At 69.7% G+C, this 40,621-nt stretch carries 37 protein-coding genes, 1 pseudogene and 1 riboswitch; of the genes and pseudogenes, 13 read left to right on the forward strand and 25 right to left on the reverse strand.

The genetic code is table 11. The features are described from left to right. The 14 genes and pseudogenes from E3T34_RS02235 to E3T34_RS02305 all read right to left on the reverse strand — a co-directional run. Positions 1-916, reverse strand: a pseudogene (locus tag E3T34_RS02235) (hypothetical protein); the annotation flags it as partial. After that, on the reverse strand, positions 913-1,602 hold the full coding sequence (locus E3T34_RS02240) for a C40 family peptidase (protein ID WP_134342026.1): 690 nt from the start codon (positions 1,600-1,602) through the stop codon (positions 913-915). The pseudogene E3T34_RS02235 and the gene E3T34_RS02240, both read right to left, overlap by 4 nt. Beyond that, positions 1,599-2,039, reverse strand: coding sequence for a hypothetical protein (locus E3T34_RS02245; RefSeq protein ID WP_134342027.1), 441 nt, complete (start codon positions 2,037-2,039; stop codon positions 1,599-1,601). Before E3T34_RS02245 ends, E3T34_RS02240 begins: the two co-directional genes overlap by 4 nt. Beyond that, the gene (locus E3T34_RS02250; protein ID WP_370247699.1) at positions 2,039-3,376 is read right to left on the reverse strand and encodes a FliI/YscN family ATPase; all 1,338 of its coding nucleotides are present in this window, start codon (positions 3,374-3,376) and stop codon (positions 2,039-2,041) included. The genes E3T34_RS02245 and E3T34_RS02250 overlap by 1 nt, the downstream gene beginning before the upstream one ends. A 705-nt stretch (positions 3,377-4,081) precedes the next feature. After that, on the reverse strand, positions 4,082-5,101 hold the full coding sequence (gene fliG, locus E3T34_RS02260) for a flagellar motor switch protein FliG (protein WP_104099360.1): 1,020 nt from the start codon (positions 5,099-5,101) through the stop codon (positions 4,082-4,084). Then, positions 5,098-6,693, reverse strand: a complete 1,596-nt coding sequence (gene fliF / locus E3T34_RS02265; protein ID WP_134342029.1) for a flagellar basal-body MS-ring/collar protein FliF — start codon at positions 6,691-6,693, stop codon at positions 5,098-5,100. Before fliF ends, fliG begins: the two co-directional genes overlap by 4 nt. Continuing rightward, a complete protein-coding gene (gene fliE / locus E3T34_RS02270; RefSeq protein WP_104099362.1) occupies positions 6,693-7,025 on the reverse strand; it encodes a flagellar hook-basal body complex protein FliE in 333 nt (110 codons plus the stop codon). The genes fliF and fliE overlap by 1 nt, the downstream gene beginning before the upstream one ends. Beyond that, entirely contained in the window at positions 7,025-7,417 is a 393-nt protein-coding gene (locus E3T34_RS02275) for a flagellar basal body rod protein FlgC (RefSeq protein ID WP_104099363.1), read from the reverse strand. Before E3T34_RS02275 ends, fliE begins: the two co-directional genes overlap by 1 nt. Then, complete coding sequence (locus E3T34_RS02280) at positions 7,417-7,758, reverse strand: flagellar basal body protein (RefSeq protein ID WP_104099364.1); 342 nt, start codon at positions 7,756-7,758, stop codon at positions 7,417-7,419. Before E3T34_RS02280 ends, E3T34_RS02275 begins: the two co-directional genes overlap by 1 nt. A gap of 263 nt (positions 7,759-8,021) precedes the next feature. Further along, the gene (locus E3T34_RS02285) at positions 8,022-8,369 is read right to left on the reverse strand and encodes a hypothetical protein (RefSeq protein WP_134342030.1); all 348 of its coding nucleotides are present in this window, start codon (positions 8,367-8,369) and stop codon (positions 8,022-8,024) included. After that, on the reverse strand, positions 8,362-8,790 hold the full coding sequence (gene fliS, locus E3T34_RS02290; RefSeq protein ID WP_134342031.1) for a flagellar export chaperone FliS: 429 nt from the start codon (positions 8,788-8,790) through the stop codon (positions 8,362-8,364). Before fliS ends, E3T34_RS02285 begins: the two co-directional genes overlap by 8 nt. 11 nt (positions 8,791-8,801) lie before the next feature. Continuing rightward, positions 8,802-10,184, reverse strand: coding sequence for a flagellar filament capping protein FliD (gene fliD, locus E3T34_RS02295; protein WP_134342032.1), 1,383 nt, complete (start codon positions 10,182-10,184; stop codon positions 8,802-8,804). Between the two features lie 156 nt (positions 10,185-10,340). Further along, entirely contained in the window at positions 10,341-11,186 is an 846-nt protein-coding gene (locus E3T34_RS02300; RefSeq protein ID WP_194085914.1) for a flagellin, read from the reverse strand. A gap of 84 nt (positions 11,187-11,270) precedes the next feature. Then, on the reverse strand, positions 11,271-12,137 hold the full coding sequence (locus E3T34_RS02305; RefSeq protein WP_104099368.1) for a sigma-70 family RNA polymerase sigma factor: 867 nt from the start codon (positions 12,135-12,137) through the stop codon (positions 11,271-11,273). 443 nt (positions 12,138-12,580) lie between these two features. Between E3T34_RS02305 and E3T34_RS02310 the strand changes: the two genes are divergently transcribed. From E3T34_RS02310 to E3T34_RS02330, 5 genes are all read left to right on the forward strand, one after another. Then, positions 12,581-13,066, forward strand: coding sequence for a flagellar protein FlgN (locus tag E3T34_RS02310; protein ID WP_104099369.1), 486 nt, complete (start codon positions 12,581-12,583; stop codon positions 13,064-13,066). Between the two features lie 10 nt (positions 13,067-13,076). Further along, the gene (flgK, locus tag E3T34_RS02315; protein ID WP_134342033.1) at positions 13,077-14,543 is read left to right on the forward strand and encodes a flagellar hook-associated protein FlgK; all 1,467 of its coding nucleotides are present in this window, start codon (positions 13,077-13,079) and stop codon (positions 14,541-14,543) included. A gap of 3 nt (positions 14,544-14,546) precedes the next feature. Then, a complete protein-coding gene (gene flgL / locus E3T34_RS02320; protein WP_134342034.1) occupies positions 14,547-15,437 on the forward strand; it encodes a flagellar hook-associated protein FlgL in 891 nt (296 codons plus the stop codon). Further along, complete coding sequence (locus E3T34_RS02325) at positions 15,434-15,844, forward strand: flagellar assembly protein FliW (RefSeq protein WP_134342035.1); 411 nt, start codon at positions 15,434-15,436, stop codon at positions 15,842-15,844. Before flgL ends, E3T34_RS02325 begins: the two co-directional genes overlap by 4 nt. 76 nt (positions 15,845-15,920) lie before the next feature. Beyond that, entirely contained in the window at positions 15,921-16,553 is a 633-nt protein-coding gene (locus E3T34_RS02330) for an NUDIX domain-containing protein (RefSeq protein ID WP_241977319.1), read from the forward strand. A 118-nt stretch (positions 16,554-16,671) separates the two neighbouring features. Here E3T34_RS02330 and E3T34_RS02335 read toward each other — a convergent pair whose 3' ends face one another. Further along, a complete protein-coding gene (locus E3T34_RS02335; protein WP_134342036.1) occupies positions 16,672-17,043 on the reverse strand; it encodes a VOC family protein in 372 nt (123 codons plus the stop codon). Between the two features lie 619 nt (positions 17,044-17,662). Between E3T34_RS02335 and E3T34_RS02340 the strand changes: the two genes are divergently transcribed. Continuing rightward, entirely contained in the window at positions 17,663-18,970 is a 1,308-nt protein-coding gene (locus E3T34_RS02340) for a DUF222 domain-containing protein (protein ID WP_134342037.1), read from the forward strand. 184 nt (positions 18,971-19,154) lie between these two features. Here E3T34_RS02340 and E3T34_RS02345 read toward each other — a convergent pair whose 3' ends face one another. The 7 genes from E3T34_RS02345 to E3T34_RS02375 all read right to left on the reverse strand — a co-directional run bounded on the left by E3T34_RS02345 (position 19,155) and on the right by E3T34_RS02375 (position 24,362). Continuing rightward, entirely contained in the window at positions 19,155-19,478 is a 324-nt protein-coding gene (locus E3T34_RS02345; RefSeq protein WP_134342038.1) for a multidrug efflux SMR transporter, read from the reverse strand. 12 nt (positions 19,479-19,490) lie between these two features. Next, positions 19,491-19,554, reverse strand: a riboswitch (guanidine-III (ykkC-III) riboswitch). A gap of 63 nt (positions 19,555-19,617) precedes the next feature. Then, on the reverse strand, positions 19,618-20,181 hold the full coding sequence (gene sufU, locus E3T34_RS02350; protein ID WP_134342039.1) for a Fe-S cluster assembly sulfur transfer protein SufU: 564 nt from the start codon (positions 20,179-20,181) through the stop codon (positions 19,618-19,620). Continuing rightward, positions 20,178-21,494 carry an aminotransferase class V-fold PLP-dependent enzyme gene (locus tag E3T34_RS02355; protein WP_134342040.1) on the reverse strand — a complete coding sequence of 439 codons (1,317 nt, stop codon included), beginning with the start codon at positions 21,492-21,494 and terminating at the stop codon, positions 20,178-20,180. Before E3T34_RS02355 ends, sufU begins: the two co-directional genes overlap by 4 nt. Before the next feature lie 55 nt (positions 21,495-21,549). Beyond that, the gene (locus E3T34_RS02360) at positions 21,550-22,326 is read right to left on the reverse strand and encodes a sulfate/molybdate ABC transporter ATP-binding protein (protein ID WP_134342041.1); all 777 of its coding nucleotides are present in this window, start codon (positions 22,324-22,326) and stop codon (positions 21,550-21,552) included. Continuing rightward, positions 22,323-23,141: an ABC transporter permease gene (locus E3T34_RS02365; RefSeq protein ID WP_241972988.1), complete on the reverse strand. Its 819-nt coding sequence runs from the start codon at positions 23,139-23,141 to the stop codon at positions 22,323-22,325. The genes E3T34_RS02360 and E3T34_RS02365 overlap by 4 nt, the downstream gene beginning before the upstream one ends. Before the next feature lie 7 nt (positions 23,142-23,148). Then, a complete protein-coding gene (gene modA, locus E3T34_RS02370; RefSeq protein WP_198411467.1) occupies positions 23,149-23,943 on the reverse strand; it encodes a molybdate ABC transporter substrate-binding protein in 795 nt (264 codons plus the stop codon). Further along, on the reverse strand, positions 23,940-24,362 hold the full coding sequence (locus E3T34_RS02375; RefSeq protein WP_104171331.1) for a molybdopterin-binding protein: 423 nt from the start codon (positions 24,360-24,362) through the stop codon (positions 23,940-23,942). Before E3T34_RS02375 ends, modA begins: the two co-directional genes overlap by 4 nt. Positions 24,363-24,437: 75 nt before the next feature. Here E3T34_RS02375 and E3T34_RS02380 point away from each other — a divergent pair, with 75 nt between their 5' ends. The 3 genes from E3T34_RS02380 (at position 24,438) to E3T34_RS02395 (ending at position 29,203) form a co-directional block, all read left to right on the forward strand. Continuing rightward, positions 24,438-24,995: a molybdenum cofactor biosynthesis protein B gene (locus E3T34_RS02380; RefSeq protein WP_134342042.1), complete on the forward strand. Its 558-nt coding sequence runs from the start codon at positions 24,438-24,440 to the stop codon at positions 24,993-24,995. Positions 24,996-25,337: 342 nt separating this feature from the next. Continuing rightward, complete coding sequence (locus E3T34_RS02390; RefSeq protein WP_134342043.1) at positions 25,338-26,348, forward strand: FAD binding domain-containing protein; 1,011 nt, start codon at positions 25,338-25,340, stop codon at positions 26,346-26,348. After that, positions 26,345-29,203, forward strand: coding sequence for a molybdopterin-dependent oxidoreductase (locus tag E3T34_RS02395; protein WP_134342044.1), 2,859 nt, complete (start codon positions 26,345-26,347; stop codon positions 29,201-29,203). The genes E3T34_RS02390 and E3T34_RS02395 overlap by 4 nt, the downstream gene beginning before the upstream one ends. Before the next feature lie 19 nt (positions 29,204-29,222). Here the strand turns inward: E3T34_RS02395 and pulA are convergent, their stop codons facing one another. Beyond that, the gene (gene pulA / locus E3T34_RS02400; protein ID WP_134342045.1) at positions 29,223-35,012 is read right to left on the reverse strand and encodes a pullulanase-type alpha-1,6-glucosidase; all 5,790 of its coding nucleotides are present in this window, start codon (positions 35,010-35,012) and stop codon (positions 29,223-29,225) included. Between the two features lie 204 nt (positions 35,013-35,216). Here pulA and E3T34_RS02405 point away from each other — a divergent pair, with 204 nt between their 5' ends. From E3T34_RS02405 to E3T34_RS02420, 4 genes are all read left to right on the forward strand, one after another. After that, positions 35,217-36,638, forward strand: coding sequence for an amidohydrolase family protein (locus E3T34_RS02405; protein ID WP_134342046.1), 1,422 nt, complete (start codon positions 35,217-35,219; stop codon positions 36,636-36,638). 275 nt (positions 36,639-36,913) lie between these two features. Beyond that, positions 36,914-37,582, forward strand: a complete 669-nt coding sequence (locus E3T34_RS02410) for an NTP transferase domain-containing protein (protein ID WP_134342047.1) — start codon at positions 36,914-36,916, stop codon at positions 37,580-37,582. An 83-nt stretch (positions 37,583-37,665) separates the two neighbouring features. After that, positions 37,666-37,950, forward strand: a complete 285-nt coding sequence (gene clpS, locus E3T34_RS02415) for an ATP-dependent Clp protease adapter ClpS (protein WP_233191428.1) — start codon at positions 37,666-37,668, stop codon at positions 37,948-37,950. Beyond that, on the forward strand, positions 37,950-38,519 hold the full coding sequence (locus E3T34_RS02420) for a DUF2017 family protein (protein WP_134415162.1): 570 nt from the start codon (positions 37,950-37,952) through the stop codon (positions 38,517-38,519). Before clpS ends, E3T34_RS02420 begins: the two co-directional genes overlap by 1 nt. A gap of 19 nt (positions 38,520-38,538) precedes the next feature. Here the strand turns inward: E3T34_RS02420 and E3T34_RS02425 are convergent, their stop codons facing one another. Both E3T34_RS02425 and E3T34_RS02430 read right to left on the reverse strand, forming a co-directional pair. Then, a complete protein-coding gene (locus E3T34_RS02425; protein ID WP_134342049.1) occupies positions 38,539-39,855 on the reverse strand; it encodes a glycosyltransferase in 1,317 nt (438 codons plus the stop codon). Beyond that, positions 39,852-40,621, reverse strand: a 770-nt coding sequence (locus E3T34_RS02430; protein WP_134342050.1) for a glycosyltransferase family 4 protein, incomplete at its 5' end; no start/stop codon positions are given. The genes E3T34_RS02430 and E3T34_RS02425, both read right to left, overlap by 4 nt.

Raw genomic sequence — 40,621 nt, forward strand, 5'->3', positions numbered from 1 at the left:
GCACGAGCAGGGCGGCGGGCGCCGAGGCTTCGGCCTGGTTCAGGTTCACGGTGGCCGCGCGGTCACCGGCGACGGATGTCCCTGCGGCCGCGCCGAGGCCGGTGGGCGCCGTGAGGCCCGTGGGCGCCGTGCCCGCGACAGTCGCTCCGGCGGAAGATGCCGTCCCGGCTACGGGCCCTGCGGTGGCACCGGGCCCTGCGGCGGTGACGGGCGCTACGGCGGCGGGTGCTACGGCGGCGGGTGCTACGGCGGCGGGTGCCGGTGGCACCGGCATCGGGGCAGCGAGAGTCCCGGCCGGAAGCGCGGTACCGCCAGCGGCGTTCGCTGCGGTGAAAGTGTTGGAGTCTGCGGCGGACGTCTCCGTGGAGTCTGAGTCGGCTTCGGATTCGGTGGCGGCGATGGTGGAAGTCTCGGCGGTGCCGGCGGTGCCGGCGGCGGCGGTCGGGATGGTCACGGCCTCGGTCCCGACAGAGTCGGCGAGGGCAGCACTGTCGGCTCCGGTGGCTATCGCCCCGGCGGCTTTCGCACCGGTCGGCAGTGGCGAGAGGCTGAACCCGGCGGGAGGCAGGATGGCGCTCGGCTGCTGGTGCTCCGGGGCCGGCGCCGCGCCGGTCAGGGCGTTCCTCAGATCAGTGCTCGGTCCGGAGGCCGGTTCGGCGGTGCGCTCCGAGGTCGGCTCGGGAGCCCGGGATGAGGTTGACGCGGAACCCGGCGGAGACGCGATCGCGGAGGTGCGCGGGCCCGCGAGGGTGCCCTGCAGCACGGACGCGAATGAGCCGGCACCCGGGCGGGCACCCAGGGGGCCACGCGAAGCCGAGGGGGAGGCGGCGGCGGAGGAGGCGGATGAGGACGCGGATGCCAGCGCCTGCGCCGCGGTGTGGTGCGCCGGCGCCAGCCGGACGGACGTGGCGCTCATCGGGAGGCTCCGTTTATGAATGAGGCCAGTGCGGCGCTGAGCTGGCTGCCGGCGGCTGACGAAGCGGAGGCCGTGCTCGAGGACGCCGGGCTCGCGGTGGCGGCCGGGGCATCCGGAATCACACGGCGGATGGTGTCGATCTCGGAGTCGTCCATGTAGGCCTCGACCAGTGAGACCGTGCGGCCCTCGTAGGGCGCGTGGATGACCTTGTTGTCGCCGGCGTAGATCAGGATGTGCTCGCCGCCGCCGGTGACGATCAGGTCACCGGGCTTGGCCTCGGCGAGGGAGCCGACCTCGGTGCCGATCTTCATCTGACCCGACACGAGGCGCGGCACGTCTATGCCCATTTCGGCATACACGGTTTGCACCAACCCGGAACAGTCCATGCCGCTGGCGTCTTCACCGCCGAAGACGTAGGGCACGCCCAGGTACTTCTTCGCGGCGTCGACCACGTCGGCGCCGGTGGCCCCACCCGGGTTCGGTGCGGCCGGGCCGACCGCGGCGGCGCCCGACGCCGACGCGAGGGCGTCGGCGAAGGTGTTCGCCGAGGTGCTCGCGCCCGCACCGGCGGTGGCGCTGCCGGCTGCGGCAGTAGCCTGCGCCTTCTGGGCGTTCGCCCCGGCCGAGAGCTGTACGAGTGTCGCCTGGATCTCGCTGACCCGGCTCATCGCCGCGATCATGGTCATCGCGGGTCACCGCCCGCGCCCCGGTTGCGGTGCCAGCCGGTCGACGCAATCTCGTCGAGGATGGTCTGTTCGCGGTGCAGGTCGTCGGCCGCGACCAGGGCTCCGTGCCGGCCCTCGAGCTTCTCCAACCGCACCGTATCGGCACGGGTCGCTTCGAAGGCGACCTGCGCCTCGCCGACGGCAACCTGGTAGTTGCGGCCGAGGGCCTCCATGTCGGCCAACATGCTGTGCGCCGAGGCGCGGGCGGAGGCGATCGCCGACAGCGTGTCAGCCCCGCTGGCCAGACTCGGCGCGTGCCGCAGGGTGGCCCTGGTCGCGGCCCGGCGAGCCGCGTTCGCCTGAACGACGGCGTTGGCCTGGGCCAGGTCGCCGGCGGCCTGGTCCTGCTGCAGGTGCCGTAGCCGGAGGAGCCCGGCCAAAGCGAAAGTGCGTTTCATCAGAGCGCCCCCAGCGTTCGAGTAAGTGTCGTGAGTTGGTCCCAAGCGAGCGGGGCCGAGGTCTGGTCGTCCATGCGCTGCTGGAGGAACGCGTTGATGGCGCCCTCGTTGTCGACGGCGGCGTCGACCAGCGGGTTCGTGCCCCGCCGGTACGCGCCGACGTCGAGCAGGTCCTGCGCGGTGCGGCGTGCGGCGAGCACCCGGCGCAACAGGCCGGCGACCTGGTTCTGCTCGGAGCTGTTGACCCGGGAGGCGACACGGGAGATCGAGGAGAGCGCGTCGACAGCGGGGAAATGGCCGAGGACAGCCAGTTTGCGGTCGAGTACGACGTGTCCGTCGAGGATCGAGCGGGCGGCATCCGCAATCGGTTCATTGTGGTCGTCGCCGTCGACGAGCACCGTGTAGACGCCCGTGATCGACCCGGTTTCGTCGGTGCCGGCCCGCTCGAGTAGGCGGGCGAGCAGGGAGAAGGTCGAGGGCGGATAACCGCGGGTGGCGGGGGGTTCGCCGACCGAGAGGCCGATCTCGCGCTGGGCCATCGCCACCCGGGTGAGTGAATCCATCATCAGCATCACGTCGGCTCCCTCGTCACGGAACGACTCGGCGATCCGGGTGGCCAGGAAGGCGGCGCGCAGCCGCATCATGGCCGGTTCGTCGGAGGTGGACACGACCACGATCGAACGGGCGAGCCCCTCGGGTCCGAGGTCGTCTTCAAGGAATTCGCGCACCTCGCGGCCGCGCTCCCCCACCAGGGCGATGACCGAGACCTCCGCGTCGGTGCCGCGGGCGATCATCGAAAGCAGCGAGGACTTGCCGACGCCGGAGCCGGCGAACAGGCCCATCCGCTGTCCCTTCCCGACGGTGGTGAGGGTGTCGAGCACGCGCACACCCAACTGGAGCGGCGTCTGGATGCGGGAGCGGGCCATCGCGGAGGGGCTGTCGTGATCGAGGCCGACGAACCGGGCACCGGAGAGAGGGCCTTTGCCGTCGATGGGCCGGCCGAGGCCGTCGATGACGCGCCCGAACAGGCCGGCGCCGGTGGGCACGAGGTGCGGGGTTCCGTCCGAGCGCACGGGCGCGCCGATCCGAATTCCGGTCATCCGGCCGAGCGGCATGCACCGGATGCCGCCCTGCGTCGTGGCGACCACCTCGGCGTCGATCTCCCCGCCGTCGCCGACCGTGACCAGATCGCCGATCGCGGAATTGAGCCCGCGCACCTCCAGACCGAGACCGACGATCGAAGAGACGACGCCCACCCGCTGGGGCCGCGCGGCGTCGAGGGCGGAGCGGATCTTTCCCGCGCGCGGACGCCAGGCGGGGGCCTGCGCCAGGGTCACGACCGGGCTCCGGTGAGGGCGGCCTTCGCGCGGGTAAGCGCGGTGCCGATCCGGGCGTCAAGGAATCCATCGGGGAACTCGGCGATCGCGTCGCCACGGGCGAGGTCGGCGTCCGCCGTGAAGTCCACGCCGGCATCCGCGCGGGTGATCAGGTCGATCAGAGCAAGGTCGGCGGGGTTCATCCGCACGGAGTGCGGGCGAATGGTACCGAGTGCGCCGGTGGTGACGGTCGCACCGGTCACTCCGGTCGCGAGGGCGCGGCCCAGTGCGGCCCGCGCCGAGGCGTCGGCGTCGCCGAGTGAGTAGCCGAGGATCGCTTCGGCCAGCTCCAGCGCGGTCGCGACAAGGGTGTCCTCCGCCTCCTGGATCACCGGAACGGTGCGCTCGTGCAGCGCGGCGGCGGCGGCACCCAGCAGCGCGACCGCCCGGTCGATCCGCGCCTGGCCGATGGCACCGGCGGCGGCCTGCTCGGCGTCGAGCCGCGCGATCCGGGCATCCACCTCGGCGGCGGCCGCCCGGAGTCCCGCGGTGTAGCCGGCGGCGTGCCCCCGGGCCCGGGAGGCGTCGCCGCCTGCGTCCCGCTCGCCCTGCAGGCTGGGGAAGGTCACGGCGGAGAAGTNCCGGGAGGCGTCGCCGCCTGCGTCCCGCTCGCCCTGCAGGCTGGGGAAGGTCACGGCGGAGAAGTTCGACCGGGCGGTCGCTGCGTCAAACAACATAGTCGTCCTCCTCGGCACGTTGCACGGTGATGCTCCCCTGCGCCTCGAGGTCGCGGATGGCCCGCACGATCGTGGCGCGCGCTTCCTCGACCTGCGACACCCGCACGGGCGCCATGGCTTTGACCTCGTCGTCGAGGATCTCCCGGTTGCGCTCGGACAGGTTGGTGCGAATGATCGAGACCACAGCGTCCGCGGAGCCCTTCATGGCGATGGCGAGGATGCCCGCGTCGATGCCGCGGAGCACCTGCTGTACGTCTCGGTTTTCGAGCTTGACGATGTCGGCGAAGGTCAGCATCCGTGACCGGACCTCTTCGGCCAGGGCCGGATCGCGCGCATCGAGGGCTTCGAGAAGGGCGCGTTCGGTGGCCACATCGGCCCGGTTGATGATCTCGACGAGCGGCTGGATGCCGCCGACGATCTCCACCGAGTCGCGGGAGGAGGCGACGGCGCCGACCCGGGCCTTGAGGGTCTCGGTGACCACGCGCACGGCCTCGGGGGTGGCCGTACCCATGCCGGCGATGCACTGCGCCACCTCCGCGCGCAGGTCGGCGTCGAGGCCGCCGAGCACGGCGGAGGCGTGCCCGGGGCGCAGGTGCGCGAGCACGAGCGCGATGGTCTGGGGCAATTCGCCGTCAAGCAGGGTGAGGATCTGCAACGGCTCGGCGGCGTCGAGAAACTCGAAGGCCTTGCCGGCCATCGACGAGGCCACCTTGACCATGACGCCGGCCGCTCGTTCCGCGCCGAAGGATGCCTCAAGCAGGCCGATCGCGTAGGCGTGACCGCCGCGCCGGGTATGGGCACCCTTGACCGTGAGTTCGTGGAACTCCAGAACGGTGGTTTCGGTCACCTCCGGGTCGACCCGGCGCAACTGCACCATCTCCGCGGCGATATCGGCCGCCTCGGCCTCGGTGAACTGCTTCATCACTTCGGTGGCGCGCTGGTGCTCCATGCTCATCAGCACCACGGCGACCTTCTGCGTGCCGGTCAGGGCCGGCTGGGCGTCGATCATGCGGGCTGCCGGTCATCCATCAGGCCGCGGAGGTATTCCGCGGTCTTCGCAGGGTCACGCTGAGCGAGTGCGTCGATCTCCACCCGCATCCGGTCGGAGGCCGGCGGCAGATAGGCCACGGTCGGGGTGGGGTCGATCATGATCGGCGCGATCGGGGCGCTCAGCGGGAACGGCACCTCCGGCACGGACAGCGCGGGCCGGACCTCCATCATTTCGTCAAGCTCGATGGACTCGCGGCTCTGGCGGCGCGAACGACGCGCGTAGAGGATGAGCCCCAGCACGAAAGTGATGACAATCCCCGCGGTGATGATGGCGATGCGCATGATCTCTGCGAACCGGTCGGCGGCGGCCGCCGCTTCGGTCGCCGCGAGGGCCGCGGCGGCATCCTCTGCCGCGCCGCCGTTGAAGCTGACTACCTCCACGGTGACCGCGTCGCCGCGCTGCACGTCGATGCCGGCGGCCGAGGCCACCAGCGAGGTGACGTCGGCGACGTTGAGCTGACCCACGACGTCGGCGTTCACGGCCACCGAGACCGTCTGCCGGTTGATCTCCCCGGCCGGGATGGTGCGGGTCTCGGTGACCTTGTTGACCGCGTTGTTCTTGGTGGTGTCCTCGGAGGTGAAGGTTCCATCGCCCTCGGTGCCCGCCGGGACGGCGATGTTGTCCGGGCCGAGGACGCCGGCCGCGGAGCCGCCGGAGCCCGTGTACGACTCGGTTTTGACGGCCTCGTTGAGGGCCGGGGCATCCGTCGGGGTGGTGAACGATTCCTCGACCCGCTGGGCCGACTGGTAGCTCATGTCGGCGGCCACGACGACGGTGGCGTTGCCGGGCCCGACGACCTTGTCCAGCATGGCCTGCACGGCCCCCCGCACGCGGTCCTCGTAGGCGCCGGCCTGCTGGTCGGCGGATCCGGTCGCTCCCACGCCGACCGCCGAGAGCACGACACCCGTGGAGTCGATGACGGCCACGTCGGTGGGTGCCATCCCGGCGATGGAGGCCGAGGTGAGGTGCACGATGGACTGCACCTGGTCGGCGTTCAGGGTGCTGCCGGTGGCCGTCTCCACGAAGACGGATGCCGTGGGGTCGCTCTGCTCCGACGCGAACACGGTCTCTTCGGGGATCGCCAGGCGCACCGAGGCGTTCTTGACGCCCTTCATGGCCTTGACGGTGTTGGCGAGTTCGCCCTCGAGCGCCCGCTTGTAGGTGACCGACTGCTGGAACTCGCTGGAAGTGACACCCATGGTGTCGAGCAGCCCGTAGCCGCCCGTGCTGGAGGACGGCAGGCCGGCTGCGGCGGCCTTGAGGCGCTCGTCGTAGACGTTCTGCTGCGGCACCAGGATCGTCGCGCCACCGTCGCTGAGCTCGTAGGCGACGCCGTCGGTGCGAAGCTGCTCGACGATGGTATTCGCGTCGGAACCGCTCAGCCCGGAGAACAGGGGCGTGAAGGCCGGCTTGGTGGCCCACATGCTCAGGGCGGCGATGCCCAGGGCAAGCACGGCGACGCCGATGATGGCGACCGTGCGCTGGGCGACGGAGAAGGACCGGATGCTCTGGCCGAGGCGTGCGAAGGCCGACGTGATCGGGCGCGGCATCAGGCCTGCATCCTCATGATCTCGTTGAACGCGTCGACACCCTTATTGCGCACGGCGGCCACGAGTTCGAGGGTGACCTGGGCGCGAGTCGAGGCCAGGGTGGCCGAGTGGATGTCGGTCAGGTTTCCGGTTACGGCCTGCACCGTGAGGGTGTTGGAGGTGGCCTGCAGCTGCTGCAGATTGTCGACGGCGCCGACCAGGGCGCTGCCGAAGGCCGAACCGTCGGCGCCCTGGCTCCCCGGGGTTCCCTGCACACCCTGCAGGCCCTGCACGCCGGAGAGGTATCCCGTGCCGGTCACGGACTGGATCGGGTTGATCGAACCGATGGTCATCAGGAGCGTCCAATCTGGAGTGCGGCTTCGTAGGTCGTCTTGGCACGGTCGACGACGGCGGCGTTGGCCTGGTAGCCGCGCTGCGCCATGATCAGCGCGCCCATCTGCTCGGCCATGTCGACGTCCGGGCGGCGCACGTAGCCGGCCTCGTCGGCGAGTGGGTTGCTCGGGTCGAAGGTCAGAATTCCCTCGGCGTCGCCGAGTGCCGTCCCGGCCGCATAGGCTCCGGTGGTGCCTTGGCCGGCCTGGGCGACGATGTAGCGCGCCTGGAAGGCGTCACCGTCGGTGGCGGTGACCGTGTTGGCGTTGGCGATGTTGTCCGCGACGGCGTCGAGCCATTTGCGGTGCAGGGTGAGGCCGCTGCCGGCAATCCCGATGGCGTCGAGGGTCATCAGCTGGTTCGCATCGCGGAGCGCATGGCCGTGAACGGTCCGTTGACGGCCTGCGCCGCGAACTGGTACCGCAGCACGGTGTCGATGTTGGAGAGGGTCTCGGTGTCGAGGTTGACGTTGTTGCCGTCGAGGCGGGTGGGCTCGAGGGAACTGGCGGTGGTGGCGACAGTACTGCCGCTGCCGGCCTGCACAGACTGCGCCAGGGCATCCTCGAACGCCACACGCTTGGCGTGGTAGTTCGGCGTGTTCACGTTCGCGATGTTGTTCGCGATGGTGCGCTGGCGCAGGGCCAGCCCGTCCAGCGCGCTGGAGAGCGCCGTCATGGTCACGGATTCAAACACGGATACCCGATTCGTCGGCAAAACGAGGGCGGCCGATCCGTGGCCTGTGGTCGAGCAATCCCTGCTCGCTCCTAGCTATCGGCCGGTGGCCGAGGCGCGTAAGGAGTTGTCGCGGAACTTCTTTCCTCACGTTTTCGAGCGGAACCCCGCAACTGTTGTCGAAACGGACAACTGTTGCCCGCGCACGGGCAACAAATGTCCGAGCGGGCAACAGTTGGCCCGCAGCGGCGGTAGCCGGCAACGGGCGCGAGGTGGGCGGGCAGTCAGCCGGCTATGTCGAGGTAGACGGCCTGGTCGGTGTGCTGGGCCGAGATGATGGTGCGCACGGCGGCGAGGTGCACGCCGGCGGAGCGCCGGGCATCCTCGATCTCGCTGATCAGTTCGAGCTGGCCGGAGAGCAGGCGCCGGGCGCGCGTCTCGAGGTCGGCGGGCAGCTGGCCCAGGTGTTCGGGCGCACGCCACTGCACGCCGGTAGAGAAGCGCTCCCCCGGGCCGGCCAGCACGGCGTCGCGCGCGCCCGAGCCGAGGCTCGACTCGAGCTGGTCGAGCACATCCAGCCACTCCTGGCGGTCGTTCGCAGATTCGTGGGTGTCGAGCAGAACCCTAGGCAAGACCGTACTCCCCGCCGGCACGCGCCGCGCTCTGGGCCGGCAGCAGCTCGGCCGCTTCGTGCCAGGTCTGCCGCAGCGGCTCGAGCAGGGCGATGGCCTCCCGGGTGCGGGCGACGTCCCGATAAATGTTGGCGCTCATCAACGCGTTGGACACGTAGGTGTACAGGGCGAACAGACCCTCGCCGCCCTCCCAGGCCTCCACGTTGAGCGAGGTCGACAGTTCGGAGACGATCGCCTGGGCGTGCAGGAGGTGCTCCGAGGCGACGGCCCAGTCCTCGATATTCTGGGCGATCTCGGCGCGGCCGAGGTCGAGCAGCAACCGGTCGTAGAGCATCGTGAGCAGGCGCACCGGCGTGGCCGAGAGCACCGCTTCGCGGTTCAACTGTGCGCGCCGGGCCTGTGCCCCACCCATCATGCTCATAACAGCCATCATCATCCTGTGCTCGAGGTCGGGAGCCCGGCAACCTGGGCACTCAGCCACGAGGACTGTGCTTTCAGGGCGCTGAGCTGGGTTTCCAGTGCGGTGTAGGTGCTCTGCAGGGTCGCCCGGCGGGTGGCCAGGCTGCGGTCCCAGTCGGCGATGCGGTCGCCTAAGTTCTTGACCGTGGACTGCTGACCGGTGATCTTCGCGGTGATCTGACCGTCGTATTTGTCCGAGGCCGATGACGCCGCTGCTGCGACGCGGGTCGCGATCTCCTGCACTGCTGCTTTGACGGTTACCGGGTCCTTGGCGAGGGCCGCGGCAAACTTGGCCGCGTCGAACTCCATGGTGCCGGATCGGGTGATGCTGATGCCGTACTCCGACGGCGAGTGCCCGTTGATCGGTGCCGAGGCGGCCGTGAGAATGCGCTGCTTGACGTCGCGCACGGTGCTGTCGCTGGTGAAGATGCCGGCCGACAACACGGCGGCCCCCGACGCGTTGGTGCTGTTGACGACCGCGGACTTGGTGGAGATCAGCGCGAAGACGCCGTTCAGGGAGCTGACCAGACCCGAGGCCAGGGAGCCGATCTGCGCGTCGTCACGAGCGACCTTGATGGTGACGGGGTCAACGGAGACGGCGGATACCGTGATCGCGACGCCGGGCAGCAGGTTCGCGAACGTGTTGGTGGCCGAGGTGATCGTCTGGGCGGCGGTGCTACCGGCCCACAGGGTGACGCTGGCGTCCTGGGCGGTGCGGATGACGGCGGCACCCGCGGCGGCCAGCAAATCGGGCGCGCTGTTCGCCGTGACCTCGGCGGCGGTGCCCTGATAGACACTGAAGGCCTTGGCCGCACCGGAGTCATTCCCGGTGAACTGGAGCCGGTACTGAGCGACGCCGCCGGCATCCACTCCGGACGCGACCTTCGTGGCGGTAACTCCGGTGTTGGCGGCGTTGATGGCCGTGGCGACGGCGTCGAGAGAGGTCGAGCTGACGGAGATCTCGGTCGTGACACCGCCAGAGACGATGGTCAGCATGGCCGGGTCGGCGGGCCAGGCGGTCATGGCCGCGGAGACGCCGACCTGGCTGCGAGCGAGGTTGGTGACGACGACGTCGAGTTGCCCGGCGCTGGCGTTGGCCGAGACCGCCGTTGTGACGGTGGGAGAGGTACTGGTGGCCGAATAGAGGTCGAGTGCGGCCGGCTTCGCGGCCTTGCCGGCCAGATCGGCCAGGCCGGCGATCTGGGTGTTGAGGCCCTGCAGCGCCGAGATCAGGTTCTGCGACGAGGAGACCTTGGCCTTCAGCAGCGTCTGCGGAACGGCTTCGACCTGCATCAGGGAGTTGATCAGGGAGGTGGTGTCGAGCCCGGAGACGAGTCCGTCGATGGCGTTCGTCATGTCTTCCCCTCCTTACGTTTCTGCGATCAAGCTGGATGGTGCGGGTGTAAACGTGAATGGCTGGCGGCGACCGAGGGATGAGGTCCAGTTCATCTCTTAGGTCACCACCAGCCATAGTTCACCGTGCGGTTTCCCGAAAGGTTCAGCTACTCAGGGTTAGCGGAGCAGCGACAGCACGCCCTGAGCGGACTGGTTGGCCTGCGCGAGCATGGCGGTACCGGCCTGCGAGAGGATGCTGGAACGGGTGTACTTGACCATTTCCTCGGCCATGTCGGTGTCGCGGATGCGCGAGCCGGCAGCGGTGAGGTTCTCCTTGGAGACGGCCAGGTTCTTGATGACGCTCTCGAACCGGTTCTGGTTCGCGCCAAGCTCGGCGCGTGACGTGGACACGGCCTTGATGTTCAGGTCCAGTGCGGCGATGGTGGACAGGGCCGTTGCTGCGTCCTTGAAACCGTCAGTCGCTGCAGTTCCCAGCACCTCAATGGCGGCACCGATAGTAGACACGTTCGTGAGATTCACAACAATCTGGTCGGTTGCAGCGACGCTGCCAGCGCCGACCTGGAAGGTCAGCGACGCCTTGACGCCGTCGAGCAGGGCCGTACCGTTGAAGTTGGTCGAGGCCCCGATACGGGTAAGTTCCTTGCCCAGGGCAAGAACCTCGGTCGTGATCGCGGTACGCGAATCGGTGTTGTTCGAGTCGTTGCCGGCCTGGACTGCGAGGTCACGAACGCGCTGCAGGATCGAGGTGACCTCGTTCAAGGAGCCCTCAGCGGTCTGGATGACCGAGATGCCGTCCTGGGCGTTGCGGCTGGCGACCGTGAGGCCACCGACCTGCGACTTGAGGCCCTCGGAGATGGCCAGGCCGGCCGCGTCATCCGCTGCGCGGTTGATGCGGAGGCCGCTGGAGAGCTTCTCCAGGGACTTGGACATGTCGTTCTGCGTGGCGGCCAGGTTGCGGTACGTGTTGTTGGCCGCGAGGTTGGTGTTGATCTGCATACCCATGATGAAATCCTCCGTGATTGGGTGGTGAACGCCAGGCCATCCATGGCCTGACACAGTGAGCTATCGGCCTCTGCTGAGACCGCGTTAGCCGTTGATCGAAAAAACTTCCCGGGTGTCTGAACCGGCAGGATCGGCAGCATCCGTCGACCCGGCGGCGTACGCCACCCCGCTCGCGGTGGCGAGGCCGAGCATGGCCTGGTCGGCGAGGCGGGCGAGGTAGGCGCTGCGGCGGGCCGGCGCAATGCGGGACTCGGGAACGTATTCCACCTCGGCGTCGTCGGAGTAGTGCGTGCCCAGGCCGTCGCGGAGCAGACGGATGGCCTCCGCCCGCTGCTGAGACACCGCCGAGTGGGTGATTCCGAGCTCGACCGCGATCTCCTTGACCGAGCGGTCGTCGAAGTAGACCTGCTGCACGATCACGCGCATCTTATCCGGCAGTGCCGCGATGGCGGCGTGCAGGTAGGCCAGGCGCTCGGCGGAGAGCAGCGAGTCGCCGGGGAGTTCGGTTCCGGAAACCAGGAACTCGGCGGTGGCGTCATCGAGGGTCGAGACGGTGCGCTCGGAGTCGGACAGGCCGGCGATCGCGGTCTCCCGGTCGACGCCGAGGGCGGCGGCGACCTCGTCGACGGATGCCGCGCGGCCGAGGGCGCCGGCCAGCGTCTGCTGAACGGCACGGGTCTCCTTGATGCGGCGGCGGGCCATCCGAGTGGCCCAGTCATTGGAGCGCATCTCGTCGGCGAAGGCGCCGATGATGCGGCGCCGTGCGAACGCTCCGAACGGAACGCCGAGGTCGGCGTTGAAGGCATCCGCCGAGGTGATCAAAGCGAGAGCTCCGGCCGAGGCCAGGTCGTCGCGGGAGAGGTGCCGGGCCTTGGCCCAGGTTTCGGATACGAGGTAGCCGACGAGCGGGAGGTTGTCGATCACCAACTGGTTGCGTTCTGCACGATTCACACGGAACTCCCTGAGTGCTTGACACCTGAATTGTCCCGATCGATCAGGCAAGGGCCTGGTCGAACGAGTGGCCGGGTAGGCACGGGGACGTTGCGAGAAAGCGGGGGATGTGATGCAGGGGTTCGGGGCCCAGGCCACAGAACTTCGCGGCCATGATTAAAACGTAAAGGCGCGGTCGGTGGCCGAATGCGCAACGGTGCCCCCACAACGGGGCCAGGCACCCCCACATCGGGGCGGATCACCCCGCAACGGGGGCCAGGCATCCGGTGTCTGCCGGAATCGTGTCCTCCCTTTAGTGGACACCTTCAGTCTCGGCTGGCAGTCTGAATCCACACCGTGGCTAACCGGGGGCCGTCACCTGCCGATAGTCGTAGTAACAAGCCGTTGACCTGCGCGATTTTGCGCGGACCGGCCGCACCAGACGACAGGCAGTTGGAGGAGACGTGGGCGCCAATGAACTATCAGCGTTGCTGTGGCGCGAGCGGGAGCTCCTCGAACTGCTCGTCTTCAAACTCGACGAGGAACAGCTGCTGCTGACCAACGGCAAGACCCGCTGGCTGCAGCAGGGCACCCGTGAGGTGGAGCAGGTGCTCGGCCACGTTCGGGATGCCGGCCTCGCCCGCTCGGTCGAGGTTGCCGCCGTCGCCCTCGATTGGGGAACGGCCGAAGACGCCACCCTGCGCGAGCTCGTGGCTCACGCCCCCGCCGGCCCGTGGTCCGAGATCATGGCCGCGCACCTCAAGGCGATGGGTGAACTGACCACGCAGATCAAGGAACTGCGCGACGCCAACGAGCAGCTGCTGCGCTCCGCCGTCCGCTCCAGCCAGGAGACCCTGGCCGACGTGCGCGCGAACACTCAGACGTATGACGCCACCGGGGCCGCCGGTGCGCGCCCCACCGGCTCCCGACTTTTCGACCAGATTCTGTGAGGGTGCCGCGATGAGCACCTTCGGAGGACTCAACACCGCCTACACCGGCCTGGTCGCCGCCCGGCAGGGTCTCGACGTCGTGGGCCAGAACATCGCCAACGCGAACACGGAGGGGTACACCCGGCAGCGGGTGACGACTTCCGCGGTAGACGCGTCGACCCGTGTGGGCCTGATGAATTCCGGGGTGCGCCCCGGCCAGGGTGTCAGCGTCGACGGAATCGCCCGCCTCGGCAGCGCGTCGCTGGACGCCCAGGTGCGCGGCACCGCCGCGGTCGCCGGCTACTCCGCGGTGCGGGCGAACGCGCTGAGCGCCGTCGAGGCCTCGCTGAAGGAGCCCGGCGAGAACGGGCTCTCCGCCCAGCTGCAGGAGTTCTGGGCCGGCTGGCACGACGTGGCCAACGCCGCCGGTGAGACCGCGCCCGCCGGGGTGCTGCTGGGCCAGGCCGGCGCCGTCACCACCCAGATCAGGCAGGGGTACCAGGCGGTCGCCGCGAAGTGGTCGTCGGAACGCGGAAGCGTGGACACCATGGTCGCCGAGATCAACGGCGCGGCCGCCCAGGTGGCCGAGCTGAACGCGCGCATCCGTCAGTCGATTGCTGGCGGCGGAAACGCCAACGAGCTGATCGACCAGCGCAGCGGTCTCACCACGACCCTGGCCGCCCTCACCGGCGGCACCGTCGTCAACCGCCCCGACGGCACCGTCGACGTGCTCGTGGGCGGCAACGCGCTGGTCACCGGCGACACCGCCCGCCCACTCGTTGCGCTCGGTGCCCGCACCCTCGACGGTCCGAACGGCCTCACCGACCCGGTCGGCACCGCCGGGCCCGTGCGCGTGGAGTGGGCCGACCGCACCGGCGCGATCCCCGTCGACGGCGGCGAGCTCGCCGGCGCGCTCTCCCTGCTCACGAAAACGGATGCCGCCGGCACCGGCGGCGCCCTCGCCGAAGCCGCCGCGGCGTACAACTCCTTCGCCACGGGCCTGGCCGCGAAGGTCAACGCGATCTATTCCACCGGCGACAACTCGACCCGCCCCGGCCCCTTCTTCGGCTCGGCGGGCACGGGACCGGCCGCGCTCGGCCTGTCCGTCCTGCCGACGAACGCCGCCGAGCTCTCAACCGGGCTCACCGCGAACGGCGCCCTCGACGGCTCCATCGCCGACAGGATCGCCCAGCTCGGCGCCGGCACGGTCGTGGACGCCGCGGGAAACCCGGTGCGGTCCCCCAGCACCGACTGGTCGAACATTGTCACCTCGCTGGCCGTGACCACGAAGAACGCGCTGCGCCAGGCATCCCTCGCCGACCTCACCTCGACCGCCGCGGTGGGCGCTCAGCTCTCGAACTCCTCCGTCGATCTCGACGAGGAGAACGTCAACCTGCTTATGTTCCAGCACGCGTACCAGGGCGCCGCCCGGGTGCTGACCGCCGTGGACGAAATGCTCGACACCCTGATCAATCGCACCGGATTGGTGGGAAGGTAACCCATGATCGCCCGCGTCACCTCCCAGACCCAGATGCGCTCCGCGCAGACCAATCTGCAGGCCAACCTCGCCCGGATGGCGCAGTTGCAGGAGCAGGCCACCACGCTCAAGGCCATCGCCCGCCCCTCCGACGACCCCGCTCGGGCAGCCGATTCCCTCACCGTGCGCGCCGAGCAGCGCGCGGTCACGCAGTACGCCCGCAACGCCGACAACGGCGACGGCTGGCTCACCACCGCCAGCATGGCACTGGCCGAGGCCACGAACCTGCTGAACCAGGTGCGCGACCTGACCGTGCAGGGTGCCAACGACGGTGCTCTCTCCCCCGCCGCGAAGGAGGCCATCGCGGCCCGCCTCGACGGCCTCACCCAGAACCTGCTCGCGCAGGCGAACGCCGACTACCTGGGCCGCAGCGTCTTCGCCGGAAATTCGGATGCCGGGCTCGCCTTCCGGGACGACCCCGACTTCACCTTCACGGGCACCGCGACCGCGAGCGTCGACCGCCGCATCGGCGCGGACACCACCGTGAGGGTCGACGCCGACGGCGCCGCAATCTTCGGCACGGCTTCGAATTCGATTTTTGCTCTGATCGGCACCATCGCCGACGACTTGCGCACCGGCACGAACGTGGGTGCCCACCTCACAGCCATAGACTTGGCAATGAAGACCGTGCTCACGGCGCAGACCGATGTCGGTGTGCGTCAGGCCCAGATCCAGAAAGCCGGGGAAGCACTCGTGCAGCACAAGGGAAATCTCGAGGCCCAGCGGGCCGGAATCGAGGATGTCGACCTCGGCCAGGCCATCCTCGACCTGAAACTGCAGGAGGTCACCTACCAGGCGGCCCTGTCGGTCACCGCCCGGGTGCTCCAGCCGACGCTGATGGACTTCCTCCGATGAGCGCCGTTTCGACCGCCGGCACCGTGACCGCCGCCCTGAGCTTCGTGTCCCCGCCGCCCGGGCTGGACCCGCTGACCGAGTTCAGCCTGACCGAGATTCCCGGCGCCGACGGCCTGTTCTCGCTGCAGTCCGCAGAGGACCAGCGAACCCGTCTGTTCGTGCTCGACGCATCCGTCTACTTGCCCGACTACTCCCCCGTGATCAGCGACGAGCACGCGGCATCGCTCGACCTGACCGGGCCGGATGACGCGCTGCTGCTCGTGGTGACGAACCCCGGCGAGGACGGAACGACCGTGAACCTGATGGCGCCGATCGTCGTCAATGCCGCCACCGGTCGCTCGGCGCAGATCATCCTCGACGGCCAGGACTGGCCGCTCCGCGCCGAGCTGGGCGCCCACTCGGCCTGAGCGGACGGCTCACCCTGCCGGCTTGGCGACCGAGTGGCTGCACTGCTGGGTGTCGCCCGGCGGATAGCCTTCGGATATGACCCAGGGCATCGATCTGCATTCCGGCGCAGACCACCTCCCCGCAGCACTCGACGTTGAGACGCTCCTGGCCGGCTGGATGCCGGTCGACCCGGCCCAGGCCCGGTTGCGAAGCGAATATATCGACTTCGTGCGGGCGGGCCGCGGTTCTGCGCTCGACCGCGACGGCGGCGCCGAGCATCTGACCGCGAGTTGCTTCGTCTTCACTCCGGACCTGAGTCGCGTGCTGCTCTGCTTCCATAAAAAGGGCCGGTTCTGGGTGCAACTCGGCGGGCACATCGAGGCATCCGACCTCTCCGTGGCCGCGGCCGCCCTGCGCGAGGCCCGCGAAGAGGGCGGCATCGCCGAACTCAGTCCTCTCGACGGCCGACTCGTCGCCGGGACCGGCGACCCGTTGCCGGTCGACGTGCACCGGCACGCGCTCAGTTCGCGGTTCGGGCGCTGCACCACGCACTGGGACATCGGTTTCGCGGCTGTCGCACGGGCCGATGCGATGCCCGTGACGAGCCACGAGAGCGAAGACGTCGCCTGGTGGCCGACGGATGCCCTGCCGCAGCAGGTCCCGCAGGGTTTCGGCGACCGCCTGGCCGTGGTGCTTCGCGAGTTGGCACACCGGCTGGGCGCGCACTGAGTACGCGCCGAGCACGCACCGGGCACGCGCCGAGCACGCGCCGAGCATGACGGCCAAGCGAGGGACCGGGCGGCGCCTCCGCGCCGCCCGGGATCGGTGAGTGGGGTGACTGGGGTGGCTAGATCGTCTGCGAGATGCAGATGAAGTTGCCTTCGGTGTCGCGGAACCAGGCCGATTTTATGTCTTCGGCCGTGACGACCCCCTTCACCGTCTTCATTCCGGGGATGTCGAATTCCTCGAAGACGACTCCGCGTTCGCGGAGCGTGCTCATCTCGGTGTCGAGGTCATCCGTGATCCAGCCCATCTGGGCGTTCTGGGCCGTGCCGGCATTACTGGTCTCGTAGATCTCGAAGACCGATCCCGACCCGACGTGATACACGAGGACTCCCTCGTTGGTTTCGTCGGGGTCGAGGACAAGCGCGTCGTGGTAGAACGACTGGGCTCGTTTGAGGTCCGCCGCCGGTAACACGGTGTGCAGTTCTTTCATCATTGTGAAACGCCTCCTTGGTGGTGCAGGTGATTCGTGGCGCGTGTGGAGGGGTAGACGTTGAAGCCGCCGCGTATCGGGCATCCGGCGCCGCACTGGATGTCGATCAGGGCGTGCTTCCGAGGCGGAGAGCCGACTGTCGGTGAAGCGGTGAGCGCGAATCGTGGCCGGAACTCCTCGCCCAGCAGGGGTAGGTTGACCACCCCGGCGGGCGTTGACTTTTCGCTTTTTCCACCTCAAACATACGCCGAAGGCCCGCCCGAGTGAAGAGCCGTTTCCGATAGCCAGCCCCGGTGGTCAGCCCGGTGGTCGAGCTTGTCGAGACCCGGTGCGTCGACCTCCAGAGGTTCGCCGGGGCATCCGTCGCGGTCGAATTCGCTGACCTCGGAGATTCTCGCGACACGCCGGGCAACCGGCGACCACAACCGGTGTTTTGCCAGAAATCTCCGCGTTTACGTGACAACGGATGCGTGCCGCCGGCCCAGTAGCGGATGCCCGCAGCGGGCCCCGGGCGCGTTGCTCTGCTCCTCCACAATACGGGTATGATCGGGTTATCCACAGGGTACTGACGGGTGTCGATCTGGCCCCACGAATGTCAGTGGCCGCCCGTAACGTGTGACTCATGAAGCCCTCCTACCGTGAGCAGCTAGAACGCCTGGGTCGTCACTTCGATGCGATCCGGGAGACGCAGGCGGAGTCCGCCCGGGTCGACGCCCGCCTGGCCGAGCAGGTCGATCAGGCCCGCCGGTTCGCCGAGGTACTGGCCCTGGACGCGGTCCAGGCAGCCAAAGACAAGGCTCGGGAAGGTCCTCCGGCCATATCCGGGGTCACGGCCGGGGTGCCTCGTGCCCGGTGGGATGCCGCCATGGTCGCCAAACGGGAGTTTGTCACCGAGCTGGCGTGCACCCTGCGGCTGCCGGTGCGCTCGACCGAGACCCTGATCGCCGAAAGCCAGACCCTGATGAATGAGCTGCCCGCCACCCGGGCCGCGCTGCAGGACGGGTCGATCACGTACCGGCACGCGCAGGCGATCATGAACCAGGCCTGGTCACTCCCCGCCGAGGCACTGGCCGGGTTCGAAGAGGCGCTGTTGAAATCCGCTCCGCACCTGACCGTGGCCAACCTGAAGTACAAGGCACGCGTCATGCGGGAACGGCAGCACCCGGAGTCGATCACAGCCCGGCACCAGAAATCGGTGGCCGACCGCAAGGTGGTCTTCGAGCCGGAGCCCGACGGGATGGCGTCGCTGTACTGGTTCGACTCGGCGGAGAAGGTGAAGGCCGGGTACGACCGCCTCACCGTGATGGGGATGAGCCTGCAGGGCCCGAACGAGACCCGCGCGTTGACGCAGCTGCGGGCGGACGTCTTCGAAGACCTCATCCTCGACGGGGTCACCGCCTCCGGGGTGGGCAAGGGAATCCGGGGCTCGGTGCACGTGACCGTCCCGGTGATGACGCTCCTCGGCCACTCCGAGGAACCCGGGCACCTCGAGGGATACGGACCGATCGACCCCGACACCGCACGCGAGATCGCGGCTCGGGCACCTCGAGGGATACGGACCGATCGACCCCGACACCGCACGCGAGATCGCGGCTCGGGCACCCGGCTTCATCCGAGTCCTGATCCACCCGGAGACGGGAGTGGTGCTCTCGGTCGGGCGCACCCGCTACAAGGTGCCGAAGGAACTGCGACGGTACCTCCGGGTGCGAGACGAAACCTGCCGGTGGCCGGGCTGCCGCCGGGCGGCGACACAGTGCGACATCGACCACACCCTCGACTGGCAGTTCGACGGGCTGACGGAGCACGACAACCTGGCGCATCTGTGTCCGGCCGACCATGCGCTGAAGTCAGAGACCCGGTGGACCTACATGCACCTGCCGGACGGCACGCTGAAGTGGACATCGCCGACCGGGCGCACGTTCATCAGTGAGCCGGCCACGGGCATCCGTGCGCCGGAGCGTCGACCGAAGCCGGGGCCGCATCCGGGGCCGCCGCCGAGGCCTTCATCTGACGCGAGGTCTCGGCCACCCGAAGCGGACGAGCCGCCACCGTTCTGATGTTCCACCGTTTTGATGCCCTGATGCTCGCAGCGTCGGACGCGCTCAGCGACCGACTCAGTGCGCGGCGTCGACGAATTTCAACCCGACGACGCACCCCACCAGGCCGAGGATGAGCACAATCTTCAGCAGGGAGGCCGGCTCGGCGCCGAAGACCATGGCGTAGAGCACGGTGAGCGCCGCGCCGATCCCGACCCAGACGGCATACGCGGTCCCGGTCGAGATGTCCCGCATGGCAAAGGCCAGCCCGCCCATGCTGAGCACGAGCGCCACCGCGAACACGACGGATGGCCACAGTCGGGTGAACCCGGCCGACTTACCGAGCGCCGTGGCCCAAACGGCTTCCAGGACCCCGGACACAATGAGGATGATCCACGACATGACAACAGCTCCCGTGGCCAGTCTTGTCGCGTGCCGGGTACTGAACCGTCGTCCGGAGCCGCGTCGCGCGGCCTCCGACCACCCTAGCCTCCGAGCCTGCGCGATCCCTGCGCAGACCTACACAAGCCCTACACGAGCCCTACCCCGCGAGCAGAGCCGCCTCGAACGCCACCCACGGCAGCATCGCGCACTTGACGCGGGCCGGGTAGCGGGAGACGCCGGCGAAGGCGGCAGCGTCACCGAGCACCTCCTCGTCGGGCTCGATCGTGCCGCGCGAGCGCAGCATCTCGCGGAAGGTATTCAGCACGGCCCGCGCGGTGGCGACGTTCTCGCCCCGCACGATGTCGTGCAGCACGGATGCCGAGGCCATCGAAATCGAGCATCCGTCGCCGGCCCAGGCGAACTCCTCGATCACGACATCGTCGGCAGGCTCGCCGGCCGACGCGGGCGAGCCCCCGGATTCACCGGCACGCCAGCCGATGCGCACGGTCACCTCGTCCCCGCAGGTCGTGTTCACCTGGTGCGACTCCGTCACGCGCAACCCGGAACCCGCACCGGCAGGAGAAGCAGCGCCAAGAGAAGCACCGGCAGCAGTCCCGGCTGCCTCGAGCGGTGGCAGCCCCTCCGCCGAGGCACCGTTCCGGGACTTGGCGTGGTCGAGGATGATCTGCTGGTAGAGCTGCTGCATGGCACTTTGGGTCATGACTTCACTCCGAAGAACGGGGCAACCTCGGCCAGGGTCGCCAGGAACCGGTCCACCTCGTCGGTGGTCGTGTACAGGTAGGTGCTCGCCCGCGTCGACGCGGTCACGCCGAGCCGGCGGTGCAGCGGCTGGGCGCAATGGTGCCCGACGCGCACCGCGATACCGGCCTCGTCGAGGTACTGACCGACATCGTGGGCGTGCACCCCGGCCAGGTCGAAACTGGCCAGACCAATGCGGTCGACTCCGGCCGGCGGCCCGAGCAGACGCACCCCGGGGATGCCGACGAGCCCAGCCACGAGGCGCTGCCCCAGTTGGGCCTCGCGCGCGGCGATGCGTTCCATCCCGGTCTCGGTCAGGTATTCCACCGCGGCGGCCAGGGCGATCGCCTGGGAGATGCGCTGGGTACCGGCCTCGAACCGCTGCGGCGGGGCGAGGAACTCGGCGGTGTGCATGTCCACGGTGGTGATCATGGATCCGCCGGTGAGGAACGGCGGCATGCCCGCGAGCAGCTCGGCCTTGCCGTAGAGCACACCGATGCCGGTCGGGCCGAGCATCTTGTGCCCGGAGAAGACGGCGAAGTCCACGTCGAGGGCGGCGACATCCACAGGCAGATGCGGCACCGACTGGCAGGCGTCCAGCAGCACCAGCGCGCCCACCGAGCGGGCCAGAGCTACGACCTCGGCGACCGGGTTGATCGTGCCCACCACGTTGGAGGCGTGCGTGAGCGCGAGCAGGCGGGTGCGGGCTCCGATGACTCCCGCCGCCGCGGCCAGGTCGAGCGTGCCGTCATCTAGAACCGGGATGAACCGCAGGGTCGCGCCGGTACGCAACGCGAGCTGCTGCCACGGAATCAGGTTGGCGTGGTGCTCCATCTCGGTGACGACGATCTCGTCGCCGGCGCCGAGTGAGAATCGTGTCGCCGCGGGGCCGCCGAGGCCGAGCGACGCGTTGGAAAAGGCGTAGGCGACGAGGTTGATGCCCTCGGTCGCGTTCGACGTCCAGACGATCTCGTCGGCCTTCGCCCCGATGAACGCGGCCACGGTCGCCCGGGCTGCCTCGAACGTCTCGGTGGCTCCGAACGCGAGCGTGTGGGCCCCGCGGTGCACGGCTGAATTGCGCTGCTCGTAGAACTCCTGCTCGGCCTCCATGACGCTGAGCGGGTTCTGCGAGGTAGCGCCCGAGTCGAGGTAATTGAGCGGATGCCCATTGACCAGTTGATCGAGGATCGGAAAGTCGTTGCGGATGCGGTCGACTTCCTCGTCCGTCAGCGGGCGAGCCATCGCACGGGTGGACGGTGAAGCGGAAGACGTCATATCATCCAGCGTATTCCCTCCCCCGGGCAATGCACACCGAACTCTGACAGGGGTTTCACGGCGAGGCAGACAGGTCGAGCCCGAACGTCAGGGCCCGGGTGAACTCGGCCTGCGGGTGCGCGAACACCGAACGGGTCGGCCCCTCCTCGATGATGCGCCCGCCCTGCAGCACAATCACCCGGTCGGCCAGCGCGAGGGCGTCGAGCGGGTCGTGGGTGACCAGGATGACGGACCGATCGAGCAGTACCCGGTGCAGCAACTGGCGCTGGGCGGGCACCGCCGCCACATCCAGCGCGGTCATGGGCTCGTCGAGCAGCAGCAGCCGCGGACTGGCCGCGAGAGCCCGGGCCACCGCGACCCGCTGGGCCTGGCCGCCGGACAGCATCCCGGGCCGCCGGTCGGCGAAGTCGGACACCTCGGCGGCGGCGAGCCACTCGTCGGCGAGAAGTCGTGACGCAGCCCGGGATTCCCCCGCGCTGCGCGGCCCGAACGCCACATTGTCGCGCACGTTCAGGTGCGGGAAGAGCAGCGGCTCCTGGGCGAGCAGCACCGTGCGTCGGGCGTGCGGCGGTGTGAAGATGCCCGGCCGCCTACCATCGGCACGGTCTGCACCGCCGGCACGGTCTGCACCGCCGGCCGCCAGATCGAAGAAGACCTGCCCGTCGAGGGTGGCCCGACCCGAATCGGGCCGCAGCAGACCCGCGCAGAGCTCGACGATGGTGGACTTGCCGGCCCCGTTGGAGCCGAGCAGCGCCACCGTCTCGCCCGGCGACACGGTGAAGGCGACCTCCAGTCCGCGCCGGCGCATCACGGCGGCCAGTTCGAAGGTCACGAGAGTCCGCGCGGCCGGTGGGTGGCGACCATCACGATCAGGGCGACGGCCACGAGGAGGAGAGCCAGGGCGACGGCCGCATCCGCATCCGTTTCCCGCTGTAGGTAGATCTCGAGCGGCAGCGTGCGGGTGACCCCCTGCAGGCTGCCGGCGAACGTGAGGGTCGCCCCGAACTCACCGAGCGCGCGCGCGAACGCGAGCACCGCGCCGGAGAGCAGACCGGGCAGCACCAGCGGTAGCGTCACCCGCCGGAAGACCGTGCCGGGGGTGGCGCCGAGCGTGGCGGCGACCGCCTCGAAGCGCGCGCCGGAGGCCCGCAGGGTCGCCTCCACGCTCAGCACCAGGAACGGCAGCGCCACGAAGGTCTGCGCGAGCACGACGGCGGTGGTCGAGAACGCGATCTGGATGCCGAGCACCTCGAAAGTCTCGCCGAGCAGGCCGCGGCGCCCGAAGGTCGACAGCAGGGCGATACCGCCCACAACGGGCGGCAGCACGAGCGGCAGCAGAACGACGGCGCGCACGAGGCGTTGTCCGGGAAACCGGCTGCGGGCCAGGCCGAGAGCCATCGGCACGCCGAACAGCAGGCAGAGCACGGTGCTCATCATGGCGGTGCGCAGGCTGAGCAGCAGCGCCGCGACCGCCGCTTCGGAGGTCACGAGCGCACCGAACCGGGACCAGTCAACGCGCAGGGTCATGCCCACGATCGGCAGCACGATGAACAGGACGCCGAGGGCAGCCACGAGGAGGGTCCAGCGGGGCACGCCGAGGGTGACCCGGCCGTCGTGGGGGCCGGTGTGGGAGTCGGAGCGACTCACCACCACCTCACGGCGCGCCAAAACCGGCCGCCCCAAGCACGGTCTGACCGGTCGCTCCGGTCACGAACCGGGTGAAGGCTGCCCCGAGCAGCGCCTGCTCACTGCCCGCCACGACGGCGATCGGGTATTCATTCACGGCCTGATCTGCCTCCGGCACCGGGATGCCGAGAACCGCGTCGCCGGCGGAGGTGACGTCGGTCACATAGACGAGCCCGGCATCCGCGTCGCCCGATGTGACCTTGCCGAGCACGCCGGTGACGGCGTTCTCTTCGCTCACCGGCGCGAGCCGGACGCCGGCCGCCGCCTCGAGGGCCGGCAGCGCGGTGCCGCACGGCACCTGCGGCGCGCAGACCACTACGTCCACATTCGGCGCGGCGAGGTCGGCGAAGGAATCGATGCCGGCCGGGTTGTCGGCGGGCACGGCGATCATGAGGGTGTTGGTGGCGAAGACCACCGGGACGCCGTCGAGGAGGCCGTCGCCGCTGAGCTTGGCCATGGTCCTGGCGTCCGCCGCCGCGAACACATCGGCAGGGGCGCCCTCCCGGATCTGGGTAACGAGGTCGGCCGATCCCCCGAAGTTGAGCGCGACCGTTACACCGGGATGGACGGCCTCGAACCGGTCGGCCAGCTCGGTGAAGGTCTCGGTGAGGGATGCCGCGGCGAACACGGTGAGCGTCTTGCCCTGCTCCGTAGACGCCCCGGTTGCCCCCGACGAGGCCCCGGCCGTTCCTGCGCAGCCGGCCAGCACGACGGATGCCGCCGCCAGCCCGACCGCGACGCGCACGCTCCACAATCGGGTCACGACTGGCCCTTCGGGGTTTCGACGATCACGGTGGTGGCCTTGACCACGGCCACGGCCACCGACCCCGGCACCAGGCCGAGGTCACGCACGGCCTCGGTGCTCATCAGGGACACCACCCGGTGGGGGCCGCACTGCAGCTCGACCTGGCTCATCACCGGATCGCTCACCACGCGGGTGACCAGCCCGACGAAACGGTTGCGGGCCGAGCTCGCCGTCGTGGACGGATCCGCGGGCGACAGCGCGTCCTCTCGGGCCAGCGCGGTCTCCCGGGCCAGATGGGCCAGGTCGGATCCGTCGACGACCATGCGTCCGGCGTCGTCGGTGCTCGCGGCGAGCGCCCCATTGTCGATCCAGCGCCGCAGGGTGTCGTCGCTGACCCCGAGGTATCCGGCGGCTTCCTTGATCCGTATCTGAGACATATTGAGCATCTTATTACCGCATCTGCGGAATAGACACCGGGAGGGGCGTGAACGCGGCTGCCGCAGTGGGGCAGGATGGAGCGCGTGACCGCCACAGCGAACCTTCCGTCGACTCCGTCCGAACCCACCGAACCCACCGAACCACGCGCACCGCGCGCACCGCGCCGCGCGCAGGTCATCGTCGCCTCCACCCGCGCCGCGGCCGGGGTCTACCCGGACCGCACCGGCCCCGTCCTCGATGCCTGGCTGCGAGAGCGCGGCTTCACGCTCGGCGAGCGCCGCGTCGTGCCCGACGGCGCCCCGGTCGGCGCTGCCCTGATCGAGGCCCTCGACGCTGGCATCGACCTTGTGATCACCACGGGCGGCACGGGCGTCAGCCCCCACGACCTCACCCCCGAGCAGACCCTCCCGCACCTCGACCGGCTGCTCCCCGGGCTGATGGAGGAATTCCGCCGCCGCGGCGCCGCATCCACCCCTCTGGCCGTCATCTCGCGCGGTCACGCCGGGATCGCCCGCGGGCGCACCCTGGTGATCAACCTCCCCGGCTCCCCCAACGGCGTGAAGGATGGACTGGGTCTCCTCGCCGACGTGCTCGACCACATCCTCGACCAGCTCCACGGTGTGGACCACTAGCTGGACTGGCCCCACTGGCCCCTCTGGCTCCACTAGCCCCACTAACCCCTCTGGTAGCCCCACTAACCCCTCTGGCTCCACTAGCCCCACTGGCTCCGGCCCGAACGTATTCGACGGAGATTCTGGTCAAATCGGCGCAAAACGCGCCTAAAATCCGCTTTTGGCTCAAAATCTCCGTCGAATTGGTTCGCCCCCGCCCTTCCGCGCACCCGTGCCCTGCGCGAAAACAGGGTGGCTCGCCGTGAGGATGCCGCGAGCGAGCGCGTCGACTCGCGGGGCGACACGGGCGAGTGGATAATTCAGGGTGTCGACCTGCACCAGAGCGGTCGAGTGAGGGAAACGATGGACCTCAACACCGTGTTCACGATCACCCCCGCCCGTCACCGGGGCGATCTCGCGCTCCTCGACGCCCAGGTGGCCCCGCTCGCGGGCGGCTCCGACCTGTTCGCCGACCCGCAGACGCACCTCACCGGGCTGGTCGACCTGCAGACCCTGGGCTGGCCCGCTCTGACCCTGACGACGGATGCCGGCACCCCGGACACCGGCCCAGGTGCCGTCACCGGCACGGATGCCCACACCGGCGAGCGCGCCACCGGCACCACCCCCGGCCTCGTCATCGCCGCCACCTGCACCATCGCCGAACTCTCCCGGCTGGCGGCCGCCCCCGGCTGGACCGCGCATCCGCTGATCTACCAGTGCTGCACCGCCCTCTACGGCTCATTCAAGATCTGGAACGTCGCCACCGTCGGCGGCAACCTCTGCGCCTCCCTGCCGGCCGGCCCGATGACCAGCCTGGCTGCCGCCCTCGACGCGGAGGTGCTGATCTGGCGTCGTGACGGCAGCGACGAACGGATGCCCGCAGCGTCCTTCGTCACCGGCAACACCACCAACGCGCTCCGCACCGGCGATGTGCTGCGGTCCATCCACGTGCCGACCTCTTCGCTGGCGGCCCGCACCGCATACCGCAAGATCGCCCTCTCCCCACTCGGCCGCTCCGGCGCCGTGCTGATCGGCCGGCTCGACCGCGCCGACCTCTCCGACAGCGACGACACGACCGCCCGCGACGCCAGCGACGGCACCGGCCGCTTCGTGCTCACCGTCACCGCCGGCACTGTGCGTCCGGTGCAACTGCGCTACGATTCCCTGCCCGACGCGGGCACACTCGCCCAGGACATCGCCGCCATCGACTGCTGGTTCACGGATGCCCACGGCGCCGCCGACTGGCGCCGCGCCGTGAGCGGCGTGCTCGGCGAGGAGATCCGAGCAGAGCTGGAACAGCAGCCCGAACCGAGACAAGAACCCGAACCGGCCGCGCGAGACCAGGCGGCACCCCGGGACGGAGACCGCTCATGAGATTCCAGATCAACGGCGAACCCGTCGACGCCTCCCCTGCCCCCGGGCAGTGCCTGCGCTCCTTCATCCGCGACCAGGAGCACTTCGAAGTCAAGAAGGGCTGCGACACCGGCGACTGCGGCGCCTGCTCCGTGCTGGTCGACGGCACTCCGGTGCACTCCTGCATCTACCCGGCGTTCCGGGCCGAGGGCACAGAGGTCACGACCGTGGCCGGGCTCGGCCTGCCCGGTGATCTGGCCCCGATCCAGCAGCGCTTCGTCGACGCCGCCGGGTTCCAATGCGGGTTCTGCACCGCCGGCATGATCGTGACCGCGTCCGCCCTGACCGAGACCGACCTTGACGACCTCCCCCGCCTGCTCAAGGGCAACCTGTGCCGCTGTACCGGCTACCGCGCCATCGAGGACGCCATCCGCGGCAGCCACACCCCCGTCAACGGCTCAGCCAGGTCAGACGGCTCCTGTCGCACCGACGCACCGGCACGCACCGGCCTGGGCCCGGTCGTCCAGACCGGACCGCGCCCCGGCACGGTCGGCACCTCCCTGGCGGCCCCGGCCAGCGAACGCGTGGTCAGCGGGCAGGAGCCGTACACCCTCGACGTCACGGTGCCCGGCCTCCTGCACCTCAGCGTGCTGCAGAGCACGCAGGCGCACGCGCGCATCCGTTCAATCCAAACCGAGGCAGCCGCGGCCCTGCCCGGGGTGCACGCCGTGCTCACCCACGCCGACTCCCCGGCCACCCTGTTCTCCACCGCCCGGCACGAGGACCGCCTCGACGACCCCGACGACACCCTCGTGCTCGATTCGGTCGTGCGGTTCCGCGGCCAGCGCGTCGCGGCCGTCGTCGCCGACACCCTCGCCATCGCCGAGGCCGCCTGCCGCCTGATCGAGATCGACTACGAGACGCTCCCGGCCGTCTTCGACCCGCACGCCGCTCTCCTGCCCGGCGCTCCCCTGGTGCACGGCGACAAGGATGCCACCGCGAGCCGGCTGGCCGACCCGACCCGCAACCTGGTGGCCGAGCTGCACGGCGAATACGGCGACATCGCGGCCGGCCTGGCCGGCGCCGCCCACAGCGTGAGCGGAACCTGGCAGACCCAACGGGTGGCGCATACCCATTTGGAGACGCACGCCACCATCGGCTGGCTGGAGCCCGGCACGGCAGACGCATCGGCAGGCGGCGACCGGCTCATCCTGCGCACCAGTTCCCAGGTGCCGTTCCTGGTGCACCGCGAGATCTGCCGCCTGTTCGCCCTCGACCCGGGGCGGCTGCGCGTGTTCACAGCCCGGGTCGGCGGCGGCTTCGGCGGCAAGCAGGAAATTTTGACCGAGGACATCGTCGCGCTCGCGGTGCTGAAGACCGGGCGCCCCGTGCAATACGAGTTCAGCCGTTCCGACGAGTTCACCCTCTCCCCGGCCCGTCACCCCATGCGCATCGACGTCACCCTCGGCGCCGACGACGCCGGCCGCCTCACCGCACTGAAGCTGGGTGTGCTCGCCGACACCGGCGCCTATGGCAACCACGGCCCCGGGGTGATGTTCCACGGCAGCTCCGAGTCGGTCAGCCTCTATCGGGTGCCCAACAAGCGGGTGGATGCCCGAAGCGTCTACACGAACAATCTCCCCTCGGGCGCCTTCCGCGGCTACGGCCTCGGCCAGGTGATCTTCGGCGTCGAGTCCGCACTCGACGAGCTCGCCCGCACCGTCGGCATCAACCCGTTCGACCTGCGCCGGCGAAACTCGGTCGGCCCGAACGACCCGCTCGTGGTCACCCACGTGGAGGGCGAGGACCTCATCTTCGGCAGCTACGGACTCGACCAGTGCTTCGACCTGGCCCAGACGGCCCTGGCCCGCGGCAACGGCGCCACCGTGCCGCTCGGCGAGCACTGGAAGGCCGGCGAGGGCATGGCCACCGCCATGATCGCGACCACCCCGCCGCGCGGGCACTACGCGCAGGCCTCGGTCACCCTCGAAAACGCGGTCCTCGAATCCCCCACCCGCTACACCGTCCGCGTCGGCACGGCCGAGTTCGGCAACGGCACCACCACGGTGCACGCGCAGCTCGCCGCCACGGCCCTGCACACGACTCCCGACCGGATCGAGATCCTGCAGTCCGACACGGATGCCATCGGCTACGACACCGGCGCGTTCGGCTCCGCGGGCGTCGTCATCGCCGGCAAGGCCGTGCTCGCGGCGGCGAACGACCTGGCCGACACGCTGCGGTCCGCCGCCACGGAGAGGCACCCGGAGATCCCCGCCGCCGCCTGGACCCTGGAACCCGACGGGCTGCGCAGCGGAGCGGTGTTCGTGACGCTGGCCGAACTGGCCGGGCAGGCATCCGTAACCGGGGCATCCGTGCCCGGGGCCTCCGCTCTCCGCGGTGTCGGCGCCGAAGACGGCGCCCGCCGCTCGGTGGCGTTCAACGTGCACGCGTTCCGGGTGGCCGTGAACACGCAGACCGGCGAGGTGCGCATTCTGCAGTCGATCCAGGCGGCGGATGCCGGGGTCGTGATGAACCCGGAGCAGTGCCGCGGCCAGATCGAGGGTGGGGTCGCGCAGGCGATCGGCACCGCGCTCTACGAGGAGGTCATCTTCGACGGGGCGGGCACCGTGACCACGAGCGTGCTGCGGAATTACCACATCCCGCAGCTCGCCGACCTGCCCGTGACCGAGGTGTACTTCGCGGACACGAGCGACGTGCTCGGCCCGTTCGGGGCGAAGTCGATGAGCGAGTCGCCCTACAACCCGGTGGCACCCGCCCTGGCGAACGCGGTGCGCGACGCCATCGGCATCCGTCCCACCGAACTGCCGATGTCGCGCGACCGGATCTGGCGGCTGCTGCACCCCGTTCGCTCCTGAACGGGGTGCGATCCGCGGGTTACCGCTTCTTCGCCGTCCGCTCCTGCGCGTCGACGAGCACCGCGACCGTGCGGGCGGGAACCGTTACCGTGCCGGTCGCCGCGTCCCAGGTCGTCGACTTGACGAGCGCATCCGTCCCGGCGGCCTGGATGCCGCTGAGGGCGTAGCCGCGCCGGGCCAACTCGCTGAGCAGAACCGTCTGAGGTTCGGGGCTGGCGTTGAAGAGCACCAGCAGGCCGTCCAGTTTCTTGTCGACGTCGCCTCCCACCGTGTCGTCGACGCTCATCGCGATGACGCCGGGGGTGGCGTCCGGTCCGCTGGCCGGGAAGGTCAGCTTCTGGTTGATCAGCTTCGCATCGCCGAGCCGGAACAGTTCGGTCGACTGCTTGAGGCGCAGCAGGTCCTGGGCCTGGGCCGACGCGAAGCTGATGTCGTCCGGCGTCGGCTTGAGGGCCGGGTCCTCGAGCAGCGGGCGCATGATGGCCCACTTGTCCTCGTTGGCGGCCGCTGACGGCAGACCGACGCCGAAGTTGCTGGTCTGGCCGGTCCAGTCGATGCGGTTGAACCAGTCGCCCGAGTTGTAGCTGTCGCGGTCGAGCGACTTCGAGCGCAGCAGGTCGGTTCCGGCGTGCCAGAGCGATGGCGCCTGCGACAGGGTCGCGGTGGCAAGAGACAGGGTGTTCATGCGCACCCGGTCACTCATCCCGGTGTCGGCCGGCAGCTTGAGGGCGAGCAGGTCGTAGAGCGTCTCGTTGTCGTGCGCGTCGACGTAGTTGATCACCTCGTCCGGCTGGTCCGCATACCCGGCCGGCGACCCGTTGTAGTCGAGTTCGTCGCCGCGCTTCACCGTGCCGTCGCTGGTGACGAAGCTGAAGTCGCGCAGGTTCGCGGCCAGGCCGAGCCGCACCAGGTCGCTGGCCTGCCCGAGCCGGGCGAGCGCCTGCTCGGGGGTGCCGTTGATCGCCACGCCGTTGGGATCGGTGCCGAGCCCGGTGCCGAAGCCCTGCTGCTGCACGGTGCTGCCGTCGACGGGGCTGCCGCCATGCACCGCGTCGCGCAGCCGGTCGTTGAACGTGCCGATGCCGGTTCCGCCCAGCTGGCCCTGCGTCGCCTGCTCGAACAGGGCGTTGTTCGCGACCTCGCCGAAGTTCCAGCCCTCACCGTAGAGGTAGATCGCCTGGCCGTTCACGCCGTCCTTTTTCAGGGTGAGCGCGTCGAGGGCATCCCGCACGGCCAGCAGGTTGGCCTTCGAGTGGTGGCCCATCAGGTCGAACCGGAACCCGTCCACGCGGTACTCCTTCGCCCAGAGCACGACGGAGTCGACCATGAGCTTCTGGGCCAGTTCGTGCTCGGTGGCGATGTTCTGGCAGCAGGTGGAGGTCTCGACGGAGCCTTGCGGGTTGAGACGGTGGTAGTAACCGGGCACGACCTGGTCGAGCACCGATTTCTCCCCCTGGCCGCTCTGCGCGGTGTGGTTGAACACCTCGTCGAGTACGACCTGCAGGCCGTCCTCGTGCAGGGCCCCCACCATGCCGCGGAACTCGGCCACCCGGGCGCCGCCGTGGGCGTTCACCGCGTAGGACCCCTCCGGCGCCGAGAAGTGGAACGGGTCGTAGCCCCAGTTGAAGCCATCCTGGTCCCTGATCGCCTGGATGCACGCCTGCTGGCCCGGCGAGGCCGGTCCGAAGGAGGCCAGGTCGCAGGCCGGAACGGCCTGGAGGGCGCGGTCTTCCTGGATCGTGGCGATGTCGAAGGTCGGCAGCAGGTGCACGGTGTTGAGCCCGGCAGCCGCCAGCTCGGACAGATGCCGGGTTCCCGCGCTGTCGACCCCGAACGCGCCGTAGGTGCCGCGGAGCTCTTCCGGCACGGTGTCGTCGGAGATCGAGAAGTCGCGCACGTGCAGTTCGTAGATCGACCGGTCCACGGCCTTCTCGATGACCGGCGCCTTCGCTTTCTCCCACGCCTTGGGGCGGTAAGCCTTATCGGCCAGGTCGATGAGCACCGACCGGGTGGAGTTCTGCGTCAGGGCGACCGAGTACGGGTCGGTGACCTGGTTCACCTCGATCTTCCCCGTCGTCGGCGCGAACACCGTGACCTCGAAGACGAAGGATGCGCCGGTCCAGTTCTTGGCGCCGGTCGCGGTCCACGTGCCGTCATCCTGGCGCGTCAACGCGATGCGCTCCGGGTCGGCCGTGTCGCCCGCCGTCCAGACGAGCGCGTCGACGTTCTGCGCCGTGGGAGCCCAGACCGCGATCGTGGGCCGCTTCTTGGACCAGGTGACGCCGAGCGTCCGGTCCGCTGCGGCATCCGCGTAGAGGTCGTCGAGCACGCCGGGCAGTTGCACGCCCGTGAACGCGGTGAGGATGCCTGTGGTGTCGTCGGTGTCGGTGCCGGTGTCGGTGCCGGACTGGGCCACCGCCAGCTGGGTGGTCAGCAGCCGTTCCAGCTCCACCCGGTCCACACCGACCGGGCGCAGGGCCACGGACCCGGCGAGGGCCGGGAAACGCGCTTTCTCCGCGTCGGAGAGACCGGCCGGGTCGTACTCGAGGGCGACCGTGTCACCGCCGGTCACCGCTCCGTCGACGACCGCCAGGTCGGCGGCCGACGAGGAGTGCAGCGTGTAACCGAGCGCGGCCGGGTCGGCATTCACGGGCAGCAGGTCACGCGGCCAGGCGAGGGTCTTCTCGCTCACCCAGTGCGCGCGCTGCGCTCCGGTGCCGGCCAGCGGCGGGTCGGTCACCGTGATCGTGAGCACGTGGGCGGCGAGGTCGTAGCTGAACAGGGTTTCCTTGCCCTCGGTGGCCGTGAACGACAGGTTCGCTCCGTTCGGCACGCCGTCGGCGCCATAGTTCTCGTCCCAGCCGAGGTTGTGCGCGACCTTCGCCTCGTACGAGCCGGTCGGCAGGGTGTTCGAACTCAGGGTGAGGATGCCGTCGCCGTCCACGTCCTGCAGCCAGGTTGCGAGGCAGTCCGGTTTCCAGTCTCCGGGGCAACCGGCCTCCTCTTGGAAGGAACCGGCCGCGACGACGATATCGCCCTCGGCCGTGCCCTGAAAGAAGTTGTTGCGCGGGTCGAAGTAGAACGTGACCGGGCCGCCGTCGGTCGTGTAGCTCACGTTGTCGCCGCCGGGAACCCCGCCGGAACCGTAGTTGAGGTCCCAGGAGCCGTTGACGGCGATCTTGTACTCGTAGTCGCCGGCCGGAAGGTCGAAGGTGCCGGCGTAGATGCCGTCGGCCCGGAGGGTCAGTTTCGCGGCCTCACAGCCGGGCTGCCAGTCCCCGGCACAACCCATCTCGGAGTTGTGACTACCGGCCACCGTGACCAGGTCGATCGCGGCGTCGGGCGTGCCGGTATCGGCGAGCGAAACCGTGTTGCCCACGGAGGCGAAGCTGGACGCGGCGGCCCGCTGGCCGGCGGCATCCGTGGAGACGGCGCGGTATTCGACCAGGGTGCCCGTGGCGAGGCCGGCGGTGTCGTGGAAGACCCGCGGAGTGGTGTCTTCGGCGGTGCCGAGGCTGGTCCACGCAGTGTCACCCACGACCCGCCAGGCGAAGCCGGTCTCCTGCCAGGTCCCGTCGTCGACGGTGGCCCCGACGGGTGAGACGCCGGTGACGCCGGCTCCGGCTGCCGGGGCGGCGACCGTGATCGCGGCGGCCGCGGCCGGAGCGCTGACGGGTCGGTCGGCCACGAGCACGACCGAGCCGCGGGCCGGCACGGTGACGGCCAGATCCCCGGTGTCGCCGGATACCGCGGAAGCGGTGTCGCCGAACAGCACCGAGTAGGACGCACCATTGGTGAGGGTGGGGATCGTCACGGCTTTCGCCGCGGCCGAGTTGTTGACGGCGACGAGGTGTTCGATCTTCTCCGTGCGGTCGACCCGGCTGAACGCGTAGACGCCCGCCCCGGTGTCGGCGTAGCGCTCGATCTGGGCGCCCGTCGCGAGGGCCGGGTGGTCGCTCCGCAGCGCGGAGAGCTCAGCGATCCGACTGTAGAGCGGCGCATCCGTCCCGAACCGGTCGATCGAACCGGCGGTCTCGCCGGTGATCAGCGGCTGGTTCGCGTACTCGGGCACCTGGCTGGCGAACAGCGACTGGCGGGCGTCCTTGTCGCCGCCCGCGCCCATGAAACCCTGCTCGTCGCCGTAGTAGACCACCGGCTGGCCGCGGGTCAGGAACATGAGCTCGTGGGCGAGCACGTCGCGGGCAAGCGGGTCATCGGTGTTCTTCAGGAAGTAGCCGATCCGGCCCATGTCGTGGTTGCCGAGGAAGGTCGGCAGCGCGGAGGCGTTGGAGTCGGGAGTCGTGTAGAGGTCGTCGGAGGCGAACAGCTGGCTGAGCCCCTTCGCGGAGTTGCCGGCGGCGAAGCTGGTCGCCTGAGACTGGAATCCGAAGTCGAGCACCGAGTTGAGGTCGGTCTTGCGCACGTACGGGGACGTCTTCGCGGCATCCGCGTCGTAGACCTCACCGAACATGAAGAAGTCGGGCTTGCCCGCGGCGTGCGCGTAGTCGAGCACCTGCGTGGACCACGTGTCCCAGAACTCCAGGTTGACGTGCTTGACCGTGTCGATGCGGAAGCCGTCGATACCGAGGTCGACCCAGTCCGTGTATACGTCGACGAAGCCGTTCACGACGGCCGGGTTCTCGGTCATCAGGTCGTCGAGGCCGGAGAAGTCGCCGTCGAGGTTGCTCTCACCCTCGAAGGTCGAATCTCCCCGGTTGTGGTAAAGCGTCGGGTCGTTCAGCCAGGCCGGCACCTTGGCCGTGGCGTCGGCGGCCGCGACGAACGGCGTGTAGGGGAAGGATGTCCCGTCGAGGGTCGGGAATTCGTCGGTCCCCGCGTAGTCGGCCGGGTCGAAGGGCTCGCCGGCCGCGGTCGTGTAGGGCGACGTCGCCTTGTCGATGTAGGAGTACTGCTTCTCCTCGTTGTCGATGACGTCGGCGGTGTGGTTGGTGATGATGTCGAAGTACACCTTGATGCCGCGGGCGTGCGCGTCGTCGATGAGCGCCTTGAGCTCGGCGTTGGTGCCGAGGTGCGGGTCGATCTGGGTGAAGTCGGTGATCCAGTAGCCGTGGTAGCCCGCGGACGCGTTCGCGCCCTCGCCCTGCACGGCCCGGTTCTTGAAGGACGGCGTGAGCCAGAGGGCGCTCGTGCCGAGACCCTCGATGTAGTCGAGCTGGGAACGGAGCCCGGCGAGGTCGCCGCCGTTGTAGAAGCCCTTGTTCGCGGGGTCGTAGCCGGATACCAGTGGGTCGTCGCCGAGGCCGGCGGTGTTGTTGGCCGGGTCGGCGTCCTTGAACCGGTCGGTCATCACGAAGTAGAACTGCTCGTCGCTGCCGGGCTGGCGGATGGGCGCGGCCGCCACGGCCTCGTCCTCCGCGGAGTAGGCACCGGCCAGGGAGAGTACCTCGAGGCCGACGCGCTTCCGGCCGAGGTCGAAGGTGAAGCTCATTCGGCTTTCACCGGCGATGGTCAGCGGGATGTTGTCGGCGCCACCGTCCAGCCCGTAGGTCTCGTCCCACGCGTCGTTGAGGGCGACCTTGTAGTCGTAGCTGCCGGCCGGCACCGTGAACTCGGCGGACCAGACCCCGTCGACGCCCGTCGGGGCCAGCTCGGTGGACTCGCAGGCCGGCTGCCAGTCCTCCGTGCAGCCCAACTCGCTCTGCAGGCTGCCGACCAGGGCGACCGTCGGGGTGGCGGCGGCCGCGGACACCTCGGAGAAGGCGAGACCGGAGAGAACGATCGCGCCGGCTCCGATCGTGGCCACAATGCGGCGGATGGCCGGGCGGCGTGTAGCGGTGCGTTTCGTCAACAGTGACTCCCCCTGTCTCGCGCCCGGTGGCGCTGAGAACAACAGATGTGACGCTACTCCGTCGCGTACCGCTTATGCAAGCGTTTGCTGCAAGCGTTTACTTGATCGCGCGGCGGTCGAGCCTGACGACCCCCAATACACTGAACGAGTCCGGTGGAAACGAGTCCAGTGGAAGAGAACGACGAACAGAGAACGGGCTCTCACGTGACACCGTCCAGCCGGGTCTACCGCGGCCACATCTTCCACATTGCCGGCTCCCCCACCGTGGCCGCCGCGCACCGGCACCTCGTGTCCCTGCCCGACGGCGTCCTGGTGACCACCGACACGGGCCGGATCGCCTGGGTGGGCTCATTCGTCGACCTCCCTGCCGTCTACGAAACCCTGGCGGTCACCGACAACCGGGGCGGTTTCATCCTGCCCGGCTTCGTCGACACCCACGTGCACTTCCCGCAGACCTATTCCACGGATTCCTATGGCGGCGGCCAGCTGCTCGAGTGGCTGGACAACTGCGTCTTCCCGGCCGAGGCTCGCCTGGCCGACCCCGGGTTCGGCGAGCAGATCGCCCGGGACTTCACCCGTCGCCGCGTCGCCGCGGGCACGACCAGCGCCCTGGTCTTCGGCTCCGCGTTCCCTCCCGCGCAGGACGCCCTGTTCGAGGAGTCGCACCGGGCCGGACTGCGCCTGGTCAGCGGACGCGGAATCCAGACGGTCGGTTCGAAGCCCTCGCAGGCGCTGCTCACGAGCGAGGCCAGGGCCCTGGAGCTTGTGACGGATGAGATCGCCCGCTGGCACGCGGTCGACACCGGCGACGCCGCCACCGCGCTGCTTCAGGTGGCGGTGGTGCCGCGATTCAGCCTCTCCGTCACCCCCACGACCCTGGCGGGGCTCGGCGAGCTCTACGACGCGGTGCGCGGCCAGGGGGTCTACTTCCACAGCCACCTGAACGAGAACAACCGGTCCGGCACGGGCGAGATCGAGGCCGTGAAGTCGGTCTACCAGGTCGACACCTACCTCGACACCTACGACGGCCGGTTCCTGCCGGGTTCGGCGCGAGGCGGGTCGAGCCTGCTGGGGCGGCGCAGCATCCTCGCCCACGCCGTGCACTGCGAGAACAGCGAGCTGGCTCGCCTGGCCGAGACGGGAACGAGCGTGGCGCACTGCCCCACGTCGCAGCAGTTCCTGGGATCGGGCACCATGCCGTGGCTGCGCACGACGTCGTTCGGCGTGAATGTGGCGATCGGGTCGGATGTCGGCGCGGGCGACGAATGGCTCATCTCCCGGGTGCTCAACGACTGTTTCAAGGTGCACCTCTCCGAGCCCGGAGAGGCGGGCCTGTCGCTGGATCCGGCCGCCCTGCTCTTCACCGGCACCCTGGCCGGCGCGCGCGCACTCGACATGGAGGCCCGGTTCGGCAACTTCGACGTGGGCAAGGACGCCGACTTCCTCCTGATCGAGCCGGACCGCTGGGAGCCCCTTGCCACGGTGCTCGAGCGCGGCATCCGGGCCGACGACGAGGAGATGGCCACCGACCAGACCCTCTTCGCGCTTCTGCTGGCCCTCCGCCAGCCCGCGATCGCCGGCGTCTTCGTGCGCGGCCGCCGGGTGCTCGCCCCGACCGGTGGTTGAGCCGCCCGGCGATTGAGCCGCCCGGCGATTGAGCCGCCCGGCGATTGAGCCGCCCTCCCGCCTTCCAGTCCCACCCTCAATCCCGCCCTGGCCGAACGAATTCGACGGAGATTTTACTTAGAACCGGCCCCGAGCATCCATTTGGGCGCGAAATCGGTGAAATCTCCGTCGAATTCGTCAGGGGTTGGTGGGCTAAAGGGCTGAGAATCGTGCGGGCCGTGCCCGACCGACCTCCACACCCGTGCCCATACCCGCACCGCCCTACGATGGCAGGCATGGCCACTTCCTCCGCACCAATCGCCGGCCTCGTGCTCGCAGCCGGCGCCGGCTCCCGTTACGGCATGCCGAAGGCACTTGCGCGGGGCGACGACGGCATCCCCTGGCTGGTGCGCACGATCCGCACGCTCACGGATGCCGGCTGCTCACCGGTGATCGTCGTGCTCGGCGCCGAAACCGCAGAAGTCCGGGCACTGCTCCACCAATTCGGCATGACCCCGTCGGTCATCCTCACGCAGGCTGAAGACTGGGCAGAGGGACTCTCCGCGTCCCTGCGGGCGGGCCTGCGACAAGCCACCGAGCTGCAGGCCACCGAGCTCCTGCCTGCTCCGGTCGCCGTGGCGATCGTCCCGGTCGATATCCCGGGTCTGCTGCCCGGCACGGTCGCACGACTGATCGGCACCCTGCCCATCGACACCCTGCCCGGTGACACCGTGCCCGGTGCCACGGATGCCGACGCGAACCCCGTCGGCCCGCTCACGCTCCGGCAGGCCGGCTTCGACGCCCGCCCGGGACACCCGGTGGTGATCGGGCGAGCACACTGGGGCGCGCTCATCGACTCCGCCACCGGCGACACCGGCGCACGTCCCTACCTGCAGTCTCACAACACCCGGCTGGTCGATTGCGCCGACCTCGAGACCGGGCTCGACGTCGACACGCGCGATTGAGCACCGAAACCGCACCGCACCACGCCCCCGGACACCGGCCACACCGGGTTGGAATTGCCCCCCCTCCGTGTGAGGCTTAACCCGTGCCGAAGACTGACGAACGACTCGATCTGCGAGACGCCGTGTCCCTCGATCGCCCCTGGATCACCATCGTCTGGGACGACCCGGTGAACCTGATGTCCTACGTCTCCTACGTGTTCCGCAGCTACTTCGGCATCTCCGCCTTGGAGTCCGAGCGCCTCATGCTGCAGGTGCACAACGACGGGAAGGCCGTCGTCGCTTCCGGCAACCGGGAAGCAATGGAACGCCACGTCGAAGCCATGCACGGCTACGGGCTGTGGGCCACCCTCGCCAAGGCCGACGCGTGATGCAGTTCATGACGGGCAGCGAGAACGCCGGCAGCGTGACCGCCCGGTTCGAACCCGTCGAGATCGGCCTGTTGCGCCTGGCCGCGAGCCAGCTGATTGACCTGCTGGAGGGCGCCGAAACCCACGCACTCGGCACATCCGGTGACCCGGCCCTGCGTCGGCTGCTGCCGGATGCCTACGCCGATGACCCCGAGGCCGCCGCGGAATTCCGCCGGTTCACCGCCGATGACCTGCTCGAGCGCAAGGTGCGGAACGCCCGGTGCATGCTTGCGACGCTCGGCGAGGAACCGCTCGCCGACATCGCCGACGAACCGAACGACGCCGAGCTACCTGCGACCGCCGACGCGGCCGCATCCGCCGAGGCGCCCGTGATTATCGACCTCGACGCCGACGACGTGCAGTCCTGGCTGCGCACGCTCACCGACCTGCGCCTCACCCTTGCCGAACGCCTCGAGATCGGGCCCGACGGGGTGCCGGCGCGGAGCGCCGACGCGGCACCGTTCCTGAACGACATCTACGACTGGTTCGGTATGGTGCAGGAATCCCTGGTCTACGCGATCGACGTCTGACCCCCCGGATACTCGCAACCTACAGCTCGACCGGCACCGCCAGCAGCGCCGCGTACGCGCGCTTGGGCCCGGCACCGCCCTGCAGCGAGGAACTCAACCGATCCAGGCTTCGCCGGGCGTCCCCGTCGAGCGCGAGCAGTTCGGCTATTCCGGCCCGAAGCTCCTCAACCGTAGCCGTGTTGGGCGCGAGGGACAGCCCGAATCCGGCCGCTTCGACCGCGGCGGCCCCGGCGAACTGGTCGGTGGAGAAGGGCAGCAGCAGCAGTGGCACCCCCGAGGTCATCGCCTCGGTGACGCTGTTGTTGCCGCCGTGCGACACCGCCAGAGCCGAGCGCGCCAGCACGGTGACCTGCGGCAGGAACGCGCGCACGAGCCAGGAGTCGGGGATCGGCCCGAGTTCCGCGGGGTCGGTGGCACCGGTGGCGACGGCCACCCGCACGTCGAGTGCGGCAAGCGCCTCGGCCACCCGGGCGAGAACATCCCCGCGCACCGACAGGAAGCTGCCGAAACTGACATAGACGATGGGCCGGTCACTGTCGGCGGCGAGCCAGGCGTTCACCTCGTCGTCGGCGGCCTCGTTGCGCACGGCGGAGCCGAGGAACGCGTGCGCCGGCAGCAACTCGCCACGTGCGGCGTCGTGCAGCTCGGCCGGATAATTGAGCAGCAGGATGTCTCCGGACTCCATGAACGCATCCGGGCTCGGCAGCGCGGCCGGGTCGAGAACCCGCAGGGCGTCGTTCCACTGGGTGGTGAACGCATCCCGCACGCTCTCGCAGATCGTCAGGAGTGCGCCGAGGTCGTCGCTGTCGGGCGCGAAGGCGAGCGGCCACTCCGGCGGGAAACCGTAGACCTCCGCGCCCACGGGCAGCGCCGACGGGTGACCGAGCACCACATCGGCGTGACGGATGCCCGCACTCACCAAAGCGAGGCGCGCACTGAACGCCAGGTGATCGACGATCACGTGGTCGGGTTGCACCTCGGCCACGATGAGCTGTACCGCGCGGGCCACCTCCACCGGGTTCCAGAGCAGGTCGCTGCTGCGTGCCTTGGCCTGGAAACAGAGCGTTTCCACCATTCCGAGCCGGGTGGCGTCGAAGAACCCGCGGAGCGCGTCGTCCTCGCCCGTCGGCTGTTCCTCGGCGCGGATCGTGCCGGGGTTCGAGCCGCGGCCCAGTTGCAGGTGTATGCGCTCGAATCCGAACGCGGCCACGATGTCGGCAGTGGCCGAACCGCTGGCCACCACGACGCGTTCGCCGGCCTCCAGCCACGCGGTGCCCAGAGTGGCCAGCGGGAACAGGTGGGAGGCGTAGTCCGGGCTGATGATCAGCAGCGTCATGAAACGCTCACCAGGTACGCGCCCGACTCGTTCGTGTCGGCGACGTCGCGGTAGACCCGGGTCAGCGTCTCAGCCATGGCCTGGATCGTGAAGGAACGCGACACCATTTCCCCGGCCCGGTCCGCGTACTCCGGTCCGAGGGGGCCGGCAGCCAACTCGAGTGCAGCGATGATCCCGCCCGCCAGGGCCGTTTGGTTGCCGGTGTCGACGAGGAAACCCGTCACTGCGTGCTCCACATAGGTGGCCGGGCCGCCGGAATTCGGGGCGACGACGGTGAGCCCGGTCGCCATGGCCTCAAGCAGGGCGATGCCGAATTCTTCCTTCATGCTCGCGCAGACATACGCCCCATTGGGGGCCGCCAGTCCGGGCCGGCCGTACCGGGCCGCGGCCAGCCAGTGCGCCACGGTGTCGTTGGTGCGGTGCCCGGCGAGCAGTAGGCCCTGGTCGGCCGCATTGGCGAGGTCGACGACCGCGGCCATCTGGTCCAGCTGGCTTTTCTCGTCGAGGGAGGGAGAATTCAGGTCCCCGCCGAGGATGAGCAGGTTGCAGCGGGCGCGCAGGTTGGCATCCGCAGCCCACGCCTGAACCAGGGCAGCCATGCCCTTGACGCGGTGCAGGCGTCCGACGGTGACGGCGAGCGGAAGCCCGCGCCGGCTCGGCGGGAGGGTGGTGAGCAGGTCGTCCAGTTCAGCTAGCGCCGCTGCGCCCGCCGCGCCCGCCGCGCTGGTCACGCCGGTCGCGCCGGTCGCGTGCGCGGCGGGCGGGT

It is taken from the genome of Cryobacterium sp. TMT1-62 (assembly GCF_004403145.1).
GTDB lineage: Bacteria > Actinomycetota > Actinomycetes > Actinomycetales > Microbacteriaceae > Cryobacterium > Cryobacterium sandaracinum.

Bases quoted from the DNA above. Each gene is read 5' to 3' on its own strand.
- E3T34_RS02240 (WP_134342026.1), bottom strand. From the start codon at position 1,602: ATGACCATGATCGCGGCGATGAGCCGGGTCAGCGAGATCCAGGCGACA.
- E3T34_RS02245 (WP_134342027.1), bottom strand. From the start codon at position 2,039: ATGAAACGCACTTTCGCTTTGGCCGGGCTCCTCCGGCTACGGCACCTG.
- fliG (WP_104099360.1), bottom strand. From the start codon at position 5,101: ATGATCGACGCCCAGCCGGCCCTGACCGGCACGCAGAAGGTCGCCGTG.
- fliF (WP_134342029.1), bottom strand. From the start codon at position 6,693: ATGCCGCGCCCGATCACGTCGGCCTTCGCACGCCTCGGCCAGAGCATC.
- fliE (WP_104099362.1), bottom strand. From the start codon at position 7,025: ATGACCATCGGTTCGATCAACCCGATCCAGTCCGTGACCGGCACGGGA.
- E3T34_RS02275 (WP_104099363.1), bottom strand. From the start codon at position 7,417: ATGACCCTCGACGCCATCGGGATTGCCGGCAGCGGCCTCACCCTGCAC.
- fliS (WP_134342031.1), bottom strand. From the start codon at position 8,790: ATGAGCATGATGGGTGGGGCACAGGCCCGGCGCGCACAGTTGAACCGC.
- fliD (WP_134342032.1), bottom strand. From the start codon at position 10,184: ATGACGAACGCCATCGACGGACTCGTCTCCGGGCTCGACACCACCTCC.
- E3T34_RS02300 (WP_194085914.1), bottom strand. From the start codon at position 11,186: ATGGGTATGCAGATCAACACCAACCTCGCGGCCAACAACACGTACCGC.
- flgK (WP_134342033.1), top strand. From the start codon at position 13,077: ATGAGCACCTTCGGAGGACTCAACACCGCCTACACCGGCCTGGTCGCC.
- flgL (WP_134342034.1), top strand. From the start codon at position 14,547: ATGATCGCCCGCGTCACCTCCCAGACCCAGATGCGCTCCGCGCAGACC.
- E3T34_RS02325 (WP_134342035.1), top strand. From the start codon at position 15,434: ATGAGCGCCGTTTCGACCGCCGGCACCGTGACCGCCGCCCTGAGCTTC.
- E3T34_RS02330 (WP_241977319.1), top strand. From the start codon at position 15,921: ATGACCCAGGGCATCGATCTGCATTCCGGCGCAGACCACCTCCCCGCA.
- E3T34_RS02335 (WP_134342036.1), bottom strand. From the start codon at position 17,043: ATGATGAAAGAACTGCACACCGTGTTACCGGCGGCGGACCTCAAACGA.
- E3T34_RS02340 (WP_134342037.1), top strand. From the start codon at position 17,663: ATGAAGCCCTCCTACCGTGAGCAGCTAGAACGCCTGGGTCGTCACTTC.
- E3T34_RS02345 (WP_134342038.1), bottom strand. From the start codon at position 19,478: ATGTCGTGGATCATCCTCATTGTGTCCGGGGTCCTGGAAGCCGTTTGG.
- sufU (WP_134342039.1), bottom strand. From the start codon at position 20,181: ATGACCCAAAGTGCCATGCAGCAGCTCTACCAGCAGATCATCCTCGAC.
- E3T34_RS02355 (WP_134342040.1), bottom strand. From the start codon at position 21,494: ATGACGTCTTCCGCTTCACCGTCCACCCGTGCGATGGCTCGCCCGCTG.
- E3T34_RS02375 (WP_104171331.1), bottom strand. From the start codon at position 24,362: ATGTCTCAGATACGGATCAAGGAAGCCGCCGGATACCTCGGGGTCAGC.
- E3T34_RS02380 (WP_134342042.1), top strand. From the start codon at position 24,438: ATGGAGCGCGTGACCGCCACAGCGAACCTTCCGTCGACTCCGTCCGAA.
- E3T34_RS02390 (WP_134342043.1), top strand. From the start codon at position 25,338: ATGGACCTCAACACCGTGTTCACGATCACCCCCGCCCGTCACCGGGGC.
- E3T34_RS02395 (WP_134342044.1), top strand. From the start codon at position 26,345: ATGAGATTCCAGATCAACGGCGAACCCGTCGACGCCTCCCCTGCCCCC.
- E3T34_RS02410 (WP_134342047.1), top strand. From the start codon at position 36,914: ATGGCCACTTCCTCCGCACCAATCGCCGGCCTCGTGCTCGCAGCCGGC.
- E3T34_RS02420 (WP_134415162.1), top strand. From the start codon at position 37,950: ATGCAGTTCATGACGGGCAGCGAGAACGCCGGCAGCGTGACCGCCCGG.
- E3T34_RS02425 (WP_134342049.1), bottom strand. From the start codon at position 39,855: ATGACGCTGCTGATCATCAGCCCGGACTACGCCTCCCACCTGTTCCCG.